The following is a 57,671-nucleotide window of genomic DNA, read 5'->3' as shown; positions in this document are numbered from 1 at the left end:
AATTTCATTTGCCCTAAGCCCGGAATGTAAACCGGAATCCAAACCTAAATAAACGGAACCCTTACTTACTACCGCAGCTGAAAGTTCAGAAACTTTAGATTGGGAAAGGACTTGTATAATAGCCTTCCCCATTCTTCCAGAAGCACCAATGACTGCGACACGATTCTTGCGGGCCAAATCGAATTCCTTATTTATAACCTTTTGCGAGTAGTTCGGAAACCGTTTTTTTCAAACGATCCGCTCCAGGACCAGCACTTAGAGAAGTCATAGGAAGACGGATCTCACCAGAACAGAATCCATGCCAACTCATCACTGCTTTGATCGGGATTGGATTCGTTTCTATAAATGCTAATGCGAATAATTCTATAAAATCATAATGGATCTTTTGCGCAGATATAATATCCCCTTTCTGAAAGGACTCCACTAATTTCACGAGACTTTCCGGAAATAGATTTGAGATCACAGACACCACACCTTTTCCACCTAAGGAAAGAAGAGGAAGAGTCAGGTTATCATCTCCAGAAAGAACAGTCATCTTGTCTCCAACAAGAGAGATCAACTTTGACATTTGTCCTAGATCTCCAGTGGCTTCTTTCATAGATCTGATCTTTGGATGTTCAGAAAGACGAAGAACAGTTTCCGGTAATAAATTTACGGAAGTTCTACCTGGAATATTATATAACATCACAGGAACAGAAGAATGATCCGCGATCTCTTTGAAATGAAGATATAATCCTTCTTGGGTTGGCTTATTATAATACGGATTCACTTGGAGTATCCCGTCTACTCCGTCCTTGCAGGCTGCTTCAGTCAGTTCCACAGCCTCTCTAGTAGAGTTAGAACCAGTACCAGCCACTACCAAAATCCGCTTTTTGACATGTTTCACAGTTTCGCGGATCAGTTCCGCGTGTTCTTCATGAGAAAGAGTAGGAGATTCGCCAGTGGTACCGCATGGCACCACTCCGCTTACCCTTGCTTGGATCTGTTTGTCCAAAAGAGAAAAATAGGAGTCATAGTCTATTTTTCCGTTCCGGAACGGGGTAATAATGGCAGTAAATACGCCTTGAAACATAATATATAAATTCCTGATCCCTGGGCGATTTGGCAACCTCTTTACTAAAAGGCAGATTGTAGGAATTCCCACGCAGAGTCGCAAAGACGCAGAGGATGTTTGGGGACTGTTATTTTGAATTCTTTTCCTTGCGTAGTTTGGTCTTTCGATTTTGTAAAATTTCTAAATTTTCACGCAAAGGCGCTAAGAAAAGAAGATTTGGGGATTAGTTAAACAAAAGAATCTTTTTAACTTCGCGGCTTAGCGTGAGAAAATCGAAAATCCGGCAAAATCAGAATACTGGCTACGCAAGAAGTAAGTTACAAATTTACTCAACTCAAACTCTCTGCGTCTCTAATAATGCTTTCGAACCTGGTCCATTCTCCAGCTGAGATAGATCAATACTCCCATTTCCAAAAAACCGGACCAAACAAATGTGGAAGGAATTCCAATCCGATCCGAAAAAAATCCGGATAAAATTCCGGAGAATGCAGGTACCAAAAGAAAGACCAGGCTATAAAGAGAAAGTATCCTTCCCCTGATATGATTTTCAGTATTTTGTTGGATCCCTGCTGGGATCAGAGTGATGATCACACCTGTCATGAACCCAAAGACGAAAAAACAAATGCCAGTGAGTACTAAACTTTCTGCGAGGAAAGGAATAAGTGAAAATAGGAAACAGCTGAAGAGTGCCGTTCCAAAAAGTATATGCCCCTTCTTCTTTAAACCATGAAGCAGAAAGGTAACTCCTCCTCCGATCACAAGCCCAACTCCCAAAGCAGAAAGTAAGGCACCTCTCCCTCCTTCTCCTAATCCCAAAATTTCTTTTGCATATTTAGGAAGAAGCACTTGGACTGGACCGACTAACAAAACCACTGCACCCATTAGCAATAGGAACTGAGAAACCAAAGGAGAATTTTTTAAATAGGCAACCAACTCAGAGATACCAGGTCCGGAAGAAGTCTGGCTTCTTTCCCTCATCTGCACCGGGATCAATATCAAAAAGAAAACACTCAAAACATAAGCAGAACCAATACTCATAAACACATATTTAAAGGAAAAAAATTCCTTAAAATATCCAGCCACTAAAGGAGCAAGACCATATCCAAAAAGAACAAGAGTATTTAACCAAACACTATGTTTTCCTATTTTAGAATGTTCTAATAGATCTCCTAGTATCGCAAATCTTCCTGGCATCACAAAAGATAATCCAATACCAGAAAGAACTGAGGATACAAGAAGAAGATAAGGTTTTCCGGGAGAGATCCATTCCAAATGTAATGCTATAGCTGCGAATCCGGAACCGCAGGCCATTGAGATTTGTGCCCCTGCAAGAAGCCATTTTCTAGAATATTTATCCAGCAATCTTCCCGCTGTGAAACTTAAAAACAAAAGAGGAAAACATACGAAGAAAAATACCCAACCCGAGAAAGTATCAGAATTAGAAATACTTTGGGAAAGAATTATGGCGGTATAATTGAACATATTTCCCGCGAGCAAACCAAGGATAGATGATAGATAATAAAAAAGAATCACGGGAAGAAGATTGAGAAAGATCAGCGAGGCAGGCAAGCGTAATTCCATACCGGAGGCGCAAAGTCGCAGAGAGGCGAATCACGCGAAGCCGCAAAGTTCAAAAGATTTTTAATGTAATCTAAGGAGAATCTTTTCCCCTTCGCGTCTTGGCGTGAGATAAAAATTGTTCAAATATCAGACTCCTGTTTGTTATCGTAAGGATGAAGTTATGCAAAATAGCTGCCTTAATTTTGGTCTTAGGATTTTCCTCTTGTAAGGAAGATAAAAAGGACGATCTGACTTCGTTTTTATTTCCTATATTCCCAAACTTAGATACTAACTTCGGAACAAACTTGGCCCAAGTTAGTTTTGATACTTTCAATTTAGATAATGCGATAACTACTTCTTGCGATTCAGATAATTCATCAGGCCAAGGGATTGTTGTAGATCTTTCTTCCGTATTTTCCTCAGGCTATTATATTAAAATTGATATTGTTCCAAGTACCTCTCCTTTTCTATTTCCGGAAAATGGAAACTTGGATCTACACTTAGGTTCAGAACATAGACCCACTGATCCTCCTACCTGTACCTTGACTAGGACCTCAAACTCATTCCTAAAATACGCTGCTTCTCTTTCTAATAATTGCGAAGTGATGAATCATACATTCACTCGTTTAGAAATAGACTGCATTCCGAATTAGTCCCTTCAGGGACAAACGAACACTGTTTAAAGTCACTATATGTGACACAAACACTCATTCGAGGGATCAAAATAGTATATTACAAAAATTTAATTTTAAATCAAACATTAATCCTTAACAGTGTTCAGTGAAAGGCCACTCATTGTAATATTACGAATGTTCAATATAGGCAAAACTATTTTATAAGCAAAATATAATTGGACATTGACTTCGAAATTCCCGCTTTCATACTTTGGCTCGAAGAGAATATAGAAATCTACTTCAATAGAGAGTGGAGTTAATTTAAAAATGAACATTCGAAACTTTTGGAAAATCCTAAGCGGGACTTTCCTAATCTTGGGAGCTTCGACGATTTCGGCACAAAGCCAAACGCAAATGTTTTCCAGACCCGGAGTAATTGGTGACTCCTTAAGCCAGGGTTTTTATGGCGCAACTGTAGAAGAAAAAACTCAGAACTGGGCTTATCCGGTTTTAGTTTCTAAACAAGCTGGTTCAAACGTTTCTTATAACGTATTAAAAGGACCATACTTAAATTTCGAAGACGTGCTTAAAGGTGATTGTGGGGTATTCTGCATCGCTGCTTCCATCATTGGTGGAAACGGATCAACTGTTGGACTTCCAACACATGCAGGGATCACTGGCGCGGATTATACTACAGTTCTTCAAACTTCAGGTCAGTGCGAGAATATCAATGCAACTACTTGGGCCAAACAATGGTATTGGGAAACTTGGTATTGGTATACTTATCGTTGGATACAAGTTCCAGATTGCCAATCTCCGGATAAATTCCATCAATTCGGTTTGAGAAGTTCCGGAACCCAAATGCAAGTAATGCAAGCAGTTAAGCCTAGTTTCTTATTCGGAACTGCAGCTGCGAACCATGTTCTTTGTACTGCATTGAGCACTTCTACAGATTGTTTAGACCAAGCAAGATTTTTGAGAGATATCCGTTCTACCATGTCCAAAATGGCTGCTATCGGATCTATCAAAGGTGGAGTTCTATTCACTGTTCCAAATGTAACTTCTATCGCGTTTTTGGAAAACTATAACGATCCTCAAGGAAGAGTAAACTATTCTGGTTTGAAAGCATTCTTCCGTTCTTCAGTTTCAGATCCTTCTCAAGTTTTAGATAAGAATGAAGTAGCTACAATCACCAACTTCTTAACTTCTATAAACAATGAAGTGAAGGCTCAGGCTGTGGCCATGGGATTTGCATTAGCAGATCTTAAAGTTCTTTTTGACGATTTAAAAGAGAATGGCCGTTTGATCAAAAGTCCTTCCGGATACAGCCCAGGTTATGCAAAAGCGAACTGGCCTCTTCCTGGCCAACCTGGTATTTTTGGCTTGGACGGAGTGCATCCGAATATGTATGGTCATTCGGTTTTTGCAAACGAGCTAATCAAAGCGATCAATTCCAAATACGGTTATTCTATTCCGCAAGTGAGCGAATACACCGCTTGGTACTACGATTCTTTAAATCGTAACCCGGTTGACTTGAAAAAATTCCTGACAGACACTTTGTTCGGTCAGTTTATTTCTTGGGTCATCGGAATTTTCGTTTAATAGTTCAAAAACATTTCCCGCTCGTATAGGGCGGGAAATAGTTTAAATTCAAACCTTTCAAATTTCCTTTATCATAATGCAATTTTTACGTTCTTATTGGCCCTGGATCTCAGGCGCAGCTATTCTTATTATTTGTATTCTATTTATATTTTGGCCGGAAAGAAAAACCAATTCTCCCAGCTTAGGAGAAGAGGCTTCCGAAATTGCAAATCGCAAATATGGTAGCAGCGGCAGCTTGGAATTTCCGGATGCCCCTCACCCTTTTGAAGAAGATCCAGATTTAGAAGGTCCTGCTAAAAGACTTTGGCCTGCAGCCTTTAGAGAAAAGAAATCAGAAGAAGAAAGAGAAAAGATCCGGGAAGAATGGATCGATTTTGCAGCAAGATACCCTCGTAATATTTATATTCCAAGTGAATTCCGTCCCGGGCTCACATCTGAAGATGAAAAGAAGGCTAGAGAACAATTAGATAAGGTAACTTCAGCTGAATCTAAATTTGCTTTATCAAGAAACGAAGGTAGATATGCGCAACCTGGATCGGCCCCTACTCGTCCAACCGATCCGAATGTAACTCCGGATGAACAGAAAGCTTACTTCTCTTATAAAATATCTGAATTAGAATCCAGAATACAGTTAGTCCAATACGCAATCCAACAAGGCAGAATGGATTCTTCTCAAATTCCTCAGGCAAATTCTGATATTGCTTCTTGGCAAAAGGAATTATTACAGTTAAGGCAAGTTTACGAATCGGTGCCTAGATAATATTTATGAAGTTTAGGGTATATTCTATTTTTATGATGCTATTTTTATTCAGCAGATCTGCAATAGGTGCCGTTTTAGTTTTCGGTTTGACTTATGGATGTTTTGGACCTCCTCGGCCAGATCTTTTACCCGAGGTCCATGAAGAAGAAGTCCCAAGCTTAGAACAAGTAGCTTCAGATCTAAAAAGCCAGAATCCAAGAACAAGAGCCCAAGCTATTTTAGAATTAGCTTCCAGAAACGAAAAAAAGTTCATACCTATCGCAAGAGAATGGATGAGATCTTCGGAAGAAATTACAAAAGGCCCAGCAATCTTAGCTTTAGGGATCTGGAAAGATAGATCTTCCCTTCCTGAAATTTTAAACTTTTTAGATCCTAAATCGGGAATTGATATAGCTACAGTCTTGGAATCCATTGCAAGAATGGAAGATCCACAGGCAGGAAACCGTGTAGCAAGCATACTAAACCAAGAAGATGCAAATATTCGATTATTAGCCGTGGATACTTTGGTCCGGATCAATGCAAGACAATCGGGAGGTATTATTTTAGCTTCTGCAAAATCAAATAAAGATCCAGAAAAGGCCAAAACATTTGCAATGGCATTAGGAAAATTGAATATTCCTGAAGCGGAAGATTATCTGATAGATCTGTCTTCTCATTCTGAGCCTGGCCCAACTTTGGCAGCCACTTACTTGGCTCTTGGAAAGATCAGAAGTAAAAAATCTATTCCACTTTTGGTAAAAGCTATACAGTCTGATTTTGATAAGGGAAGAGAAAATTCTTCCATTGCTTTGATAGATATCAAAGATCCTAAAATTTTACCTTTGGCTCTTCCTATCTTAGAGAACCAAGATAAGGAGATCCGATACAGGGCAGCAGATGTTCTAATTGGAGTGACCAATCCTGGATTTTCACTCAGTATTTTAGAAGTTTTGGTAAAAGGTAAATCTTTAGCAAAGGCTCCTGCGGCCCATGTTTTAGGTCGTATCAAATTTTCAAAAGCAAGAGAAGAGATAGAAAAAACATTATTAGATCCTAATATTCCAGACAGAGAGATCATTGCTCAATCCTTAGGATATTTAGGTGATAAAAAAAGTATCCCAGTACTTGTTAAAGTATTAAAGGAAGATCAGACTGAAGCAAAATACGGAGCAGTTTGGGCATTAGGTGCAATAGGCTCAGAAGAAGGTCTTCCATACGTGGAAGAAGCTTGCAAATCTAAAGACCAAAAATTAGCAAAGATCGCTTCTGAAAGTTTAGGAATGATCGCGTCTCCTAAATCTCTTTCTCTCTTAGATAAAAAAACAGAAGATTTTCCTGATTTGGCCCCTATCACTCTCGCTGCAATTACTTCAATTCCAGGAGAGGAATCCCGTAAAATTTTGGAGAAATATGCGGAAAGCGAGAATATCAATCTTCATCAGGTTGCGGTCTCTCAATTAGGAGCGAAAAAAGATCCGGCAAGTGTGCCAGTTTTAATTCGATTATTACAAGAAGACTCAAGATCTAGAAACAGAAAGCTGCTGATTTCCGCATTAAAATCTGTTACCGGATTAAAGTTCGCCTCCAAGAATGAATGGATCAATTGGTATATCCTAAACTTTTCTAAAAAACATCCGTAAGTTTTAAAAGAATTGGATGATTAGGATCTATCACTTGCGCTCTCTCTGCAAATTTTCTGGCTTCTTCCGATTGGTTTAAGTTTTTATAAACATCTGCCAAGTTGATCAGATTATTCAGATAATTTTTATCTAAAGAATATGCGATTTTTCCAAAATATTCTGCCTTTTGGAAATCCTTATTCAATTTACTGGAATAAGAAGCGTAATATTGAGATTCCAATCTATTTGGATTTAAATTCGCTGCTCTTTCAAAATATCTCGCTGCGGAAGAAAAATCCTTAAGTTTCAGATAGGATTTTCCAAGTATAATAAAGAATTCTTCCCTATCAGAAAAAATTGTTTTGTATTCATTCAGATAATCCACAAGAGAGGAATAAGATTTTTTCTTGTAGAGTGTTTTTGCCTGTTCCAATACTTCATTCAAAGAAGTTTCATTTTTTAATACTGGATCTACAAGATATTCTAATTTTAAAAGAGTGAAATCGTCAGTCAATTCTCCGAATTGAATAGTTTTTTCATATATCTGCTTTAGATCTCCTCTCGATTCTTCTACAGTTCTTAAAAATTTTGTTTCGTCTTCGTTTACGATCCTTCCTCTTTCATCGCTCCCAATCAAAACATCGTCCTTACCGTCCGATCCTAATATTAGTATATCATACTTTTTTAATTTGAAAAATTTGACGAAAAAGTTCTCCTCATTACCAGGAATTCCTATCTTACGAAGAGTGAGCTCATTTTCTAAAAATCCAGCCGATCCGTCTCTATACAGCACAGGCCAAGGATGTTCCGCATTGATATAATATAGACCTCCAGTTCTCTCATTCAATAAGCCGATCACTACCGAAATATACATTGATCCATCAAAAGATTCAAAAATACCTTGGAGTTCTAAAAACGATTCTTTAAGCCAAGATTCAGGAGCTTTAGAGTATCCTCCGTTACGATTGGTCCTGGTTAATAATGATTGGAAAACTGTCCCCATCACAAGTGCTCCACCCGCACCCTGAATAGATTTCCCCATCGCATCTCCATTTACGAATACTGTATATTTTTCCCCTTGGATGGAAATATTTCCAGAGATGCTTATATCTCCACCGATCTCATAATGTTTCTCTTTGAACAAAATTGCTTTTTTTTGTTTGGAAAAGAAATCTATCTTCAAAAAAGGACTGGCGGTATTATTCGTAAATAAAGGACGAATCAATAAAGAAGTTAGAAAATAATCTCCATCTTGTTGTGTCTTCAGTTTACTTACATACGCCAAAGATTCATTTAACTCCTGAGTCCTTTCTTCTACCTTCTGCTCCAGATGTTCATTCAATTCTTCTACTTGCTCATTCAATCTCACAAATTTATTAGCAAGAATAGTCGCTATACTGATAATAAAGAAGAAGAATGCATAACCTACGGTTCTAGGAAAAACAAATAGGTTCCGATTGGACATTGTATCCAGAACAGTAGACAAAGCCACAATGGAAACTCCAATCAAGATTAGTAAAGCATCTCGGTCTTTTGTTCTGATCTTACGGATCAAATAATAAGAGATCAGGATCAAATAAGCCGCCCAGCCCAACTGCACAGCGGAACTATTTAACATATTGTATAAAATTACATTATTCGAAACTATATAGAAGAGTATAAAAACTCCGTAAATTGCATCCAACCCATTGATAAATTTTCCTCTTGGAAATTTAAAATAAGATCGGATAAAATTTGCAAATATTGGAATAAGGGAAGTCAGAATAATATATTCTGTTTTCTTCATATATAAGAATGGAATTCCAAGCTCATATTTAAGCTGATTTCTTAGAAATTGGTAAATCACCAGAAATATTGTAAACAGTCCGAAATACAAGTTCTCGGTATCTGCCCGTCTTCTCATGAATAAAAATAAAAAATATCCTCCTACCGTAAGATAGATCATCAGTAGAGCAACTTTAGTATATTCCGTCCTATAATAATCCCCTTGGATGAGTCGAGTATCCCCGATCTCTGTTCTGTCTTGCTCTATCCCTGCTTCCGGATGAAAATATTTCTGCACTTCTAAGATTAGTATATTCTCTTTTCCAGCTCGGATAAGACCAGGAGCAATAGAGTATATTCTAATTTTATCATATGCTTGTGGTTCCGAAGAATTCATGTCCCCGGTTTCTCCAATCAACTTTCCATTCAGATAGGTTTTATCCTTATCTGTTAGAGTACCTAAACGAACAGAAACTCCCGCTGCCTTCCAAGTTTCAGGAGCTATAAATTTTTTGATTATATAAACCTTTCGTATTGATTCTTTGGAAACCCTATATACACCTGGAGCATTGTATGGACTTGTTTTAATTCCGGGATCTTCTCCACTTAAATAAGAAAAGGAAAATTGTTTTGGGTCCAGGGGTTCTTCTGTAATTTCCCAAGTATGAGAGTCTGAAGAATTTAAGCTGGTAATCAAATCAAAGGATCCGATTTTTTGGATCTCTTCCGAGAAAAGTAAGTTTGGAAAAATTAAAATAGATATGATGACGATTGCGGAACGAATCTGCATCGGGTATTCCTTGGATTGAAAATTTGATTTCAAATCTACATGTTCTTATATCCAATAAGATCAAAACCGACCTTAGGCTTAACGAAGCAGGATTAAAGAACGATGTTCGGGATTTTCGGATGCGAGCTTTTTATTTTTCAACTTGCGAACGTTAGCTTAAGAGTCCGATTTTAAACAATTCTCACAAGTAAATTTTTGAAAGATAGATTACAACTGTGTGTCTTAGTAATTGTTACGCCCGAAAAAATCCTAAGAACTTCCTTAAAACTTTCCGGGCGAATATATTCAAATTTTATTCGTTCATGGAAATAAAATATAAAATAACTGCAATCAAAGGAGGTAGTCCTTGGATAATCGCAGCCCTTGCCATCGCAGGTTTAGAAACTAATAATACAAGCCCTGCCCCAAAAACGGAAAGACAAGAGAATGCTAAGATCGCAGGAGCATGACATGAATGCATCTCGAAAAAGATGGCTCCGTACAATGCACCGATAGCAAGAAATAGATTATAGAATCCTTGGTTCAAAAAGACACCTTTCATTGCTTCTGCTAATTTTGTATCAGTCACTCCAAATCTTCTGTGGATACGAGGACGCATCCATAATACACTTTCCATTATGAAGATCCATACATGCAATAAGCCGACAATAGCTGCTAAAATTCTTACTGCTAATATCATTCCATTCTCTCCTCGGATATAAATCCCGTGGAGTTTTAATTCAATATTCTTTTTTGTAAAGAAGGAATCTTATATAAATCACTTACAAGTAGTGTTGGACTGCAAACCAGTATAAAGGAATTCCAATAATTACATTAAAGGGAAATGTAACTGCGAGAGACATCGGTAGATACAAACTTGGATTTGCTTCAGGGACAGAAGTTCTCATCGCTGCACCAACAGCAATATAAGAAGCTGAAGCACAAAGTATCATGAACATGAACGCATCCGGACCAGTCATACCGATCAGTTTAGCAAGGCCTAATCCAATGGAGGCGTTGACCAAAGGAACTAAGATCGCAAAGATCACTAAAAAAGCACCTGCAGTTTTCAAATCCTTCAGTTTTTTTGCTGCGACCAAGCCCATGTCCAAAAGAAAGAAGGAAAGCATTCCTTTAAAAAGAGCATCAGCAAAAGGTTTTTCCGCGTTCCAGCCGCTTTCGCCAGTCAACATACCTATAATCAAAGAACCGATTAAAAGAAAAATGGATCCTCCTAAGAAAGCTTCTCTCAGAAGTTCTTTCCAGGAAAACTCTCCACCCAAATTCTTTTTCGCAATACGATCGATTGCAACTCCTATAATGATCGCTGGAGATTCCATGAGAGCGAGACCGGCCACCAAGAATCCATCAAATTCCAAATGTAGATTATTCAAGAATGCGTGAGCAGTGACAAATGTCCCTGCACTTACTGAACCGTAAGTTGCAGCTATAGCTGCTGCATTATGTACATCTAATTTTAATCTAAGGATGAAGAAAGTATAGATTGGCACGAGTAAAGCCATTCCGCTACAGGCAATCAAAGTAAATAAGTTTGCAGAGGTAAATTTGGCTTCTGCCAATTCAAATCCACCCTTAAAGCCGATGGCAAACATCAAATACATTCCAAAAAATTTGGATAAAGTATCTGGCATTTCTAATCCGGATTTAAGCAATACCGCAAGAATTCCCAGGAAGAAAAATAAAACAGGAGGATTGAGTAAATTTTCCAAGAGAAGTTTTGGGTCCATGATAAACCTCCAAGTTCAAAACAAATCTAATCTATAAATTTAACTCCCATCCAATCAGCACAGTTAATACAATTAAAGATTCCCTATATAGATAGACCTAAGGCAGGCCTTTATAGATTTTAATACGATTTATAATCATTATCTTTCTAAATATATAAGCTTGGACAATTTTAATATTGAAAATTCTCTACTAAATCTAAATGTAATGTTCATTTATGCCGTTTTGGCAACCAGTAAGTGGAAAGGATATTGGTAGGGGAAAAGAATCTATATCTGTATTTTTTTCTCGATAGATTTGTTTTCAAACAAGCGGATAACGCATTACACAAATTATTGTCCATTAATCATCCATGATTTAAAAAAAATGTTTTACTTTTTCATCTTTACAAAGTTATCCAAATTCATTGCAATTGGTTCTGCATAACGAAAACTTAAAGTTCATATTTTAGAACCTTTCTATATGCAAAATATTTAAAACACGCTCTGTTTTAATAATGATATTCAGATTAAACCTACATAACCCAATCTTAATAGTAGAAGACCAAAGAGAAACTCGAGATCTCATCGCAAGATTAGCCAAAAGTTTCGGCGTAGATGCAGATACTGCCCCAGACGGAAAAGTCGCATGCGAGATGGCAGAAATAAAGGAATATTCCCTTTATTTAGTGGATCTGGAAATGCCCGTCATGAACGGATTCGATTTTATCAAAAAGATAAAAGAAAAGAAGCCTGAGTCCCTATTCATTGTAATTTCAGGAAATGACGTTCCTGAAATTATCATCAAAGTAATGAAATTAGGAATATTTGATTATATTATCAAACCGATCGATAGAGAAAGATTATACCAAATATTAGATAGGATTTCGGAATTTATACGTCTGAAAGAAAGCGAAAGGATCCTAATTCAGGAAAATGAAGAGCGTCTGAAGGCTCAACTAAATTGGATCCTTTACAAACAATCCTGGCTTACTGACTTAGAAAAAAATATAGATCTTTCCAAGAGTACACTAAATAATCTAAAACAAAGTTTTTTTAGCGGAGGAGGATTCGGAGCAATTGTAAGCATTGTAGAAATACTACAAGCAAGCGCTAAAAAGGAAGAATCAAGTTATAACTTCTCCTCCGATGTAGTAGAATTACTTTTTGAGAATATATATTATACTAAAAAAGGACTTCGCTCTCTCGAAAAAAGTTTAGAGATACTCAACAAAAACTTTCAAGATTCTTTTCAAAAAACGAACAGCGGCCAGATATATGATTTATTGGAAAAATCTAGATTAAAATTGGAAAATTCTAACCAACAATATAGTAAAAAGAAGAATGTATTAATCCCGCAAATTTCCTTTCCTACTAGCGGATACGATATAGATGCAGACCCAGATTCACTCAGCCGGATATTTACAGAACTATTGATTAATGCTTTGAAATATTCTTCCAATAATTCAGTCATAAATATATACATCTCCGCATCAGGAGGGTATTTAAATATCAATCTGAAAAACGAATTCGATCCACAATCGATTCCTGGAATTCCTAAAAACAAGGAGCTACTAGTCAAACAACCATTCTATCGACTCGCAGGTTTTGTGGATGAAGAATTGGAAGACGAGGAATATTTTACAGGCTTAGGATTGACGATCGTGGACTTCGTGATAAAAAAACACGGCGGGATTTTCTCTATACATAATGTTATCGATCATTCTCTCGGAGAAAAACCTGCTGAAGTGGTACTCGCCACAGTTTCACTGCCTATCGTAGATTGATGTTTGAAACTACAAATCTGATCCAATATTTGAAAGGCGGCTACGATCGCTCAATTTAGTAAAGCACTTCCTGGACTGTCCGGAAGGCCTAAAACCCGAATCTGCGATAAATCGGCAAAATTTGGCCAATAATTTGAAGCCAAACTAAATTACCACTCTTAGAACAAGTTTTGATATTCAGAAATGACTAACGCATTCGAAACACGCCTAACTTCTCTCCCCTAAATTAGGTAGTAAATGATCCTATCGAAAGGGGGAAATATCCTTTATTCAATAAATTTCCGGAATGATATGTATATTTTGACTTAATTGCCATGCATTCAATATCAAATGACGCATTAAGAATCATTAATGTGTTAATCTAATCAATAAATCTTGAAGAACAAAAATTAGAATGTGTTATCAAATATCAATTTTTCAAAAACTATCTTTGTTAATAAATAAAATAAATTTATTGAATGATTCTTTTTCTTCCTTCGTCCTATTTCTTCAGGAAAGTTGAAAGCTAATCTACTTTAATAATTAAATTAACTGTTAACGTTAGCATTATTATTCATCTACAACTTTAGCGAATAACTCCTTTCTCATTCGAAATAAAATTCGGATTCTATAAAAATATATAAAGAATATCTTATTCGATCTCTTAACCTGATATCGAATGAGGTTTAACAAAAAGGAATATGCTATATGTCCAAGAAAATTCTGATCGTAGACGATTCTCCTGCTCAACGAAAACTAGTGAAAGTAACTCTTGAATCCAAAGGATACGAAGTATTAGAAGCGGAGAATGGAGCGCAAGGTTTAGAACTATTAAGTCCGGATCTTAAATTAGTAGTTTGCGATGTAAATATGCCTATTATGGATGGAGTGGAATTCGTGGAGAAGGTTAAATCTTCCGGCAATTATCAATTTCTTCCCATCGTAATGTTAACCACGGAATCCCAAACCGCAATGAAGGACAAGTTAGTCGCACAAGGTATTCGCGCTTGGATTACAAAACCTTTTAGCATGGATCAACTTCTCAGTTCCGTCTCCAGATTAGTGGTTTAATCAATATAATTCCGGTTTACCACTATGGATACCAATCGTAAGAATAAAATCAAAATAAAAGGAGAACTGAAGGCTCGTAAATTAGAATCGATACGGTCAAAACTTCTTCCTTACACTGATTCGGATCTAAGTCTGGATCTTTCCGAAATTACCGAGTTCGATACTTCTTCCTTGCAGTTTTTGCTCTCTATCCAAAAGGAATTGGAATCCAAAGGGAACAAACTCGCTGTAGTATCCTCATCCGAATCCGTAGAGAGAATAGTAAAATTTTATAATAAAGATTTTCTACTAAACCACATTCCAGAAACGACATCGAAGGAATAGAAATGGATCCTCGCGAAAAACCAGGCTTTGCGGATTTTATTTCCGAGACCAAAGATATGCTCGAATCCTTAGAAAGGGATTTAGTAAGTATCGGTGAAGGAAATCGAGAAAAGGAACTTTTAAATTCCCTATTTAGATCGGTTCACACAATCAAAGGTACAGCGGGAATGTACGATTTTTCTAAAATTTCTGATTTTGTACACTTTTTGGAAGAGACCTTAGACAAAGTCCGATCAGGTAGTCTTGAACCTTCCGGCGATCTGATTCAGATCGTGCTTCAATGTAAAGACCATTTACTTCTTCGCTTGGAAACATTCGAGGCGGGAGAATTCGAAAATGAGGAAATTTTGAAGGAAGGAGAAAATTTGATTTTCAATCTTTCAAAACAATCTCCTGGTTCTTTACTTCCTGAAATTAAACTTTCGAATAAAACTCCGGATACAAATGGCTCCCAAACTTGGAAACTTTCTATCTCTTGCGGCAGAAATTTGTTTGTAAACGGTCTGGATCCTTATCCGTTCCTTAGATATCTTTCCGAAAAAGGAAAACTATCGCAGATCCGATTAAATGAAACTAGAATCCCTAAATTTACCGAGATAGAACCTTCCGAATGTTTTTTAGACATAGAAGTCGTTTATCATTCCGAACTCACTCAAAAAGAGATCCAAGAGTCCTTCGAATTCGCAGGCTTGGATATCGAGATCGGAATAGAACCTTTCGATCTTTCCGAAACGAAAACGGACAAAAGTGAATCTCAGGAAAGATCTAACGGAAATTCCAAGAATAGATCTTCTTCTTCCAGAAGTATCCGAGTAGACGCGGATAAATTAGACTTAGTGGTAGATCAAGTGGGAGAAGTTGTAGTGATCTCTTCTGCTTTGCAACAAATCGCCTTACATTCAAAGGATGAATTTTTAGAAGAACTCACGCACCGCATGTCTCGTCTTTTGGAAGAAATACGTTCCAACAGTTTAAAACTTAGAATGGTTCCTGTTCAAACCTTATTTAGCAGATATTCCAGGGTCGTATTCGAATTAGGAAAACAAATCGGAAAATCCGTTAGACTAGAAATTAGAGGCGGAGAAACAGAACTTGATAAAAATTTAATAGATAACCTGATTGATCCTCTCACTCATATGGTCCGTAATTCTATAGACCACGGGATCGAATCCTCGGAAGAAGAAAGGATCTCATTAGGAAAAAATCCCGAAGCATTGATCGTATTGGAAGCTTCCTACAAAGCTGGAGAGATCCTCATAATGATTTCCGACGATGGGAAAGGAATAGATCCGGAAGTAGTTTTACGCAGAGCCAAAGAAAAAGGTTTATATAAAGAAGGCGATGCGATCAAAGAAGATCAGATTTATTCCTTATTATTCGAACCAGGCTTTTCTACCGCAGCAAGCGTAACTGAACTCTCCGGAAGAGGGGTCGGGCTCGACGTAGTAAAAAAGAATGTAGAGTCTTTAAGAGGAAGAATAGAGCTCAGTTCCGAAAAAGGAAAAGGAACCAGGTTTAAGATCTTTCTGCCGCTTACACTTACAAATATAGACGGATTCCTTTTGAGGATCGGCAAAAACCAATATGCAATCCCTTTAGATATGGTGAAGGAGTGTATGGAATTCCATCCGCAGGAGTTCTTAGTGGGAGAACAGAATTATATAAAAGTACGGGATAAAATTATACCTTATGTTGATATGAACGATTGGTTCGGTGAACCTAAAGAGGAAGGAAGAAGAAATCTTGTAGTTGTAAGTTCTGGAAATCTTCAAGCAGGACTGATCGTCAACGAATTGTTAGGAAGGATTCATTCCGTTATTAAACCGTTAGGCGGTTTTTTTAAAGATACCCAAGGCGTCAGTGGATTCGCTCTGATGGGCGACGGCTCCGTCGCAATGATCATAGATACAACAGCCTTACTTTCCAGGGTAAGGATGGATAACGAAGAAACATTAAATACAAATTTGAATCAGCAAATCACGACCCTCTCGAGGGCCTATAAATAATATTGGCTCCCCTCGGGAGTTGGAGGAAGAAAATGAGCGTAGCACAGAAATTACTTACAATGTTTATAATAGGATTGGCTGGTCTTGGGATTATAGATGGTTTGTCTATCTACCAAATGGACCGGATCCAAAAGGCAGGGGGCGATTCCCCTCTTTCCGTAAATATCGAAAAGGCCTCCACACACTTTTCGAATCTAAGGTCCTTGGTCTTTGAGAATTATTTCAATACGGATCAAACTCGTAAGCAAGAGATCGTATCCAAAATTCAGAAAAACCAAGAAGGTCTCTCCTCATTATTTTCCAAAAGTTTGGATCTATTTTCTGAGAAGAAAGAAGAGGAATTAATCTCCTCCGCGAGATTTGTTTCCGAAGAATATTTACAAACCTTTGCGAGCGGAATACTTCTGGAAAACCCGAATGGCTTGGAAGAGAAAGAATTTAGAGCGAGAGAAGAAATAGCTGCGAATCGATTCTTATCGGCGACAAAAGAAATCTCGGAATACATTGCGGAATCAAACAAAAGAAAGTCCGAAACAACCGTAACATCTATATTTACCACTTCTATCCTGATCGTTTCCCTTTCCTTAGGGGTTATTACGTTATTTGCTATCTTAATCTGGAGAATCAATGTTCAGATCCGACAACAATTGGGTGGCGACTACTCTCTCTTAGCCAAAATTGCTAAAAAAATCTCATCAGGAGATCTATCAAGCGAGATCGATATGGACCGCTTGGATCAAAACGGTCTTCTATTACACTTGTCTGTCCTGCAATCTTCTTTAAAGGAACTTATGCTCGAAATGTCCAAAATGTCTCAAGAGCATGAGGCAGGAGATATCGATGTTAAAATGGATAGCTCTAAGTTCAAAGGAGCTTTCAAAACAATGTCCGACGGCATCAACGATATGGTATTCTCCCATATCGCAGTTAAGAAGAAGGCAATGGAATGTTTCAGACAATTCGGCGAGGGAAATATGGACGCCGATATTGAAAAACTTCCAGGTAAGAAACAATTCATCAACGAAACAATCGATCAGGTAAGAGGAAATATAAAAGGTCTCATCCAAGAAATGTCCAAAATGTCCCAAGAGCATGAGGCAGGAGATATCGATGTTAAAATAGATAGCTCTAAATTTAAGGGCGCTTTCAAAACAATGTCCGATGGCATCAACGATATGGTATTCTCCCATATCGCAGTTAAGAAAAAGGCAATGGAATGTTTCAAACAATTCGGCGAAGGAAATATGGACGCCGACATCGAAAAACTTCCAGGTAAAAAAAGATTCATTAACGAAGCAATCGACCAGGTAAGATCCAATATCAAGGGTCTGATAGAAGATGCGAACGCATTAGCAGAAGCTGCAGTATTAGGAAAATTAGATACTAGAGCGGATGCAAGTAAACATAAGGGAGATTTCAAACGTATCATTGAAGGAGTGAATGCTACTTTAGAAGCGATCGTAAGTCCAATCAACGAGGTTATGGAAATCCAATCTTCCTTAGAACAAGGGGATCTAACCCAATTCGTAAAAGGAAATTACAAAGGTAAACTGGGAGAACTAAGAGATTCTGTAAATAGCACTATCGAAAAACTTTCCAGAAGTATATCCGAAGTGGGCAAAGCAGCTTCTTCTTTTGCAAGTGCTTCAGAAGAAGTAAGTGCAACTTCATTAACTATGAGTCAAGGGGCTACGGAGCAATCGGCTAACGTAGAGGAAACAAGCGCTTCTCTGGAAGAAATAACCGCAACCATCGAGCAAAACGCGGACAATTCCAGACAAACGGAAGTAATGGCGTCCAGCATGGTCAACCATGCGAATGAAGGTGGAGAAGCAGTTCGTCTCGCAGTGCAGGCTATGAAAGATATCGCGGAAAAGATCACTTCAGTCGAAGATATCGCATACCAAACCAACCTCCTCGCCTTGAATGCAGCTATCGAGGCAGCAAGAGCGGGAGAACATGGAATGGGTTTCGCCGTGGTAGCCAACGAAGTGCGAAAACTTGCAGAAAGAAGCCAAAGTTATGCGGGAGAGATCAGTCATTTTGCTAAAAATTCGGTAAACATCGCCGAAAAAGCGGGAAGTCTGATAGAAGAGATTATTCCGAATATAACCAAAATTTCTGATTTGATCAAGGAAGTTTCCGCAGCAAGCAGAGAGCAAAAACAAGGCGTTGGACAGATCAACACGGCGATGAGCCAGTTGGATCGTGTCACCCAACAGAACGCTGCCGCATCGGAAGAGTTATCCAGCATGGCGGAAGAATTATCCGCGCAGGCTCAGGGTCTGCAAAAAGTAGTTCAACATTTCAGAATTACCGGAATGGAAGAAACATATTCTAGTTCCTTAATGGAACCGGCTTACTCTGGTAAATCTTCCGGAAACCATAGAGAACATAGAAACGGAAATCACAATTTCGACGAATCTAAGTTCGGTCGTTTCTAAGGAGATTTTCCGATGAGAGCAATGCAAATTAATGCAAATCAGTATCTCACGTTCCGACTGGGACAGGACGAATTCGGTGTGGAGATACTTAAGGTTAGGGAAATTTTGGAATTTCGGGAACCGACTAGGGTTCCCAGGACTTCCAAATTTATCAGCGGAGTGATTAATCTGAGAGGAAACGTTGTCTCGGTAATGGACCTGGCAAGATTATTTCAGAATCGAGATATAGAAGCAACTAAAAGAACCTGCATTATCATTTTAGAAATTCCTAATGATGATAAAAATATTATCGCAGGTATTTTAGTGGATTCCGTAAACGAAGTTGCAACTATTCCTCCCGAATTGGTAGATCCTGTTCCGGCATTCGGAGCGAGTATTCAAACGGATTTTATCCGAGGGATCGGAAAACTGGAAAACAGAGTCGTTATACTCTTGAATCCTTCTATGATGCTCGATTTCAACGAAGTAGTTTCTCTTTACGGGAAAACGGATGAAGAGATCGAAGATCTTACACTTGTAGGACCTTCATGAGTGCGAACATAAACCTTAGCCAATCTGAATATGTATCCTTCGCAGACCTGATATTCAAATATACGGGGATCCGCATGGGCGAAAAAAAGAAAAACTTGATCGCAAGTCGCTTATCCAGGCGGGTCAGGGCTTGCAATTGTTCTTCTTATGGAGAATATCTAGATATCATCAAAAGCGATCATAATGTAGGCGAGAGAAATATTTTCATCAGTTTGATCACCACTCATGTGACTCACTTCTTTCGAGAATCTGAACACTATACGTTTTTAGAAAACATATTATCAAATCATGATAATCCTCCTACTAAAATTTGGAGTGCAGCCGCTTCTACCGGAGAAGAAGCATACAGTGCAGCGTTGATCATGCAGGATAAGTTGGGCTCGGATAGCTGGTCTATCTTGGGTACGGATATCTGCAATGATAGTATAGAAAAAGCAAGAAACGGTTTTTACCCCTTACAAGGATCGGAACAGATACCCGGTCATTATTTAAAACGATATTGTTTGAAGGGAAGAGAAGAATATACTGGGTATTTTACTTTTGCAAAGGAAATCCGATCAAGAATACGTTTCGAAGTGGCAAATCTTACAACCTTGGAAAAATTGCCTGGAAGTTTTCAACCGAATTTGGTATTTCTAAGAAATGTAATGATCTATTTCGAATCGAAAGAAAAACAAATGATAATAGATAAGATCGAATCCGTACTCTCCCCGGGTTCTATTCTGATCATAGGCCATTCCGAATCCTTAACCGGCATCCGCAGCAATTTCAAACTCATGCGGACATCAGTTTACCAAAAGATATGAACGGACATTATATTGTGATGATCGTGGACGACTCGGCAGTCGTTCGACAGAATTTAAGCGCAATCCTTACAAAAGACCCCAATGTGTCCGAAATTTTAACCGCTTCTGATCCTATATTCGCGTTGCAGAAAATGCAAAACGTATGGCCGGATGTGATCATTCTGGATATCGAAATGCCAAGGATGGACGGTATTTCCTTTTTAAAAAAGATCATGGCGGAAAGACCAACTCCGATTGTGATCTGTTCTTCCCTTACCATGGAAGGCGCCAAAATCACAATGGAAGCAATCAGTTCCGGAGCTGTAGACGTTATTTCCAAACCGAAATTAAACGTAGGTGGGTTTTTAGAAGAATCTGCCGAATCTTTCTTGAGGATAGTTCATGCCGCTTCTCAATCCAGGATTTCTAAATTAGTAATTCATAATAGTCATGACTCGAACCGTATACAGGTATCCAAGCCATCGCAGAATCATGGGATTTCTGCGGATACAACCTGGAAATTAGTCGCAATCGGAACTTCGACGGGAGGAACAAATGCGTTAGAAACTATCCTTACCGAACTTCCTCCTCTTTCTCCTCCTATCGCGATCGTACAACATATGCCCGAAAAATTCACGGCCCAATTCGCTAAACGTTTAAATTCAATCTGTCAATTAGAGGTGAAAGAAGCGGAACAGGGAGATGAAATTTCTCCAGGTAGAGTGGTGATCGCCCCCGGAAACCGACACATGACTGTTCGAATGAGCGGAGCTAGATTTTATGTAGATTTAAAGGACGGTCCTCCGATCAATCGGCATCGCCCATCCGTAGACGTACTTTTTCGTTCTGTTTCGAGGCAAGTCGGCAAAAATTCTTTAGGGATCATAATGACCGGAATGGGAGACGACGGCGCCAGAGGATTATTAGAGATGAAAAACACAGGAGCATATACCGTTGCTCAAGACGAATCCAGCTCTATCGTATTCGGAATGCCCAAAGAAGCGATCGAATTGGGGGCGGCAGAAACAATATTACCTTTAAGAAAAATAGCTTCCGAAATCCTTTCAAGAGCAGGGCATAACGGAAGTCGTTATTAATTTTAGATCATTGGGAACTGTAAAGAAGTGCAGACTTCCCTTTCTTCCTTTTCATAAATATTGGACTTTGTGACGGTAAAATAAACTCTAGCTTTCATATCTTCCGCTAGTTTTCTTACGATAGGAAGACCTAAACCGATCCCGAATTCCTCTTTGGAATATCTTTCGTCGACTGCCTTTTTCAATCGGAAGAAGGGTTGGAATAAGGCAATCTCTTCCGAATTTTTACAATCTAAGTTCTCGATCTCTTTATAATTGGGAGGATTGATAAACTTCATAATAAAATTATTATCAGTTCTAAGATAAAGAATAATAATTTCAGCACCGTCCGGAGAATATTTCATCGCATTGATGAGTATCTCCCGGACTATCGTCTTTAAAGCGTCCTTGCTAATAACGATCTTTGGGGATTCCAATTTTTTTAGAACAGACATTACTACGTGCTGCTTTTTGATCTGAAGCATATCGTCCAGATAATCCACTTGTTCATCTACGATCTTTATCGCTTCCGATAAAGAAGTTTCTTCCGTATTTAGATAATTTCCTTCGAAAACAATCTGAGCATCCGCCATCGTTTTGATCAATCTTTTAGTAACATGAAAATTCTCTTCCAATAAATCCATAAAAGCAAGAGGAACGATCGCATTATTATCATCCTTTTGAGCCGTTTCGAACACGGCTCCTAAGGAAGTGATTAATGCTCCGATCCCAGATCCCTGCATAAGAGAAGTATTCAAATTTGGAAGAGCTTGCTGCATCCAGATCTTATTTCCGCCTTTTCCTTCAATCTCTTGCCTCCAATTGAATATGGAAATGATCTCCCTGTATAGGGACTGTTCCTGCTTTAAGAAGGAAATTTGTTTCTCAGTAAAATTCGAAACGTTTCGTATTTTAATATTTTCTTTCGTACGATCCACAAACGCCAAAAAGATCAAGCCTGAATCCTGATCGAAAAGTTTCATGTAAGAGATCCGGATTTGTAGAATTCTATCTCCGAAATTACTTTCAATTTCAAAAGAAGCCCCATTTAAAACTTGACTGAATTTATCATCTTCGATTAGTAAAAATTCCGGACCGAATTCGGAATATTTTTTTCCCAAAAAATCTTTTGTGGAAGATATGTCGCAAAAAGAAGACAATTTAAAATGAATGCATTTTAGATCGCAATCAAATATCGCAAATTCAGACTCCGGGAATGAAAATGACCAAACGTCCAAGAGTGGGATTAACTTGGATAGTGTCGGATCATCCACAAATAAATAATCCGAATTTGAAGCGTTAGATACAGCCATCAGTTCCATCCTTACAAAAGTTATGAGACGATTTGTTCACTCAAAATGCCCTTTTCCATTTGAAATTTTCGATTGAAAGAGATCCTAAACGATGTAGAAATATCAAATCCATTCAAAATGTTTGAAACTTCAGATCTGATCCATTATTTGAAAGCTGCTACGATCGCCCAGTTAGGCTTTTTAATCTTAAACTTTCTAATCCGAGTAAAACTCAGCACTCAAAGTATTCTTGGGAGTTTATTCACTTCTTCTTTGATCGCTTATTTTATTTGCCCTTGGTTGGATCATTCTACAAATATATTCGTTCTGGTACTTGTCCATACTGGATGCTTTTCAGTTTCCGTACTTTTTTATCTATTTGTATCCAGCCTATTTGAAGATGGGTTCAAACTGAAAGTCTGGCATGGCATACTCTTCCTTTCTTTAAATACATTCTGTTTTTATGTTTTTCTTGCCTCAGATATTCGAAACCAAGGCTCCGTATTTTCCAAAGTTTTATTCAGTATGCCTCAGGTATTCTACCTTGGACTAATTCTACTCACCTTAGGAAGAGTTTTAAAGGATAAAAATATAGACTTACTGGAATCTAGAAGAGAATTCAGGGTCATTTTCTCATGGGTGACAGGACTTTATAGCATGTCTGTCGTATTGATGGAAGTGATCACTAAGGACGCTGGGTATTCTTCACAATTAGATCTGATCAATTCTTCTTTCATATTCGTATTGGTATTTTTTATCTCATTTAGGATCTTCCAATTTAGAGAGAATGTATTTCCAAACGGAGAAATACAAAAAGAAGAAACAGCCGAAGAACTCTTGGATGAAGGCTTAACCAAAAAACTGGATTCTCTCTTAAAAGATCAAAAGATATTTCTGCAAGAAAGCCTGACCATCTTAGCTTTAGCAAAACAGTTAAACGTTCCAGAGAAGAAGGTACGTAGGCTTATCAATAAAGGTTTAGGATACCGAAACTTCAACGAATTCCTAAATCATTATAGAATACAGGAAGCAAAGATTATACTTTCTAATCCTGACAAAAATGATTTTCAAGTGCTTAGAGTCGCAATGGATTTAGGATACGGGTCCCTTGCTCCATTCAATAGAGCATTTAAAGAAATAGTAGGAATGACCCCAAGCGATTTCAGAAAACAAAGAAGTTCAACAAAATAACCGATCGAATCCGGAATCGATCAGCAATTGTCCGAAATCCATCGGATTCAAATCTGAAAAAATGTTCTAATGATCCATAAAGCCCTTTAGGAGCAAAGGATCGAACATGAACTTTCACAAACAATTATTTCAATATATGATGGATTTGGTTCCTCAAATCCCAATCATATTTCTAATAGATTTCTTAAGATACTTTCTATTCGCAGGTATTGCGTTTTTGGTCTTTTATATTTGGAAACATCCGTTTCAATTTAGAAAGATCCAAGAGAAGAATGCAAAACCGTCTCAGTTCAAAAAAGAATTTCTATATTCTGTTTCTTCAGTGATCGTTTATACTTCAGTAACTCTGATCGTATTTTTATTTAGAAAATATGGATACTTTAAGTTTTACGAACGTATAGAAGATCATGGCTGGGGATATTTGATCCTAAGCACAATTTTGATCTTAGGGATCCAGGACTTTTACTTTTATTGGACACATAGATTAATGCATACTCGTTTGTTATATAAAAGATTTCATAAGGTGCATCATGATTCGGTTACACCTTCTCCTTGGACCGCTTATTCTTTCAGTCCTTGGGAGGCATTAATTCATTCCCTCATCATGCCAATCGTGGCTTTATTATTTCCTGTTCACCCTTTGGCCCTGATGATTTTCATGACATTTCAGATCATACGAAATGTTTTAGGCCATAGTGGTTATGAAATTTTTCCGCATTGGATGGGTACAAATAAGATCTTAAAACTTGTGAACTCAAATACCAACCATGATATGCATCACCAAAGTTTCCGTTATAATTACGGACTTTATACAACTGTTTGGGACTATCTATTTGGGACAGTTCATCCGGAATATGAAAAAACTTTTGCAGAATTAACTTCTACAAAACCAGATCTACAGAATTTCAGGTAAAGAGTATAGGGGGGAGAATCCTCCTCCCTGCGTCCTGAAATTAGTAGTCTGACCTTGGTACAAACGACTAGCTAAAAGCAAAACTTGGTCGTCATAGATATAAGCCCTAATATCCATTTTCAATTCCCTTTCTTCTCCGGAAATAGAAGTGACCCTAACCGAAGGAGGCACAAACTCTTGGCTTATATATTCTCCATTTATGATCTCGGAAAATTTACTTTTAGTAAGTTTTCCTCCGTAATAGGCTGCCTTACTTCCAAAACCTTCTTTAGGTTTAAAAAATATACGTTTTCTGTTTTCCCAAAGTTCTTCTGCATTTTCTAAGCTCACCATCTTAGTTTTGGGAATTGCACTCATTAGAATTTCTAAATCTTTTTTATCAAGTCCTGCTTTTATTAGAAAATCATGATCAGACAGAAGAGACAAATTTGATTTTCGGGCATATAGTTCGTAATCAATAGGACTTGGAGTTACTATTACATGTCCGTTTTCCCATGATTGACGGATTTTTAAATTTGGATCGCTCGAAAGATGAAAATCGGTCAATCTATTATAGATCAAATCTATCTTATTCCCCTCGAAGAAGAGATCATTACCGACTAAGACGATCTGACTAGGATCCAAAATTTCTGAGTGAATCCCTTTGGAGCTAAACAAATCCCGAAACAACAAAAACTCAGGGTATAAAAACTGGTCGGAAGGATTTTCATCTACGATAGCAATAAAGTTCGGTTGACCTACTCGATTGTTTGATGCCCATTCCTGCATAAATATGGAATAGAACTTTTCCTCCAAATCTTGTAAGGCCTTTACATTTGGCATTGCAATATCTACTGCCTTACAACATCTGATTTGTGCTTCTAAAAGTTTTAATTGTAAATAGGCCCCACCGGCATTCGTATTGATCTCGATTAATTTAGGGCCTTCTTTTGTCTGATGGAAATCCAGACTTAAAAATACCCCGCCAGTAATGCCCTTTGTAGTATTATCGCCATCATAATTATCCAGAATCTTCTTTCGAACATTAGGCAATTTCAATGCATTCCGAATAGAATTAAGTACTTCTTGGATAGCTTCTTTATCCTTTTCATTTATAAAAGAAGGGGTTTCGGAATAGAAATGTTCGATCCCTTTGGTCTTTATTTCAGTAACCGGAAATTTATGTATTTCTTCCTGCAAGTGCTCTTTGTTTAAAGTGGAGCAAGAGCATTTTTCGTTTAATATTTCCGCCAGGGTAGTTTCCATCTAAAAATCCGCCTTTCAACATTAGACACTAACCGATACAAAAGGATCGGATCAATAAATACTTATTCAGGAACCATGGAACAATTTGCAGGCGAGGGAAATTTATTTGCGGATATTTATTACGAAGGTGATTCAGTTAAGATAAAACAATTTAGAGATATAGGTATTCCAGCAAGTTATCAAGAATATTGGAAAACTTCTAATCCGATAAAGTGAGATGCTTTTTTTGGCATCTCAACATTAAAAATCCCTAATCGAGACTAAATATAATATCTTTTGCTGTATTATTCAGAATATGCACATTTCCTTTTTTCAAAATTAATCTTCTTTCACCCTTAATTTCATGATCTACAATCTCTTGAAAATGTTCTGGAAATGCGCTAAATCGGTAAAATTCGTTCCCTCCATTTCTAAAGGTAATAAGATCATCAAAATCATAATTCGTCTTCTTCTCTTTGAAGTCACCGTACTGTATAAACTTTATACTACCTGAATTCAATATAGCGAGCCTCTCTTCAAACTTTACATCTGGGTTTCCAGACTCGCATTTCTTTTTAACTTTTTCGAGATCGCCACCTTCTAATTGGAGGAATTTATAAAAATAAATATGAAGACCAGCTTTACTCCAAAGATATTCACCAATCATAGCTCTTTCTCTTTTTATACAAACTGCTGGGTCAACTATGTAAACGACGGTCCCATTTTTAGAAAATGCGAATGTATTACCAGATCTTAATTCATTCACCCCTACTTCTTTCCAAACTCCAGGCATCTCCACCGGGTATTTTGGAACGTGGTCTTTATCTTCTTGTTCTTTGTAACAGAATAAAGAGAAAAACAAAAAAAATATAATAACAAATTTATTATAATGATTCATCAGTAAGTTTGAAAACGAATTCGGAGTCATTCTTGTTGCTCAGAGACCAATCTATTACTTTTCTCGAATACAAATCTAAGATCACACAGAGATAAAGCCAGCCCTAAAACACTTTATTTACGTGATATCAGATACCCAAGTTCGATTCTTAGATTCTACATTGAAATTACGTCTTACTAAGTCTGGAGCAATTCGCTCAGAATGATCTGAATCCGTTGTAAATATACGAACGATTTTGAAAAAAGAAAGCAAAGCCCGAATATTCGAGCCTTACTTTTTCTCTATCAAAAAGGTTAGTACGTATTGTCATTATTAACTGCAAAAAATTGCGCCAGTCACCGTACAACTCAACGATCGTCCTTGATAAATATTAGCCGTAGAGCAAGCCGTTGTATTGCTCGTGTTTGCTGATTCATATGCTTTCGTCGAATAGACTCCACTTAATCCGAGACTTCCGGATAATGTGTTTGCAAATCCATTCGCCGGTACTATAAAAACAAGCGTTTTAAGTTTATTGCCAGATAAACAATTTGCCCCACTAAATATTTCCACCGTTACTTCTTCACCTGCTGTTAAGCTTAGTGCGCCTCCGTATACTGTCACTGAATAATTTGACGGAAGTAAAGAATACATCAGCAATCCTTCGGTATCGCTATCCATTCCACCATCTTTCTTACAAGTAACTAGTTGCGAAAGAAATGCCAAGACAATTAAGACCGCCTTTATTTGCGATCGATGATTTTCTTTTCTCATTATTTTTCCTTTGATTAATTTATTTTGATGTAAATCTTATTTTTCGCTTTTTCAATATTCATTCCAGAATGGTTTGTTGCTTTCTAGTTTTACTTTGGCAAAGCCTTCCCGTATTCCTTCAATGGTGCTGCAACTTCTGAACATAATTTATCAAATATTAAAACATTATGATCTGAACCTATATCCTTCATAAACACAGTCTTGAATAGATCATGGTAATCGGCCAACCTCACATAGAAAGGTCGCCACTTATTCGAAGAAAGTATATTCATTTCTATTTCTGGGCAGAGTATAATCGCTTCACCCTTCTTTGCTTGAATTCGGAGAGGCATTAATCCTCCTCCGAGTCTTCTTTTGAAATCAAAAAAATCCAACTCTGCATCGTATTCTCCAGGAGTTACGAAAAATATTCCAGACAAACTATACGTTTTTTCATTGTCGTTTAACTTAGGAGGATTCTGACCATTTAAACGCACCAATGATGCATTCGTTTCCACAATCAGTACGCGATTCTTAACATCCGAAGCTTTTTCATCAAAGCTTGCTATCTTCGGCTCGGATAATTGCAATGTTCCGCAATTAGATAAGAACAATAATATTAACAAAGAAACTATAAAGTGTTTCATCTTCTTTCCTTTTTAGTTAATTCTATGTATTGCACTGGATTTTTAAATCCATACATTTCATTATTCTTATAATCGATATATAGTGCGATTGGTGCAAAGGGTAAGAAAAAATAATTCACCCAATATGATAATCTTAAAGAAGTCTCGATCTCGGATTCATAGGTTTCATAACCGTCCGCTTCCAGTCTTAATTTCTGCGGTTCTTTGTAGGATAAATGTAGAATGCTATTAGTATTACCTTTAAGCTCCCCATTCACATAAATCTTAGCAGGAATCTTTGAGCCTATAAAGATGCCTTGTTTACCTTCCAACCTGCGAAACGTATTTGTTGCGCAGGAAATCATTAGTAGGGAAAAGAAGATTAAAATGATGTTTCCAATTCGCATAATGTTACCTCTCTTTAAATAAATATTCTGCGTCTTTCAATGGAATAGAATATCTCTTCTATCTATTAAATCTCATGATCACTTTTGTTTGCTGAAGAGTTAATATTATTTGATTCTGTTTCTATTTTAAAATCATAACCTCCAGTTGAAGAGGGAGAGAAATCAACTTTATAGGCCCGCGACTTTCCACAGCCAATAGCCGTCCATTTCTCAGTCACTTGCTGCTCATTACTTATACTATCCGATACCTCGACTTCTAAGACTTCACATGATAATTGACTTCTTGCGGTTTTTAATAAAATCATATAAGTATCTGTTGCCATTGGCACAATTAGTGCGTAGGTGTATCTTTTGCTAAACTATCTCTTACTACAGTCTTACCGGTAATTGGCGGACGTGATGCGCAACCTGCAATAGCAAAAAATAATATTGGTAAAAATATTAATTTCATCGATCTTATTTATTATCCCATTCGTTTAATTCGGAATTGGCGCACCCCGACAACTTTTATCACTCCACCTACCAGGTTTTATCGGAAAATCTCTACAATCTTTTCGTCCATAAACAAGATCCATTACTGCACTTGGTGGAACTTCTATGTATTTATGTAAATCTTTATATGTCTCAGTTACCGGAAATTTGATTCCGCTAGCAATTAACGTATCGATTAATTTTTCTTTATATGGTTGTAATTTGGAATGTACATCTCTAATTTCAGCAGTCTTCGCCAAACCTGGGAGATCTTGTGTATAGCCGTGTTCTAAAAGCCAAATAGCTATATCAAAACGGCCCATTAAACCAATTGCTCCTGCAGGAGCAGAATCCCTTCCGGATTGAATATTAATATCTTCAATGTTTTTCTCACGCAAAGACGCTAAAATCGCAAAGGGTTGGGTGGAAGTTACAATATATTTCTCTTTTTCGGAAGGCTCATCCAACAGGGTTTGAAAGAATTGGACATCACGCGCAGATCATTGCTTCCAATTACATCAATTATTGTAATTTCTGGAGGCCGCATCTCGCCCTGAACAAGGACTCCCCATGCGGTCGAACCGTATCTATCAGATTTCCAGGTGCAAAACTTATTAAACACAAAGTCCTCGGTGGCCTTCACCACGCCTACTTCTGGGATAACGCTGCTTACTATGTCTATTACGTTATACTTGTTTACTATTTCCTAATGCATACTATACAAGCGACAGTTTTTGGCTAGGGCACTTTTAGGCCTACTAAAAATGCCCTAGCCCGCTTAATCAAAGCTAAGGCCAATTTCGCCACCATTCGGATTTTGATAGAGGCAAGCCATACATTGCTTTTTCGTTAACATCGCATACAATCTTTTCTGAATTGATCATTTTATTGCACTGAATAGAGAACTCATCGTCCTTCGAAAGATCTTCAACGATAGGTACAAATGGGTAATAGAAAGATGTTCTTGGATCAGCAGCTTCTTGGTTTCGTCGATCTCCGGCGAGGCAAGAGGAAAACGTCATAGAATCTTTAGTTGAAATATAATTGCAGATCCAGTAATGCTCAAATGGATACTCTCGTTCGTCCGCCGGTATTTCTTTCATTTTCTTTCCCTTGTATTTGACATCAATTTTCTTACGAATTTGTCCTTTGCCATATAATAGAGCCTTTTCATCAAAGAAAATCATCTTCAACGGGAAAAAATAAACGGGATGCTCCCGCTTTATATCGCTACTATACGACAGATAATAAAATTGCATTTCAGGTTCATATGATCGTAGATCAGTTGCAAAAGCAAATACTTGGTAGCCGAACATATCTCCGAAAAGGCGATCGACATCATTTCCCTCTGGAAGTTTTTCGGATCGAACGAGTATTGGAAATCCAGGGTAAATATGACCTAATTCTTTTGTTTTGGATTTTCCGAATATGTTGCCATAATATTGATGGATTGTTGATTCGTTAGTTGCTACCTTAACCGTATAGCTATCACAACCTATTAGTAAAAAGTAGAATAAAAAATAATAGGTTCTATTCATCTAAATAACTCCATTCTTTTGTTTTCTATCCAATACATTTGAAGAATGTAATTCTTTTCGTATTGATTTAGTGGTGATCCTTTTTTGGTCACGATATTTCCGTATGGATCTACAGCTAAATAGTCCTGCGATTTGAGTCTATTTAGCTTTTCAATCTCACTGAAAATATCTTTCGATGGATTTTTCGCGGTGTTAGCGGCCAGTTTATCAAATTCACTCATACGCAGCTCTTTTTGTTCCGAATAAACGTAGTTGTCTGTTATCGCCTGACCAGCTGCCATTGCCCCATCCTTTTAGGATGAATTCATATATTTCTATAATCACAATAGAACTCATTTGGCTTTAGCAAAGGATACTCCTGTTCCTTCTGAAAACCTTGCGAGGCCGCCTGACAGTTACGTAGAACTTGTTTCTACTCCCGTTTTGCGCGGGCTATATCACACATATTCTTACAAAAAAATCGCTTAATTCTCGTTTTCCGCGCCCTATTTCTTATTATAACCCCTCAATTTTACGAAATCCTTGAGCATATTATCCGTTATATTAAAGCAAAATGTATGCTATTTTAGTTTTGGCGAAGCTCAACCTACTTTATAAAATAGTAAATAGAATCCTCATTTTGCGGTCCTTCGGGTATATCTATTTTATAGTAAGGACCAAAGGAGAATTTTTTCGATTTTGCTTTCATCGACAACAGCTTATCCTGATAAGTAAAAGTCTCTCTTTCATCTTTATATGAAAAAGATTCAGCCAACATCATATTTTTATTTTCCCACATTACCGAATAAACCGCGTCGTTTGTTCTAAATTCTTGATGAAAGACTTTTGCATCCTTAATGAAGATAGCTTGATCAAAACTGACTTTTTCAAGGTATTTTTTTCTTTCTTCAGGCAATCTGAAATATTCCTTCTTGCTAATTTGGCAACAAGCCAAAGCCACCAAAACTATACTATTAATTATAACAGACCGGAACAACATAGTAACCTCCATTATAGCTTCGATCCTGGCAATTCTGTCTCTGAGAATTTTTAATATTTTCTTCCCTGGTTTTCATATATTCTAAATATGCTTTTTGGGTTCCCGCTAATGTAGGATTAATTGTAATAACAGGAGAAGCCGATTCACTCAAGGTTTGGTAGCTAAAGCTACCAAATGATATCAACATGGTGCATCGCCGGATTTCCGCTGCGATCCCTGTCGCTTTAGTATTTCACTATTCTTCATTCACTCAAAAACTATCTTTTATGTTTTTCTCACGCAAAGACGCTAAGATTGCAAAGGGTAAGGACAAAGCTCCCAACATTGAGTATCACCTAACTCACGTTTTCCGCGCCCTATTTCTTATTATTACCCCTCAATTTTACGAAATCCTTGAACATATATCTGTTATATTAAAACAAAATGTATGCTATTTTAGTTTTGGCGAGGCTCAGGATGGTCCTCCAGCTGCTGCTAGCGCATTAAAATTACTTAAATCCCACTCTTTACCATCGCTGTCTTTGACTTTTGGAAGTTGCTTTGGGGGCGACTCCTGCTTCGCAGGACCGGGCTCTACGCTACAATCAGCGAAGCACCATTATATTTATTTAATTTCATAATTTATTCTATCAACATGGTGCATCGCCGGATTTTCGCTGCGATCCCTGTCGCTTTAGTATTTCACTATTCTTCATTCACTCAAAAACTATCTTTGATGTTTTTCTCGCGCAAAGACGCTAAGATCGCAAAGGGTAAGGACAAAGCTCCCAACATTAAATATCACCTAACCCACGTTTCCCGCGCCCTATTTCTTATTATAACCCCCTCAATTTTACGAAATCCTTGAACATATATCTGTTATATTAAAATAAAACGTATGCCATTTTAGTTTTGGCGAGGCTCAGAATGTTTCACATTATTATATCTTCTAATAAATTCTGTACCCCTTCTGTAGACAAATTCTCAGGAATATTTGAAGTTTCTAACTCTAACGTTAACTAATTTCATTTCTCAATTCATGTATCAAGGTGTAATCGAATTCGTTTAATATCTTATATTTCATGATCCACTTTGTTCGATGATGGATTAATGCTGTTAGGTTCACTTTCAATTTTGAAAGTATAACTTCCATTCGAAGAAGGAGAAAAATCAACTTTATAGATCTGTGATTTCCCGCAACCGATGGCTGTCCATTTCTCAGTTATCTGTTGCCCATTAAGTAAGCTCTCCGATACCTCAACTTCTAATACTTCGCATGATAAATGCGCTCTTGCAATTTTCAGCAACGCCATATAAGTATCCGTTGCTAATCTTGCTTTTACAGATGTTTTTCCTAAGATAGGCGGCATAGGTGGTTCTGTAATTGGAGATACGTTATACATAACTCCACCCCTTGGGCTCGGAAAATAGCTCACCGTATATGGTTGCGACTTACCGCAAGCTTTAGCTAGCCAAATTTCAGTCGCTGCCTTTCCGTTTAAAAATACGTTGCTTGTAATAACTTCCACTGACTCAACTCTCTCACATTCGAGCTGTCTTTTTGCCATTGGAACTATTAGGGCATACGTATCTTTAGCTAAGCTATCTCTTGCTACGGTCTTCCCTATGATTGTGGGCCGAGAAGAGCAATTTGATATAAAAAGAAATATTATAGTTAACAGTAAATATTTCATTGTTTCTATTAATTTCATTTCCCGTTTAATCCGGAATCGGTGCACCCCAGCAACTTTTATCATTCCATCTCCCAGGTTTTAAAGGGAAATCTCGGCAATCTTTTCGCCCATAAACTACATCCATAAGGGCACTAGGCGGCACTTCTCTATATTTGTGCAAATTTCTATATGTCTCTGTAACAGGAAATTTGATTCCTTTTGCAATTAACATATCTATTAATTTTTCTTTATTTGATTGTTGCGTATTTACTCCACGATTTTCCGCTCTCACTGCCAATCTCTGCAAATTATAATTATAGCCATGTTCTAAAAACCAAATAGCTATATCAAAACGTCCCATTCCACTAATTGCGCTTTCAGGCGCAGATTCTATTTCGGAATGAATATTTATATTCGCTCCAGCTGAGACCAAAAGTTTTACATGCTCAAACAATCCGTATTCTGCGGCAGCAATCAGAGGTTCTTTCGGCGATCTTTGTCCTTTGGGAGCATTTACATCTCCTCCATATTGGATTGCCAATTTCAAAAATTGAATATCTTTAACCTGAGATGCAAATCTCATAGCTGACCAACCTTCGTAAATTTGGCTAAAATCGTTACCCTGCGCCCCTTGCAATCCTCCCAACTTTCCATTCCCAAATCCATGCCCTGTCCCTGACAGATTTGGATCTGCGCCGACTTTAAGCAATGTTTCAAACCCTTCAATATTATTTGCGCATAGTGCCCAAATTAACATTGGTATCTTTTCCGGTTCTAAGTAATTAGGATTTGCACCCTCTTGTACAAGCTCCGCAACTTTTCCGGTCTTGCCTTGAATCACAGCTACTACTAGTTTTTGAGCTAATGGCTTACTATATGCTTCGCTAATATTACATCCTGCACACCTTAGCTTCGTAGAAGCGCATGAAACTTGAATTATCGAAAAGCATAAAAAACCAAGAGTGATTGTTAATAATTTTCTATTAAACATCATTACCTATATTTCCTTTATCTTGCATTTCTTGTCGGCCTCGCCATTTGGTAGAAGCTATTTAACATTACATTATTTGAGTGTAACTGCACCTGAGTTGTCAACGACTGTTGTTGCCACCAACTTACTTCATTATTTCCAATGTATGGTACCACACTCACAGGAGTTCCTATAGATTGCGGTAATAAAGTATTATATTTAAAGTTTGTTCCAAAGGCATCGTTTATTGTTTCTAGATAGCTATTTATTGGACCTGCCAATGCACTACTTTGTGTATTTGTCAATATATCTCCCTGTAAGGAGTATGCTGTAATCCTTTTATCAAGACCATTTATACTTCCATCTAGATTCGAAATAACACTTTCACTCACTCCTGCCGAGTTAAACGTTATTGCTGATGATTTAGGCAATACGCTTGCGGCTACTGTTGCGAGCCCCCCACCTAATGAATGACCAGTGAAATTTATATTATATCCAATTGATGTATTGGATAATGCCTGTGCTAAACTTGCAGCTTCTCCATATTGTGAAGTTTTTATGCGAGCAGCGTTTCCAGCGTCAGTACCAAGGTCAGATAAGCTATCCATTTCAGTTCCCCGAAAAGCCAAAGTATATTGTCCCGTTTTTGTATCTCGGAATAATTCCGCATGAAACCCAGATTTTTCATTATTGAAACTATCGATTACAGTTTTAGGAATCCCCATTTTTTCCATTTGTTCTTTACCTATCCTTTCCTGCCCGATAGTTTTCAGAACTTCTTTCATAGCTTTAATCTTCTCTTGCTCACCTAATTCAGTCGAATCAAAATTAATATACGCTCCATCTGACATTATATCGGCTTTGTATGCCGCAACAAACTTAGCTAATTCCAATTTCCCTTTCGGATCATTTAACAGGACATCTAATCCTTCTCCTATTCCGTCTAAACCTTTTGCTTCAGCATTTGAAAGAGCTATGTTTTTTAGTTTTAATGCTAACTCTGCTCTCTTATCAGGATCAGCAAGTATAGCTACGATCTCTTTTGCTTGTTGTCCGACCTGTGTGATTTTGGCCGCATCTTGAAATCCTGCTTCTAATTTTTTTAATTCTGCGGTTGTTTCATTTGTTACCTTTCTATCAAACCAGGCATCCCCTATCGCATCGCCAACTTTAATTAGGCCGTCTACCGTTGCATTCCAAGCAGTTTTCAGACCATCCCAAGCGGATCCTACAATTCCAAGTGTTCCTTCCCACAATCCCTGTGATTGTGCACGGATCGCTTTCTGATCGTTCTCAAACTTCTTATACTCCTCATCAGTCATACCGCCGATAGACATTGCTTTGTTTTTACCAACATCTCCAAAGAAGTTATTGTTATAAGTAGATGTTCCACTAATTGAATCGTATGTTAAAGCTGTTGCTCCATTCGCATTTACAGTTCCTGTATACCCTTGTGTTAAATTATTATAAGAATAACTTGCGTTGACCCCCATATATGCTGGTGTGCTCGCTGTCCATGTATCTCCTCCAAAGGCTGTGTGGCTATAGTCTATTCCCATTTGCGAGATCTTTTGGTTTGGACTTTGAGAGATTCCGGCTGATTGTCCAAATCCTCCGTTCTTATCATAGCTTAAACCAAAGTTAAGCGATCCGCCATACGATCCTTCCGTTTTTTCTCCGAGCCCTATTCCTATTCCTGCATTCACTCCGGTAAAGCCGCTATTATCGAAATTCATTCCTAATGTTCCAGTAATTCTATCGTTACCTGCGATTCTTGTTTGTAGTCCTACGCTGCCTGAGATCGCATTAGTGTTTGCATTCCAGGATATACTTCCTCCTATTCCGAGACCCTTCTCACCATATCCCCCACCAACGCTTACTCCGAATCCGTCCTTATAACTATAAGACATTTCATACGATAATGATCCGCCAGTCATCCCTTGTATGTACGCATTTCCAATGTTAGCCGCTCCGGCTACAAATCCAAGTGCTCCACCTTCGAATGCACCTTGCGTTGCTTTATATGCTGCAAATGCTACCATTCCCACAGGCCCAGTCACTACTGCTGCAATCGCTGCCGCTGCATCTATTGTATCCTTATTTTCGTGCATGAAATTAGCAGTGTCGGATTTGATATTTTTAGTCTGGTCTACTGCATTTTGCGTTACTTCCATGATCTTGGGAGCCAAGTAAATTGCCCAAGGTCCTGTGGCTAAGGCTGCCATTGCTCCTAAACCATATATAGCTCCCTGTGTATAAAGCTGAACCGCTGACCCTACTGCATTTGAAAAGCCGTCGCTATTTAGTTCTTTTCCTTTTGCTTCTAAAGAGTCGTATTTCTCTTTTAATTTTAGAGAAGTATAGAATTGATTAAAGTGCCAGTCTCCGAAGACGCCTCCTTCTGTAGGTCCAACCAAATATCCGGAACTCATGGCATTTTGTTCCATAAACTTCTTATCTGATGCACTTGCTGCCATGTATTGAGGATCACTTAGTAGGCTTCGCAATGCTCCTTGGGATGCCTGCATTACTTTTGCCATTGCGACTGGGTCAAGTGCTGCTATCTTCTCTTCTCTGTTTTCTTGGTTTACTGGATCGTAAGTCTTCTTGAAGTCCTTATCCAGTACGCTAATTGCAAGCTTAACCATTTGTTGGAGTTCTGCGGTGGATGGTCCTCCATCTGCTGCTAGCGCGTTAAAATTACTTAAATCCCACTCTTTACCGTCGCTATCTTTTACTTTTGGAAGTTGCTTTGGGGGCGACTCCTGCTTCGCAGGACCGGGCTCTACGCTACAATCAGCGAAGCACCATATAAATTTTATTTAATTTAGTGACTTCTGTTATCAACATGGTGCATCGCCGGATTTTCGCTGCGATCCCTGTCGCTTTAGTATTTCACTATTCTTCCCTTTACGAAAAAACTATCTTTGATGTTTTTCTCGCGCAAAGACGCTAAGAGCGCAAAGGGTAAGGACAAAGCTCCCAACATTGAATATCACCTAATTCTCGTTTTCCGCGCCCTATTTCTTATTATTACCCCTCAATTTTACGAAATCCTTGAGTATATGATCTGTTATATTAAAACAAAGCCTCCACTATTTTAGTTTTGGCGAGGCTCAGCCAATTTTAAAATTGGACAAAGTCATTTTAAATAATAAAAAATAGAATCCTCCGTCTCTTCTTTTAGGTTTACCTTTTCTCTATAATAAGGATCGAAAGCATATCTCTTCATTTTAGCCTTCATACTTAATTTTCCGTTCTGGTAAGTAAACACTTCGCTCAAATCAGCATAAGTAACTGATTCGGCAATCAACTTCCTTGTTGCCGACCACGTTACCGAATAGTTAGAATTTTCAAAATCAAATTGCTGGTGATAAGACTTCGTATCACCATCATACTCTGCCTTCTCAATACTAACTTTCGTTATGAATTTCTTTCGAACTTGAGGGAGTTCAAAAGTTTCTCCTTTTGCCCCCTGACAACCTATTATAAACGCTATTAGTAAATTAATAGCTATAACATACCGGAACGACATAGTAACCTCCATTGTAACTTCTATCTTGGCATCTGCTCTTTTTCGCATTTTGAATATTTTCCTCTCTAGTCTGCATGTAATCCGAATATGCCTTCTGAATATTCGGCAATGTCGGATTGATCGCGTAATTAGGAGCCTTGGTCACAGACTCTGAAATCGTCTGGTGAGCAAAACCTCCGACAGTCTTCATTGTTTGGAAACGCTTAATACTCTCCATTTCCGCATAACCATCCGAATGCCCACGATACATGAGAGCTTTCTCTGCAGTCCTCAGCATAGCCCGGTAATTTCCTTCCTCTCCGAACGCTCTTGCCTGATCTAATAGTGACATCTTTTCAGAATATGATTTGTTAAAAGAATCCCTTTCCATTTTTTCCTGCCGCAATTTGTTTGTATGCAGTGCTACTTCATCATTATGATCTCTATATTTCTGGTTTATGCTCGGGTCAACGGCATCTCCGATTGTGGTATCATACGTCGTTTTGCCTTCCATCGAATCCAAAAAGCCTTTCCGCTTTTTAATCAGGATATCAAGACCGCCGTTCACATCGTTAAATTCCCGTTTCGCCTTCTTCTCTTCCCGCATTAAAAGATCATCCATGAGACGAATTGCATCTTTCGTGTCGTAGGTCTCAGCTATTTCCTTTAACTTTTTCTGCATTGCATAACCTTCAGCACCCATTTCAAGCATTATCCCGAAGGCCCCTAGTATTCCTTTTGCTCCGGTATAAAGTATCTTACCTATTTCCTTTGCAGTTCCCAAAACCCCATCTAGCAATCCACCTGTTACTGTATCCGCTATCTGATTTTTTACATTCAACTTACTCTCTACTTCATCATGAATTGTTCTTTTATTCGAATATTTTTCATAACCATCATCATTATGTACCCAGATACCAACTTCGCCTACAAAGTAAGTGTGGAAGTCCTCTACCTCGAAGTTATAAACTGTTTCTTGACGATTGTCTATTTCGATCGATTCGATTTCAAGTGTCTCTCCGCTTGCAATTAGCGTAATATCTCCTGACTGTAGATCCTTGGCTTGTCTCCATTCCGAGTTCTCGATTCCAAAATTCTGTCCTTTGGAATCCGATTTTAATCTTCTAAATGGATGGTTCCAAGTAGTCTCAAGAATACTTCCATCCACAAATACTACCTTGTAAATCGTATCCGCCTGGCGAATGAATGTTTGTATAACTCGTTTGTAACCGTGCTCTCCGGTTTTATCACTCTTCGTGAAAACTATATCACCTACTTGGATCGTTTCAATTGATCTTGTTCCGTTAGCTATATGAACTAATGTCCCCGCCACAAAACAGACTCTTACATGGAATTTTCCGTCACTGTCTATATAGCCTAAGTTATCCGAGCCACCTTGGCTATATAGTTTATCATACAACCAACCAGAAGTGTTCTCCCAAAGTCCTATTCTCGAACCGTCTTGTTGCAATCCTAAAGCGCGCATTTCTTCCGCATTCTTCAACAGAATATCTTCCGTACTCAAATTCACATCATCTGGATGACTTTGCTTCCAATCTTCTGCAAACTTTTCTTTCCCTTCTGCCAATTGTTTCGATTTCTTGGTTTTCTGATCAACGTATTCATCATACTGATCTTTCGTCATAGCTCCAAGTGCTAAACCTTGTGCTTTACCCATATCTCCGAAGAAGCCTTTGTTATAAACTGCATCTCCGCTAATTGAATCATAAGTCAATGCTGTCGCTGAATTGGCACTGAGAGAAGCAGTATATCCTTGCGTTACATCGTTATACGAATACGTTCCGGTTATTCCTGCTACGGATGGGGTTGTCACACTGTAAGTATTACCACCCCAAGCCGTATGATTGTAATCAAAGCTGGATTGTGGTGCAAATTTGTTTGTATTCTCTGAGATTCCTGCTGACTGTCCAAATCCATCATTCCGATCATAACTTAAGCCTAAGTTCAAAGATCCTGCAAAATTACCGTTTTTGTCTTGGTTTCCGAGACCTATCCCTACGCCTGCACTAACTCCTGTAAATCCTGTATTGTCGAAATTTACTCCTAGGTTCCCTGTAAATCTTCCACTTGCATCAAATCTATTTTGTAACCCCACGCTTCCGTTTATAGATCCTGAGTTTGCGTTGTAGCTTAAACTTCCGCCGATCGCAAGTCCATCCGCTATCCTATATCCACCACCTACACTTACTCCGAATCCATCCTTATAACTATAAGACATTTCATACGATAATGATCCGCCAGTCATCCCTTGTAAGTAAGCATTACCTATGTTAGCCGCTCCGGCTACAAATCCAAGTGCACCGCCTTCGAATGCACCCTGTGTTGCTTTATATGCTGCAAATGCTACCATTCCCACAGGCCCAGTCACTACTGCTGCAATCGCTGCCGCTGCATCTATTGTATCCTTATTTTCGTGCATGAAATTAGCAGTGTCGGATTTGATATTTTTCGTCTGGTCTACAGCATTTTGCGTTACTTCCATAATCTTAGGAGCCAAGTAAATTGCCCAAGGTCCTGTGGCTAAGGCTGCCATTGCTCCTAAACCATATATAGCTCCCTGTGTATAAAGCTGAACCGCTGATCCTACTGCATTTGAAAAGCCGTCGCTGTTTAGTTCTTTTCCTTTTGCTTCTAAAGAGTCGTATTTCTCTTTTAATTTTAGAGAAGTATAGAATTGGTTAAAGTGCCAGTCTCCGAAGACGCCTCCTTCGGTTGGTCCAACCAAATACCCGGAACTCATGGCATTTTGTTCCATATACTTTTTATCTGATGCACTCGCAGCCATGTATTGAGGATCACTTAGTAGGCTTCGCAATGCTCCTTGGGATGCCTGCATCACTTTTGCCATTGCTACTGGATCAAGTGCTGCTATCTTCTCCTCTCTGTTTTCTTGGTTTACTGGATCGTAAGTCTTCTTGAAGTCCTTATCCAGTACGCTAATTGCGAGCTTAACCATTTGTTGGAGTTCTGCTGTTGATGGTCCTCCATCTGCTGCGAGTGCATTGAAATTACTTAAATCCCACTCTTTACCGTCGCTATCTTTTACTTTTGGTAATTGTTTTGGACCTTCATATCCGTAGATTGTATAGTTTGGAAGGATCTGTTGTTGAGGTTGTCCATCTGCCCCAACTGTTTGTCGGATCAATAGATCTCCTACAGGAACAAATCCATCTCTCATTACTTTTTGAGTTAACTGTTTTCCAAGATCCTTATTTGCTGCGCCTATTGTTTCTTCATAGGTTTTTGGAATATTATAGAGGCTGTCCAAAGATTGTAATACTACAAGCTTCTGTGACCTTTCTTCCATCTCTTTACTCATGTCTTGGAACTGTTTCAGATTGGAATCGTCCAGTTTTTGAGTTTTGACTTGGTCGATGAAGAATTGTACGTCTTGGTATGCTCCTTGATTGATTAGGTTATCATCAAATTTACTTGGAGCACCCGCTAAAACTTTATTCAAGATCGCGTTTGCGTTCAGCTCTACCCCGACTTCTGTTGGTAGATCTTTTTTATAACTTTCGATCAAACTTTGGATTTGTTTGTATGCTTCTGCAAGCTTATCAGTATCGCTTTGATCTTTATATGTAGAGATAAAGTCTTTTTCCCAAGCTGCTTTTTCTGAGATCATTGTGGCAATTTGATCTACGTGAGCTTTTTCTCCTTCAGCGGCTTTTTTCTTGAACTCTGTTCTCCAACTATCCCAACCTTGGTTAAAGGAGTCCTTTGGCCGCGCCCCTTCGGGTCAGGCTCTACGCTACAATCAGCGAAGCACCATTATTCTTTTTTTATTTATTACTTTATGATATTAACATGGTGCATCGCCGGATTTCCGCTGCGATCCTTCGCGGGTTCTAAAAGAAATATCTTTCTTTTATCCCAAACCCCCATGTAAAACTGAAGCCTCATTCATTTTCTCACACAAAGACGCTAAGATCGCAAAGGGAAAGGACAAAGCTCCCAACATTGGACATCACCTAACTCACATTTTCCGCGCCCTATTTCTTATTATAGCCCCTCAATTTTACGAAATCCTTGAACATATATCTGTTATATTAAAACAAAACGTATGCTATTTTAGTTTTGGCGAGGCTCAACCTACTTTATAAAATAGTAAATAGAATCCTCATTTTGCGGTCCTTCGGGTATATCTATTTTATAGTAAGGATCAAAGGAGAATTTTTTCGATTTTGCTTTCATCGACAACAGCTTATCCTGATAAGTAAAAGTCTCTCTTTCATCTTTATATGAAAAAGATTCAGCCAATATCATATTTTTATTTTCCCACATTACCGAATAAACCGCGTCGTTTGTTCTAAATTCTTGATGAAAGACTTTTGCATCCTTAATGAAGATAGCTTGATCAAAACTGACTTTTTCAAGGTATTTTTTTCTTTCTTCAGGCAATCTGAAATATTCCTTCTTGCTAATTTGGCAGCAAGTCAAAGCCACCAAAACTATACTATTAATTATAACAGACCGGAACAACATAGTAGCCTCCATTATAGCTTCGATCCTGACAATTTTGTCTTTGAGAATTTTTAATATTTTCTTCCCTGGTTTTCATATATTCTAAATATGCTTTTTGGGTTCCCGCCAATGTAGGATTAATTGTAATAACGGGAGAAGCCGATTCACTCAAGGTTTGGTAGCCAAAGCTACCCACTACTTTTACGGTTTGGAAATGTTTTATACTTTCTAATTCTGAAAATCCGCTGGCATGACCGCGATACATTAATGCTTTCTCAGCCGTATGGAGCATAGAGGAATAGTTACCTTTCTCTCCAAACGAGATAGCCTCGTACATCAGTGCCGTCTTTTCATGATAAGCCGATTTTAAAGCATTCCTTTCCAAAATATCAGAAGCGAGTTCGGCTCTCTGATAAACTACCTCCTTATTGTGATCTCTATATTTTTGATTTATACTCGAATCAGCTAAATCTGCCGCTGGATTCGTAATATAAGTTGTTTTGCCTTCCATAGTATCCAAGAATTGCTTTCTCTTGTCTATCAAATGATTCAATGCTCCACCTACATCTTGAAACTCTCGTTTTGCTTTCTGTATTTCCCTTTCCAAGAGATCATTTACTAATTTTATCGCATCTCCCGTATCATAAGTTTCAACTATTTCTTTCATCTTTTTCTGAAATTCATAAGCATTAGCACCTACTTCAAGCGCTATACCTATATAAGATAACGCTCCTTTCATTCCGGAATATAGGATTTTGCCTGTCTCTTTAGCGACTCCGATTAAACCATCCAGTAACCCTCCTGTCACTACATCCGTTACATGGTTGCGAATGTCTAGCTTATTTTCAATATCTTGGTGTATTTGCTTCTTATCGGTAAATTTATCTTTCGTTTTACCTGCATCCGAATCTCCATCTCCTCCGCCCCGGACCTCTACTCCTGTTGATCCATTTACGGTTTTCGGTAATGATAACCCCCCTGTCGATTTTCCTTCCATTCCTCCATCCCCGAATAAACCTCCGAAACTATTTATTAAGGAGCCTAATGTTCCAATACCAATATTTGAGATCTCTGATTGATTTACTAAACGATAATTCCCACCAGTCATTCCATCCCAAGCATCACCAAAGAAACCTGTAGTCTTATCCCACAGCCCTTGTGATCGTGTTCTTACTTCTGTCTGATCATTTACATATTTATCATACTGATCTTTCGTCATAGCTCCAAGTGCTAAACCTTGTGCTTTACCAACATCTCCGAAGAAGCCCTTATTATAAACTGCATCTCCGCTGATTGAATCATAAGTCAATGCTGTCGCTGAATTGGCACTGAGAGAAGCAGTATATCCTTGCGTTATATCGTTATACGAATACGTTCCGGTTATTCCTGCTACGGACGGGGTTGTCACGCTGTAAGTATTACCACCCCAAGCGGTATGATTGTAATCAAAGCTGGATTGTGGTGCAAATTTGTTTGTATTCTCTGAGATTCCTGCTGACTGTCCAAATCCATCATTCCGATCATAGCTTAAGCCTAAGTTCAAAGATCCTGCAAAATTACCGTTTTTGTCTTGGTTTCCTAGACCTATCCCTACACCTGCACTAACTCCTGTGAATCCTGTATTGTCGAAATTTACTCCTAGGTTCCCTGTAAATCTTCCACTTGCGTCAAATCTATTTTGTAATCCTACGCTTCCATTTATAGATCCTGAGTCTGCGTTGTAGCTTAAACTTCCACCAATCGCAAGTCCATCCGCTATCCTATATCCGCCACCTACACTTACGCCAAAGCCTTCTTTATAACTGTAAGACATCTCGTAAGAGAGCGATCCGCCACTCATCCCTTGTATGTACGCATTTCCTATGTTTGCAGCTCCGGCTAACGCTCCTAATACTCCACCATCATAAGCTCCTTGTACCGATTTATAAGCGGCAAACGCAATCATTCCTGCTGGGCCTGTCAAGACTGCTGCAACTGCGGCTACTGCGTTAATTGTATCCTGGTTCTCATGGATGAACATACTCGCTTGGCTTGGGCTGATCATACCCAAGGTCGCTACACTTGTTAGTGTTCCTGCTGCATTGGCAAAGCCATCCCCTTTCATGGACTCGCCCTTCTGCTGCATTTCATCGTATTTCTCTTTTAACTTAAGAGGAGTATAGAATTGGTTAAAGTGCCAGTCTCCGAAGACGCCTCCTTCGGTTGGACCTACTAAGTAGCCGGATGACATGGCACTCTGTTCCATGAGCTTCTTATCGGAAGCGCTTGCCATCATGTATTTCGGATCACTAAGTAAGCTTCTTAACGATCCCTGTGCCGCTTGCATCACTTTGGCCATGGCCATCGGATCTAAGGCTGCGATCTTCTCTTCTCTGTTCTCCTGGTTGACTGGATCGTAAGTCTTCTTGAAGTCCTTGTCCATCACGCTGATTGCAAGCTTAACCATTTGTTGGAGTTCTGCGGTGGAAGGGCCTCCATCTGCTGCAAGTGCATTGAAATTACTTAAATCCCACTCTTTTCCATCGCTGTCTTTTACTTTAGGTAATTGTTTTGGGGGCGACTCCTGCTTCGCAGGACCGGGCTCTACGCTACAATCAGCGAAGCACCATTACTCTTTTGTTATTTACTACTTTATGATATTAAGATGGTGCATCGCCGGATTTTCGCTGCGATCCCTGTCGCTTTAGTATTTCACTGTTCTTCCCTTTACGAAAAAACTACCTTTGATGTTTTTCTCACGCAAAGCCGCCAAGATCGCAAAGGGTAAGGACAAAGCTTCCAACATTGAATATCACTTAATTCTCGTTTTCCGCGCCCTATTTCTTATTGTAACCCCCTCAATTTTACGAAATCCTTGAACATATATCTGTTATATTAAAACAAAAAGTATGCTATTTTAGTTTTGGCGAGGCTCAACATAACATACGTCAGTTTTGGGAATAGGACACCGTTCTATCCAAGAAATCCATACTTTTCAATGAAATCCCGATCAATTTTCTCATTTTTCTTTTTTATAATTTTACCGCTTTTATCATATTCACAAAATTCTCCATCCGCAACTCCATCTCGCATCGTATAAGATTCTAGCAATTCGCCTCTTCTATTATAAAAATAGATTAAACCATTTTCCTTTCCATTTTGATAATGAACTTTCTTCTTCATTTTACCATTGGGCCAAAATAATTGCATTTCTCCTTCATAAACATTTGCCTCTACTTCTATGTATCCTGCTTTCTTCCCAGAGGTCCCATAATATAACAAACGTTTTCCATCTTTTATGGATATATCTTCCCATTTCGAAAAAACATAATTAAATTTTGCAACTTCCGGTACATTCACAGGACGACTTAATGGAGGCAATCCTTCCAATCGTTCGTTGTTCTTGAAATAAAAGATAGAGCGGGCATAAAATTCCCCGTCCCTATATCGAATTGTTTCCACTCCACCAGATATATCTTTTTGCGTATGGCTATAAGTTGAGTAATAATTATTTTCTCCCGGAGGCTCTTGTGTCCAAAGAGAAAATACGAAAATAAAATAACACAGGGTTAAAAGGATGAATAATTTAGTCTTCATTTAATCATTTCCAGTAGTCCATATAAATCATAGGCAAATCTGTCCTCTTCGCTTTATTAAGAGTTTCAATATATTTTAAATATCTTTGTCTGGTCACATTCTGGACTATATTCATTGAAGCCTCCGTTAAGCCAGACACATCCTTAGGATAGGCAATCATTGAAGAATTGTTAGCCTGTAAATATTTGTAAGTGCTGTAAGTATATTCAAGCTTTTTCGTTGCTTCCAATAAGGAAGTTGTAGCTTCCACTTTTTTAATAAATTTCTCATCTCCATAGCCCATAAAACTATCCAAATGGCTCTTCAATGTCTTGAATACCTCTTGTTTAGATAGGCGGTCATTAATGTTTAAGCCTGCTTCTAACCCATCTAAACCGAGTATCTCTCTGCCCAGACTATTGATCTTTTTATCATACAACTTGGCAGTCTCATTTTTGTAGTCTCCCTTTTCATAAGCAGCTTCAATCTGAGTTCTATTCCCGGAGGCCATCATTTTATCTATTTCATCTTGGATCGAATTAACTTTATTATACTTTTCTTCTGCTGTAAAAGACTGAGCACTTCTATATAAATCTCTGACATCATCAAGAATTGGTCTATATAAGTCAGTCAATGAATCTGTGGATTTTAAATATCCGGCCATCTTATCCATTAAACCTCCAATATCCGCGGCTTTCTTTGCTTCACCAGAAAGTGCTCCTTTGATAAATTCTTTAATTTTCTCCACTATTTTGTCTGACAATAAAGAAGTTACTCCTTCCAATATAGTTGAATTATCTTGGGGAATGAATTCTGAATCAATCTTAGCTAAAGCTGCTTGGAATCGTGATTCGCTATCTTTATAATCCCTTGCTAGTCCTGTAGAGACATCCATACCATTTGCATTCGCGTAATACTTCATACCTTCAGGTGAATATCGATCATAAAGTTTTCCATTTGGTCCGACTACACCTTCTCCCGATGGGAACGCATCTGTTTTCAGAACTTCGCCTGGTTGCAAGGCTCCTTTACCAGATAATCCACCATCATCCTCTCCAATTCCAGCCCCTCGATAAGCCAACCCTCCGATCATATCATCTGCAAGATTTCGCCTAGCACTCTCTTGCGCCGATCTTGAAGCTTGAGAATCAGGAGATGACTCAGAAGAGAACCAACCATCAAAAACGCTTATCGTTGTATCCCACAGCCCTTGTGATTTTGTTCTTACTTCTGTCTGATCATTTACATATTTATCATACTGATCTTTCGTCATAGCTCCAAGTGCTAAACCTTGTGCTTTACCCATATCTCCGAAGAAGCCTTTGTTATAAACTGCATCTCCGCTAATTGAATCATAAGTCAATGCTGTCGCTGAATTGGCACTGAGAGAAGCAGTATATCCTTGCGTTACATCGTTATACGAATACGTTCCGGTTATTCCTGCTACGGACGGGGTTGTCACACTGTAAGTATTACCACCCCAAGCCGTATGATTGTAATCAAAGCTGGATTGTGGTGCGAATTTGTTTGTATTCTCTGAGATTCCTGCTGACTGTCCAAATCCATCATTCCGATCATAGCTTAAGCCTAAGTTCAAAGATCCTGCAAAATTACCCTCTTTGTCTTGGTTTCCAAGACCTATCCCTACGCCTGCACTAACTCCTGTGAATCCTGTATTGTCGAAATTTACTCCTAGGTTCCCTGTAAATCTTCCACTTGCATCAAATCTATTTTGTAACCCCACGCTTCCATTTATAGATCCTGAGTTTGCGTTGTAGCTTATACTTCCGCCGATCGCAAGTCCATCCGCTATCCGATATCCCCCACCAACGCTTACACCGAATCCATCCTTATAACTATAAGACATCTCATACGATAATGATCCGCCAGTCATCCCTTGTAAGTACGCATTTCCTATGTTAGCCGCTCCGGCTACGAATCCAAGTGCTCCACCTTCGAATGCACCTTGCGTTGCTTTATATGCTGCAAATGCTATCATTCCCACAGGACCAGTTACTACTGCTGCAATCGCTGCCGCTGCATCTATTGTATCCTTATTTTCGTGCATGAAATTAGCAGTGTCGGATTTGATATTTTTCGTCTGGTCTACTGCATTTTGCGTTACTTCCATGATCTTTGGAGCCAAGTAAATTGCCCAAGGTCCTGTGGCTAATGCTGCCATTGCTCCTAAACCATATATAGCTCCCTGTGTATAAAGCTGAACCGCTGATCCAACTGCATTTGAAAAGCCATCGCTGTTTAGTTCTTTTCCTTTTGCTTCTAAAGAGTCGTATTTCTCCTTTAATTTTAGAGAAGTATAGAATTGGTTAAAGTGCCAATCTCCGAAGACGCCGCCTTCTGTAGGTCCAACCAAATATCCGGAACTCATCGCATTTTGTTCCATATACTTTTTATCTGATGCACTCGCTGCCATGTATTGAGGATCACTTAGTAGGCTTCGCAATGCTCCTTGGGATGCCTGCATTACTTTTGCCATTGCGACTGGGTCAAGTGCTGCAATTTTCTCTTCTCTGTTTTCTTGGTTTACTGGATCGTAAGTCTTCTTGAAGTCCTTATCCAACACGCTGATTGCAAGCTTAACCATTTGTTGGAGTTCTGCTGTTGATGGACCTCCGTCTGCTGCGAGTGCATTGAAATTACTTAGGTCCCACTCTTTACCGTCGCTATCTTTGACTTTTGGTAATTGTTTTGGACCTTCATATCCGTAGATTGTATAGTTTGGAAGGATCTGTTGTTGAGGTTGCCCATCTGCACCTACAGTCTGCCTAATGAGCAAATCGCCCACTGGCATAAAGCCATCTCTCATTACCTTTTGAGTTAACTGTTTTCCAAGATCCTTATTTGCTGCACCTATTGTTTCTTCATAGGTTTTTGGAATATTATAGAGGCTGTCCAAAGATTGTAATACTACAAGCTTCTGTGACCTTTCTTCCATCTCTTTACTCATGTCTTGGAACTGTTTCAGATTGGAATCGTCCAGTTTTTGAGTTTTGACTTGGTCGATGAAGAATTGTACGTCTTGGTATGCACCTTGATTGATTAGGTTATCATCAAATTTACTTGGAGCACCCGCTAAAACTTTATTTAAGATCGCGTTAGCGTTCAGCTCCACCCCTACTTCAGTTGGTAGATCTTTTTTATAACTTTCGATCAAACTTTGGATTTGTTTGTATGCTTCTGCAAGCTTATCTGTATCGCTTTGATCTTTATATGTAGAGATAAAGTCTTTTTCCCAAGCTGCTTTTTCTGAGATCATTGTGGCAATTTGATCTACGTGAGCTTTTTCTCCTTCTTTTGCTTTTTTCTTGAACTCTGTTCTCCAACTATCCCAACCTTGGAGAATTGTATTGGTCATATCATTAAATTTAGATAGTCCAGCGTTCTGAAGGAATTGGATATTCTCGACCCACTCTTGTTTCTTTTGGTAGAAGTCTTGTTCCTTTTGATCCCATACAGCGGTTTGTAATGCGTATTGTTGCTTTTGATTTGCAAGAAAGAGTTGGTCTATAATTTTCCCTTTACCCATATAATCTTCGGCGACTTTCTTATACATATCGTATTCAATGTTTTCGCCATTATTATTGGATAATTTCTTCAAAAGGTCTGAGTAGAATTGTTCTCTTGCGTCCAGAATGGTTTTTGGATCTGCTTTTTGACCGCCTGCTCCAATATATTTCTCTTGAGCAGCAAAGTATTCATCTCGTTCAATCTCATATTGAGATTGAGATAGCACAGCTAGAGCAGATACAAATTCATCTGCACTTGTCATAGTCGCAGTTTTTATTCCATCCGAAGATCCGGTAATGGTTGCGGATACACCTCCGGCATTGTCTCCATCATCTCGAACGAGAAGTCCATAAGCATCGTGAACGTATCTTTTCTGAACGACAGAATTCCCGTTCTTACCGGCAATTTTGTCCATATTAAGTGGTTCTTTACCACCAGTCCAAGAAAGAGTTCCGTTATCAAATGTTCCAGTTCCAGTGAGATAGTCTAGATCACCTGCTTGTAATCCAGTATTTAGAGTATATTTCCCTTCTTCGTTTCCGGAACCTAAAAGAACCGATTTTAATTGGTCTTTACTAGAAATGTCTGTGTAATAATTCAGTTCCGCTTGTAAGTCTTTTAACTTTTGAGCAGAAGTTTGTGCAGAATCTAAACCGGTTTGTAAGTATCCTTTTTGCTGTACCCAAGTATTCGTTCTATTGATGGCCTCTAATCCTACGGTAGGATTTCCCCATCCCATGATTGCAATAAGAATAGCTTCCGCACCCATTTGGTTTGAAAAGCTAGTCTCCATCTTGGAAGAGTATTCAGAATATGTAACAGAGCTAAGTCGATTATTAGCAGCCGCAGTCGCTCCTGAATATGGATCTAACCACCACATACCATCGAAAGCATTCATAGCTGTTTTCATCTGAGGAGCAAGACCCGAACTGCCGCCATGAGAATTAACGAAATCTAATATACTAAATTGAGGATACTGAGCATTTAGCCCTCCTCCGTAAGTTAATGCTCCACTCGTAGATCCTCTTCCTCCATTAACGAAGTCCCAAAGACCTACATACCCGCCGATAACACCTTCCATAATTTGGTATTGTTGGCGAAGATCTGATTCTAAAGTTATATAATCCGACTTTTGATAATCGATCTTTCCGTCTAAACCGTTTCCGTTTATTTTGTAGTTCGTTGGTACGAGAATCTCGTTTAGGTAGCCTTGGAGGTTGGCTCTTTCCGTATCGATCTGATTTTTAAGATCGGTCATTTTGTCTTTGATCGTTTTTTCAGCCTGGCTAAATCTTAAAGCTCTCTCTGCCCATTCTTCTGTTTGTTTTTGGTTTTCTTTAACTTGAGGATCCGCATTCAGACTTGCGAGTGTTGTTTGTTTAGAAATTAGGTTCTGTAAATCAGTAATTTCCTTTAATTTAGCAGTGACCGCATCATTTGCATCTGTAAGTCTAGTTTTTGCAAGTTCAGTTGCATTCAGATCAGTTACACCGGCACTGTATTCTTTAAGTGTTGCAAAATCATATACCGCACTTTTTTCAGATAATTTCGCAGAAGCAGTTTCCATTGTCGTATATGCTGCGCTTACTTCGACTTGTTTTGCCGCATACTGTGATTGGATACCTTTAACAATATTTTGTTGTGTAGTAAATGCAGCTTCTGCATCTTCAAATGTTTGTTGGTTTAAACTGTATTGAGTTTTAATCGTTCCAAGTTCGCTGCCCAAAGCAGATTTGAGTGCATCGCCGGATAACCCGCTGTATTTATTTGCGATATCTGTAAGGATTCCGATCTTTTTACCGGATTCCATAATATTATCTGCATAGCTAGACATTGCGCCGGTTGCTTTACTTGTTTCGGCGTATGGATCATTAATAGCTACCCTACCCGGCAGGTTATTGTCTACGTAGTTGTCTATGATTCCTTTTAAGTTATTGATCCCAGCTATAAAATCATACGTACCAGTAGTTTGGTTTTTTTCATAAACATCATCGGAAATTTCATATCCAGAATCTTGGATCTCTTTTAGAGCCTGGCGTATAGAAGGGTTAGCTTCTGTTTTATCAGGATCAAAAGAATAACTCTTATAACTTTCTATTAAAGAAAGTAAATTGCCTAATCTTTGTTCTGCCTGGTATTCAAGTTCTCTTTCTTTGTTTGTGATTTGAGTTTCGAGCGTTGGAGCGGTCTGGCCTTGAGAACCAATATTAACATAACTCAAATAACTCTCGATAACAACGTTTCCTTTCACCACATCGTAAGCATATTTAGCCTTACGTTCGCTTGCTTGTGCGTTCGTTAACTCTAAAGTTAAATTTAAATTCTCTGCTCCAAGTGAAGAGATAAGATCTGAAAATCCAGTTTCATGTTGGTAGTTTTTCAAATAAAAATCGGACTGGATGCTGGAAAGTGGATCTAAGGATCCAAACGGAGAATAAAGACCCGCTTTATATAAAACAAATCCCTGTTTTTCAGAATCGGATAAACCGCCTTGTAGTTTATTATTAACAAAACTTAAATATTCTTCGTCAGAATCTCCCAAGTAACTGTTGAGAACAAAGTCCATTCTCACAGAACGATTTAATGAGGTAACGAGGCCTGGTTCATATTTTTTATCTTTAAGCCATGTTGTTAAAGAATTCATATCGTCTGGACTTAAATTTTCAGTTGCCGAACGATAATAATAAGCGTAAGCAAGATCTCTTTCTTTTAAGGAATCAGGTAGATAGTAGGAAGAATTTCTAGAATCAAAGTTCGAAACAAAATTTTCGAGTAAAGACTGAGCATCAGATGAGATTCCATAATTCAAAAGGAAATCTCTTAAGACTTGGTTCTTATCGACTGTTTCGTTTTTTGTACTAGCCGCATATGTCATTGCACCTAAATATGCGGAGAAGTTACTAACTAGAGCGTAATTTGCGAGTTCCGGTGGATAGGAGCTTGAATTTGCAAAAACACCTTGGCTTAAACTATTGTTTATTCTTTCGTAGCCGAGTGCTAAAGCTTGTTCGTTTAGCGCTGCTTTTACTTCCGGATCTGTGGAAAGTACGATACTTTCTATTCCTTTGCTAAGGTCCGAATTCAGAACTTTGGCTTGGTCTCTATATACTTTTAGATAGTTAAAAATTTCAGAAATTTGGGATTCGGTTAATGACTGTCCTAAAAACTTCGCTTCAGTGTTTTTAGATAATGCATATACATTTGTAGAATTTGGATTTGTATCGGCAGTCCATTGTTTTCCGGAACGGATCTCAGTCATAAACTGATCCAAAGAAATGTTACTTGCTAGTTCGGATAAGAAGGCTTCGCCTAGTTCCTCTTTTCGAATTTCCCAGGCATATTCTTTCAGGGATTGTATACCCGAAACCAGATCCGAATCTAATTCAAAATCAGTACCTGAAAGTTTTGCTTGTAACTTATCAAATTTAATAAGACTAGATTCAATTTGAGACATCGCATTATAAACAGGCTGACCTGAATCTTGTAATGCTTTCAAAGTGGATTGTAAATCGGCGAAGATTGTTTTCGCTTCCGTTACTGTGGCAGTATAGTCTTTTGCGGTTGAGTAGGAAGTATTTAGATTACTTTCTGTTCTATCTGCTACAGCGATCGAGCTAAAATATTTTAAATTTTCAATTTCGTCTGTATATGTTCCCGCATTTTCTAAAGCAGTAAGTATAGCGCTATTTACTTGTTCGCCGTTCTGTTGTTTTGTAATAAAAAAATCTCTGAGTTGTTTAACATACGAGATTAGATCATCTTGGCCAATTTGATTCTTAGAACCTTCTCCTAGATAAACTACGATCTTATCGGATAATCCATCCTGGAATGTTTCAACTTGTCCTTTCGTAGTTTGTAAAGCAGCATACGTTTTAGAAACGGACTGTAAGTTATTGGAAACTGTATCTAAACCGCCAGAAAGTGCAAATACACTACTTAAATTACTTTGATCTGTTGCAAGACCAAGCATTCCAAGAGTTACACCCATTTCCTGGGAGATTAGAAGTTCTACAGGACTACTTTGAAATGTATCAAAGTATGTAAAATTTGCCGGTGTAGTATTGTATTGTGCCAAAATCCCGGAAGGTGCCAAAGCTAAAGTTGTTGCATTTAAAAGAAAAGTAGAAGGAAGACTCTCCTCTACTTTCATTTGAGACACAAGGTTTCTACTTTCTGTGTATGCGCTCTGTGTATCCCCGGTTATGATCTGTAGTAAGCCTTGTGCTTCCAAATAAGCAGACTTCAAATCATTAAACTTGGAAAGTACAACATCGGATTGATCTAAAAATGTATCACTACCAGGAGTTAAGGAAGAAAGAGCAGTTTTTGCATCATTATAAGAACTATACGCTGATTCTAAATTCGTTTTTGCTGAGTTCCAGTTAGAAAGATTAGATGAAACAGAAGAAATATAATTTCCTAAAGAGGAAAAATCTTCAGAAGTAAAAACATTTACTCCCGGGTTTGCAGCGTCTTGGAAATCTTTTAGTCCATAGATACCTTGCAAAGAACTCAACTGGCCCGAGAAATAATTCAATCTATCATCTGAAAATAAAGAAAGAGCAGAATTAACCGGAGAATCAACACTATTCAGTGAAGAAACAAGATTGGTAGATGCTAAAGTATAAGCAGATAAATTTGTAGTATATTTTGTGTTTAGTTTAGAAGCATCCGAATAAACAGAGGAAGCAATACTACTTCCAAAAATATTCGAAATTTGTGAAAGATCACTCATTGCAAGGAAGAAATCTTCCGTAGTCGATTTACCAGATAAATATTCGGCTAAAAGATTTTTTCTAAAATCTTCCTCTTCCGTATTATGATCTATGTTTGTTCCTAAGTTAAACGAATCTTGCAAAAGATCGGAAGCTGTTATATCAGATAAACCGCTTACCTTTGATCTAATTTCTGAAAGTAGTCCTGTTGTTTTGTTCTCTTGTGATTCAAAGTAATCGTCTGTTAATGCAGACAATACTCCGTTTGTCGAAACTTGAGTTGCAAATGCACTAATTGATTTAGAGGCTTGGTCAAGTGAAGATATTTTAGAAACTACTGCTGAACCAAAGAAGAATGTACTTCCGAAATTATAGGATTCGTTCAGTAAACGTTTTTCTTCTGAACTTCCGCTTTCTCTAATTTCGGTTCTTTGTGCGGCTGTGTATTTTCCCCCGCCCTCATAGAAAGAAACTGCATCACCGGCAGCATCCATTTCTTCTTCTAAACTTGAGATCCAATCTTCATAGTCAGACGAAGCCAATTGATTCGAGATAGAATTCCCATTCGTTCTGAAAAAACTTAAAACTACTTCTAATGCTTTTCTATTTAAAAGAGAATCTGGATCTAAGTCTAAATCCAAAGAGTTAGAATCTGAATCCTTCAAGACTTGCAAATAAATAGAACTAAAATTACGTTTATCTGAAGGTAAGTCTGCTAAATAACTATGTAAGATCTCTAAAGCCTTTTCATTAATTTTTGCGCCTTCTATATTTTTGCGATTCTCAGCGTTTTCTTTTAATGCTTGGAGACTTTCTGAATCACCATCCGGATCCAATAGAAAATTCAATTGGTCTTTTCTAACTAGATATTCAGTTTGGAAACTTTCGTAGAATGATAAAAGTTTGCCAGACACAGTAGATGCAATATTGTTTCTTGTTTCTAAGCTACTTCTAAAAGCCTGGATCGAATTTCCAAAATTCCCCAAGAGACTAGAAATATCTCCAAACGAAGAACCCATTCCAGCAACTACTGGCGACCAATCCTTAGAACTAGAATCTAAAAGAGATTTAAATCCAGCTAAATCGTTCTTAGCATTTGTTCTATCTGTTCCGGTAAGACTCGAATCGATTACTGTGCCGCCCCTCTGAAACACATCCAAAAGAACTGTATTCAAATAGCTTGTTGTTTGATTTAGATCAGATACGAAAGATTGGAACTGTCCAATTTGAATAGCAGAACCTTGGATATCATTTACAAGGCCTAAGATCCGATTGGAATACTCTGCAGTTCCTTTTAAATTTGAATTTGCACTAATATAATCTTTGTATGCGGAAGTTTTATCCTCAATTTTGGAAAATCCATCTTCCATCGCAGAAGAGTTAGTATCCCATTGTCCAAGTAAGTTTTCTAAATATGCAATTCCTTGGTCTACGCGATCAAGTCCAAGATAAGTAGTATCATAAGAAGATATAGAACCGAAACCGCTTCTAATATTCTTTAACTGGTTTAAGTAATTTGTTAATTCTGATTTTTTAGCAGTTAGATCATCGACCGGGAAACTTGTACTTGCTGTATTCAAAAGTTGAACTTGGCTGTCAAATGTAGTACTCGAATCTACTACAGGCGTATCCAAATTAGCCAATTGGGATTTCATACTTGTTAAATCTTTTTGGATTTGAACTGCGACTGTATTTCCATAAAGAGATACAAGTGTATCCCCGCTTAAGAGGGAGTCGATTTTCTCACTTAAAGTACCGTCACCACTCAGGATTTTCTCAAGTGCTGCCTTTTTCTCTTTTACATCTTCAAAAGCTAAAATCTGGCTTAAACTTTGGTTATAAAAAGTCTGAGTTCTTAGAGCATTTTCTCTTTCATAGGTAAGCTTATACATCGCAGCTTCTTGCTGACGTAAAACCTCTCTCTGACGTTCAAGTTCTTCACTAGCCTGTTCGATTTCGTATCGTAATCCAGAATCAGTTTTATTACTTCCGTCTGTTTTCAACTCTCCAATTGAACCAAGTAATTCCGGGTTTTGGATTAGAACTTGCATTTTAACAGTACTGTCATAGGCGTTCTGGGAACCCATCAATTCAGAACGCGCTAACTCTAAAGCCTTTCTTTTATCTTCTAAAACCTTGTTTGCGGCTTCTAGGTCAGTCAATATACTCGTCGGGTTAGTGGATGAGGAACCGCCAGTTGTAGTAGAGGAAGAAGAATCAAGACCTGTTTGTGAATATGTACTTGATGCGCTACTTCCGTTTAATTCAGCAAGAAGTGCTAAATATGCATTTTGTTTCGTTTCGAAATCTGCTTTTACTGATGCAAGTTCTGCTTCTAATTGTGCAGCAGTCTTATTTCCTACATTCGCCGCTGCATAATCATAAACAGATTGGGCTCTTGTTTGATTTTCTTGTAATACTTTTAATTCTGCCTGAGCAATTCTTAATTCTAATTCTTGAGAAGTGTATATACCACTTGAACTCAATAGCCCATCTGCACCTCTCACATCATCATCATGCAAAGTATTCCCGGAATTTTTTACTAAATCTCGAACTCTTGTTTCTAAACTTTGCCAATAAGAAAGTTGTGATCTATATTCTGTAACTACAGAAGCTGGATATCCGCTATTTGGTTTTTCTGCTCTAGTTATAGCACCTTGGAAAAATTGGATATTTGATTCGATTGTGGTGAGTGTATCTGCTCCCCCAACTACAATACTTTCAATTCCTCGGACATGAGCCTGCCATTGTTCTGATTGGGTCGCAAGAGTCCTGTCAAGTTCAGCAAGTGCTTTTTCTTTATTTGCTTTTAATTGAGCTTCAGATTCATCCCAGGACTGTAGCCCTTTTTGGATTTGTGCATTTACAACTTGGGTCCAATCAGACTTTGCTTTTAAAATCTGATTATATGCATTTGCCCAATCTGCTTCTCCTGACTTCCATTGCAGCTCAACTTCTTTATCGTATCTAAGTTTTCCTAAAACCAATTGGTCTATCGCATCCTGCCATTGTTTCTGACCTGATTGTAATGCTGCTAAAAACTTTGATTGATAATCATCTCCGCTCGAAACAATTGTATTAGGATCTACATTCGTAGAAGTATTTGTGGTAACTAATCCGGAAAGATCACCTGCACTTTTCTGTGCTCTTTCAATTAAAAGTAGAGCGAGTTTGTTTGGATCTGTTTCTTGTGCAATTTGACCGTTAATATCATCTGCAGCATTCGCTTTTGCTACAAAATTGGCGCGATACGCGGCAACAATTGAGTTTTCTTCATAATAATATTCTGCAAGGATATTCTTTTTAATATCTGAAAGTGCAGTTTCAAATCCAAGCTTTTGTGAATTAGATAATAGATTCGAATTACTTTGAATTCCTTCTATTCTGGAATTCAAATCGGTTTCCCAATTAGAACGAAAACTCGTAAGAAACGATTTTATAGTAGAATCAAATAGACCAGCCTTCTCACTAGCATTCGTTCCTGCCTGGGCTGCAACTCCCGCTTGTAAAACCGCTTGGATAAGAGCACC

Annotated in this window: 42 protein-coding genes and 1 pseudogene (2 of these 43 only partly in view); 15 read left to right on the top strand and 28 right to left on the bottom strand. The window is 38.2% G+C overall.

What is annotated here, in order from left to right; translation table 11 throughout:
- The 3 genes from dapB to EHQ52_RS15040 all read right to left on the bottom strand — a co-directional run.
- Positions 1 to 177, bottom strand: the 5' portion of a protein-coding gene (dapB, locus tag EHQ52_RS15050; protein ID WP_135616000.1) for a 4-hydroxy-tetrahydrodipicolinate reductase. It extends 630 nt beyond the left edge of the window; only the first 177 of its 807 coding nucleotides appear in the window; it begins with the start codon at positions 175 to 177; the stop codon falls past the left edge of the window.
- Between the two features lie 10 nt (positions 178 to 187).
- The gene (dapA, locus tag EHQ52_RS15045; protein WP_135615999.1) at positions 188 to 1,072 is read right to left on the bottom strand and encodes a 4-hydroxy-tetrahydrodipicolinate synthase; all 885 of its coding nucleotides are present in this window, start codon (positions 1,070 to 1,072) and stop codon (positions 188 to 190) included.
- A 333-nt stretch (positions 1,073 to 1,405) separates the two neighbouring features.
- A complete protein-coding gene (locus EHQ52_RS15040) occupies positions 1,406 to 2,587 on the bottom strand; it encodes an MFS transporter (protein ID WP_135616051.1) in 1,182 nt (393 codons plus the stop codon).
- A 200-nt stretch (positions 2,588 to 2,787) separates the two neighbouring features.
- Here EHQ52_RS15040 and EHQ52_RS15035 point away from each other — a divergent pair, with 200 nt between their 5' ends.
- The 4 genes from EHQ52_RS15035 to EHQ52_RS15020 all read left to right on the top strand — a co-directional run bounded on the left by EHQ52_RS15035 (position 2,788) and on the right by EHQ52_RS15020 (position 7,209).
- Entirely contained in the window at positions 2,788 to 3,267 is a 480-nt protein-coding gene (locus EHQ52_RS15035; protein WP_135615998.1) for a hypothetical protein, read from the top strand.
- A gap of 288 nt (positions 3,268 to 3,555) precedes the next feature.
- Positions 3,556 to 4,830 (top strand): hypothetical protein, encoded by a 1,275-nt coding sequence (locus EHQ52_RS15030; RefSeq protein ID WP_135615997.1) that lies wholly within the window; start codon positions 3,556 to 3,558, stop codon positions 4,828 to 4,830.
- 76 nt (positions 4,831 to 4,906) lie between these two features.
- Complete coding sequence (locus tag EHQ52_RS15025; protein ID WP_135615996.1) at positions 4,907 to 5,590, top strand: hypothetical protein; 684 nt, start codon at positions 4,907 to 4,909, stop codon at positions 5,588 to 5,590.
- 35 nt (positions 5,591 to 5,625) lie between these two features.
- Positions 5,626 to 7,209: a HEAT repeat domain-containing protein gene (locus tag EHQ52_RS15020; protein WP_425269400.1), complete on the top strand. Its 1,584-nt coding sequence runs from the start codon at positions 5,626 to 5,628 to the stop codon at positions 7,207 to 7,209.
- Here the strand turns inward: EHQ52_RS15020 and EHQ52_RS15015 are convergent.
- The 3 genes from EHQ52_RS15015 to EHQ52_RS15005 form a co-directional block, all read right to left on the bottom strand.
- Positions 7,193 to 9,742, bottom strand: a complete 2,550-nt coding sequence (locus tag EHQ52_RS15015; RefSeq protein ID WP_135615994.1) for a SpoIIE family protein phosphatase — start codon at positions 9,740 to 9,742, stop codon at positions 7,193 to 7,195. The two genes, EHQ52_RS15020 and EHQ52_RS15015, sit on opposite strands and share 17 nt — an antisense overlap.
- Positions 9,743 to 10,034: 292 nt before the next feature.
- Positions 10,035 to 10,421: a DUF1304 domain-containing protein gene (locus EHQ52_RS15010; RefSeq protein WP_135615993.1), complete on the bottom strand. Its 387-nt coding sequence runs from the start codon at positions 10,419 to 10,421 to the stop codon at positions 10,035 to 10,037.
- A gap of 82 nt (positions 10,422 to 10,503) precedes the next feature.
- Positions 10,504 to 11,469, bottom strand: a complete 966-nt coding sequence (locus tag EHQ52_RS15005; protein WP_135615992.1) for a sodium-dependent bicarbonate transport family permease — start codon at positions 11,467 to 11,469, stop codon at positions 10,504 to 10,506.
- Positions 11,470 to 11,963: 494 nt separating this feature from the next.
- Between EHQ52_RS15005 and EHQ52_RS15000 the strand changes: the two genes are divergently transcribed.
- The 8 genes from EHQ52_RS15000 to EHQ52_RS14965 all read left to right on the top strand — a co-directional run bounded on the left by EHQ52_RS15000 (position 11,964) and on the right by EHQ52_RS14965 (position 21,469).
- Positions 11,964 to 13,232 carry an ATP-binding response regulator gene (locus EHQ52_RS15000; protein ID WP_135615991.1) on the top strand — a complete coding sequence of 423 codons (1,269 nt, stop codon included), beginning with the start codon at positions 11,964 to 11,966 and terminating at the stop codon, positions 13,230 to 13,232.
- A gap of 687 nt (positions 13,233 to 13,919) precedes the next feature.
- Positions 13,920 to 14,282, top strand: a complete 363-nt coding sequence (locus EHQ52_RS14995) for a response regulator (protein ID WP_135615990.1) — start codon at positions 13,920 to 13,922, stop codon at positions 14,280 to 14,282.
- A 24-nt stretch (positions 14,283 to 14,306) separates the two neighbouring features.
- Positions 14,307 to 14,606, top strand: a complete 300-nt coding sequence (locus tag EHQ52_RS14990) for an STAS domain-containing protein (protein ID WP_135615989.1) — start codon at positions 14,307 to 14,309, stop codon at positions 14,604 to 14,606.
- A 2-nt stretch (positions 14,607 to 14,608) separates the two neighbouring features.
- The gene (locus EHQ52_RS14985) at positions 14,609 to 16,612 is read left to right on the top strand and encodes a chemotaxis protein CheA (protein WP_135615988.1); all 2,004 of its coding nucleotides are present in this window, start codon (positions 14,609 to 14,611) and stop codon (positions 16,610 to 16,612) included.
- 32 nt (positions 16,613 to 16,644) lie between these two features.
- A complete protein-coding gene (locus tag EHQ52_RS14980; RefSeq protein WP_135615987.1) occupies positions 16,645 to 19,056 on the top strand; it encodes a methyl-accepting chemotaxis protein in 2,412 nt (803 codons plus the stop codon).
- Between the two features lie 12 nt (positions 19,057 to 19,068).
- Positions 19,069 to 19,587 carry a chemotaxis protein CheW gene (locus EHQ52_RS14975; RefSeq protein WP_135615986.1) on the top strand — a complete coding sequence of 173 codons (519 nt, stop codon included), beginning with the start codon at positions 19,069 to 19,071 and terminating at the stop codon, positions 19,585 to 19,587.
- The gene (locus EHQ52_RS14970; RefSeq protein WP_135615985.1) at positions 19,584 to 20,393 is read left to right on the top strand and encodes a CheR family methyltransferase; all 810 of its coding nucleotides are present in this window, start codon (positions 19,584 to 19,586) and stop codon (positions 20,391 to 20,393) included. Before EHQ52_RS14975 ends, EHQ52_RS14970 begins: the two co-directional genes overlap by 4 nt.
- A complete protein-coding gene (locus EHQ52_RS14965) occupies positions 20,390 to 21,469 on the top strand; it encodes a protein-glutamate methylesterase/protein-glutamine glutaminase (RefSeq protein ID WP_135615984.1) in 1,080 nt (359 codons plus the stop codon). Before EHQ52_RS14970 ends, EHQ52_RS14965 begins: the two co-directional genes overlap by 4 nt.
- A 2-nt stretch (positions 21,470 to 21,471) precedes the next feature.
- Here EHQ52_RS14965 and EHQ52_RS14960 read toward each other — a convergent pair whose 3' ends face one another.
- Positions 21,472 to 22,569, bottom strand: a complete 1,098-nt coding sequence (locus EHQ52_RS14960; protein WP_167492219.1) for an ATP-binding protein — start codon at positions 22,567 to 22,569, stop codon at positions 21,472 to 21,474.
- A gap of 264 nt (positions 22,570 to 22,833) precedes the next feature.
- Here EHQ52_RS14960 and EHQ52_RS14955 point away from each other — a divergent pair, with 264 nt between their 5' ends.
- The gene (locus EHQ52_RS14955; RefSeq protein ID WP_244244911.1) at positions 22,834 to 23,931 is read left to right on the top strand and encodes a helix-turn-helix domain-containing protein; all 1,098 of its coding nucleotides are present in this window, start codon (positions 22,834 to 22,836) and stop codon (positions 23,929 to 23,931) included.
- Between the two features lie 106 nt (positions 23,932 to 24,037).
- Positions 24,038 to 24,844, top strand: coding sequence for a sterol desaturase family protein (locus EHQ52_RS14950; protein WP_135615982.1), 807 nt, complete (start codon positions 24,038 to 24,040; stop codon positions 24,842 to 24,844).
- On the opposite strand, the gene EHQ52_RS14945 is transcribed toward EHQ52_RS14950, so the two are convergent.
- Positions 24,827 to 26,089 (bottom strand): circularly permuted ATPgrasp domain protein, encoded by a 1,263-nt coding sequence (locus tag EHQ52_RS14945; protein ID WP_135615981.1) that lies wholly within the window; start codon positions 26,087 to 26,089, stop codon positions 24,827 to 24,829. The genes EHQ52_RS14950 and EHQ52_RS14945 overlap by 18 nt on opposite strands.
- A gap of 75 nt (positions 26,090 to 26,164) precedes the next feature.
- Between EHQ52_RS14945 and EHQ52_RS20105 the strand changes: the two genes are divergently transcribed.
- On the top strand, positions 26,165 to 26,305 hold the full coding sequence (locus tag EHQ52_RS20105; RefSeq protein WP_167492218.1) for a hypothetical protein: 141 nt from the start codon (positions 26,165 to 26,167) through the stop codon (positions 26,303 to 26,305).
- 34 nt (positions 26,306 to 26,339) lie between these two features.
- On the opposite strand, the gene EHQ52_RS14940 is transcribed toward EHQ52_RS20105, so the two are convergent.
- The 20 genes and pseudogenes from EHQ52_RS14940 to EHQ52_RS14850 all read right to left on the bottom strand — a co-directional run.
- Complete coding sequence (locus EHQ52_RS14940) at positions 26,340 to 26,966, bottom strand: hypothetical protein (protein WP_135615980.1); 627 nt, start codon at positions 26,964 to 26,966, stop codon at positions 26,340 to 26,342.
- Between the two features lie 13 nt (positions 26,967 to 26,979).
- A pseudogene (locus EHQ52_RS20290) lies at positions 26,980 to 27,203 on the bottom strand (DDE-type integrase/transposase/recombinase); the annotation flags it as partial.
- A 75-nt stretch (positions 27,204 to 27,278) separates the two neighbouring features.
- Positions 27,279 to 27,719, bottom strand: coding sequence for a hypothetical protein (locus EHQ52_RS14935; RefSeq protein WP_135615979.1), 441 nt, complete (start codon positions 27,717 to 27,719; stop codon positions 27,279 to 27,281).
- An 89-nt stretch (positions 27,720 to 27,808) separates the two neighbouring features.
- Complete coding sequence (locus EHQ52_RS14930) at positions 27,809 to 28,345, bottom strand: hypothetical protein (RefSeq protein ID WP_135615978.1); 537 nt, start codon at positions 28,343 to 28,345, stop codon at positions 27,809 to 27,811.
- Entirely contained in the window at positions 28,342 to 28,731 is a 390-nt protein-coding gene (locus EHQ52_RS14925; RefSeq protein ID WP_135615977.1) for a PEGA domain-containing protein, read from the bottom strand. The genes EHQ52_RS14930 and EHQ52_RS14925 overlap by 4 nt, the downstream gene beginning before the upstream one ends.
- Before the next feature lie 65 nt (positions 28,732 to 28,796).
- The gene (locus EHQ52_RS14920; RefSeq protein WP_135615976.1) at positions 28,797 to 29,054 is read right to left on the bottom strand and encodes a hypothetical protein; all 258 of its coding nucleotides are present in this window, start codon (positions 29,052 to 29,054) and stop codon (positions 28,797 to 28,799) included.
- A 153-nt stretch (positions 29,055 to 29,207) separates the two neighbouring features.
- Positions 29,208 to 29,669 (bottom strand): hypothetical protein, encoded by a 462-nt coding sequence (locus EHQ52_RS14915; RefSeq protein ID WP_135615975.1) that lies wholly within the window; start codon positions 29,667 to 29,669, stop codon positions 29,208 to 29,210.
- Positions 29,670 to 29,990: 321 nt separating this feature from the next.
- Positions 29,991 to 30,740, bottom strand: a complete 750-nt coding sequence (locus EHQ52_RS14910; RefSeq protein WP_135615974.1) for a hypothetical protein — start codon at positions 30,738 to 30,740, stop codon at positions 29,991 to 29,993.
- Positions 30,737 to 31,021 (bottom strand): hypothetical protein, encoded by a 285-nt coding sequence (locus EHQ52_RS14905; RefSeq protein WP_135615973.1) that lies wholly within the window; start codon positions 31,019 to 31,021, stop codon positions 30,737 to 30,739. The genes EHQ52_RS14910 and EHQ52_RS14905 overlap by 4 nt, the downstream gene beginning before the upstream one ends.
- Positions 31,022 to 31,326: 305 nt before the next feature.
- A complete protein-coding gene (locus EHQ52_RS14900; protein ID WP_135615972.1) occupies positions 31,327 to 31,635 on the bottom strand; it encodes a hypothetical protein in 309 nt (102 codons plus the stop codon).
- Between the two features lie 58 nt (positions 31,636 to 31,693).
- The gene (locus tag EHQ52_RS14895; RefSeq protein ID WP_135615971.1) at positions 31,694 to 31,906 is read right to left on the bottom strand and encodes a hypothetical protein; all 213 of its coding nucleotides are present in this window, start codon (positions 31,904 to 31,906) and stop codon (positions 31,694 to 31,696) included.
- 865 nt (positions 31,907 to 32,771) lie between these two features.
- Positions 32,772 to 33,410 carry a hypothetical protein gene (locus tag EHQ52_RS14890; RefSeq protein ID WP_135615970.1) on the bottom strand — a complete coding sequence of 213 codons (639 nt, stop codon included), beginning with the start codon at positions 33,408 to 33,410 and terminating at the stop codon, positions 32,772 to 32,774.
- A gap of 7 nt (positions 33,411 to 33,417) precedes the next feature.
- Positions 33,418 to 34,365: an ankyrin repeat domain-containing protein gene (locus EHQ52_RS14885; RefSeq protein WP_135615969.1), complete on the bottom strand. Its 948-nt coding sequence runs from the start codon at positions 34,363 to 34,365 to the stop codon at positions 33,418 to 33,420.
- A gap of 14 nt (positions 34,366 to 34,379) precedes the next feature.
- Entirely contained in the window at positions 34,380 to 36,989 is a 2,610-nt protein-coding gene (locus EHQ52_RS20200; protein ID WP_135615968.1) for a Tle-like phospholipase domain-containing protein, read from the bottom strand.
- A 494-nt stretch (positions 36,990 to 37,483) separates the two neighbouring features.
- Positions 37,484 to 37,876, bottom strand: coding sequence for a hypothetical protein (locus tag EHQ52_RS14875; protein WP_135615967.1), 393 nt, complete (start codon positions 37,874 to 37,876; stop codon positions 37,484 to 37,486).
- On the bottom strand, positions 37,848 to 41,504 hold the full coding sequence (locus tag EHQ52_RS20285; RefSeq protein ID WP_244244910.1) for a polymorphic toxin-type HINT domain-containing protein: 3,657 nt from the start codon (positions 41,502 to 41,504) through the stop codon (positions 37,848 to 37,850). The genes EHQ52_RS14875 and EHQ52_RS20285 overlap by 29 nt, the downstream gene beginning before the upstream one ends.
- A gap of 467 nt (positions 41,505 to 41,971) precedes the next feature.
- Positions 41,972 to 42,280, bottom strand: a complete 309-nt coding sequence (locus EHQ52_RS14865; protein WP_135615966.1) for a hypothetical protein — start codon at positions 42,278 to 42,280, stop codon at positions 41,972 to 41,974.
- 58 nt (positions 42,281 to 42,338) lie between these two features.
- Entirely contained in the window at positions 42,339 to 44,789 is a 2,451-nt protein-coding gene (locus tag EHQ52_RS20195; RefSeq protein ID WP_208653513.1) for a hypothetical protein, read from the bottom strand.
- Between the two features lie 506 nt (positions 44,790 to 45,295).
- Positions 45,296 to 45,919, bottom strand: coding sequence for a toxin-antitoxin system YwqK family antitoxin (locus EHQ52_RS14855; protein WP_135615965.1), 624 nt, complete (start codon positions 45,917 to 45,919; stop codon positions 45,296 to 45,298).
- 4 nt (positions 45,920 to 45,923) lie between these two features.
- Positions 45,924 to 57,671, bottom strand: the 3' portion of a protein-coding gene (locus EHQ52_RS14850) for a hypothetical protein (RefSeq protein ID WP_244244909.1). Its footprint extends 585 nt past the window's final position; only the last 11,748 of its 12,333 coding nucleotides appear in the window; its start codon lies off the right edge, out of view; the stop codon is at positions 45,924 to 45,926.

This window comes from Leptospira koniambonensis (genome assembly GCF_004769555.1).
Taxonomy (GTDB): domain Bacteria; phylum Spirochaetota; class Leptospiria; order Leptospirales; family Leptospiraceae; genus Leptospira_B; species Leptospira_B koniambonensis.
Note: the sequence above shows the minus strand (reverse complement) of the source record. Positions and strands in the feature narration are given on the sequence as shown.

Bases quoted from the DNA above. Each gene is read 5' to 3' on its own strand.
- EHQ52_RS15010 (WP_135615993.1), bottom strand. From the start codon at position 10,421: ATGATATTAGCAGTAAGAATTTTAGCAGCTATTGTCGGCTTATTGCAT.
- EHQ52_RS14885 (WP_135615969.1), bottom strand. From the start codon at position 34,365: ATGATGTTTAATAGAAAATTATTAACAATCACTCTTGGTTTTTTATGC.
- EHQ52_RS14965 (WP_135615984.1), top strand. From the start codon at position 20,390: ATGAACGGACATTATATTGTGATGATCGTGGACGACTCGGCAGTCGTT.
- EHQ52_RS15000 (WP_135615991.1), top strand. From the start codon at position 11,964: ATGATATTCAGATTAAACCTACATAACCCAATCTTAATAGTAGAAGAC.
- EHQ52_RS14950 (WP_135615982.1), top strand. From the start codon at position 24,038: ATGAACTTTCACAAACAATTATTTCAATATATGATGGATTTGGTTCCT.
- EHQ52_RS14970 (WP_135615985.1), top strand. From the start codon at position 19,584: ATGAGTGCGAACATAAACCTTAGCCAATCTGAATATGTATCCTTCGCA.
- EHQ52_RS14875 (WP_135615967.1), bottom strand. From the start codon at position 37,876: ATGTCGTTCCGGTATGTTATAGCTATTAATTTACTAATAGCGTTTATA.
- EHQ52_RS14935 (WP_135615979.1), bottom strand. From the start codon at position 27,719: ATGAGAAAAGAAAATCATCGATCGCAAATAAAGGCGGTCTTAATTGTC.
- EHQ52_RS14975 (WP_135615986.1), top strand. From the start codon at position 19,069: ATGAGAGCAATGCAAATTAATGCAAATCAGTATCTCACGTTCCGACTG.
- dapA (WP_135615999.1), bottom strand. From the start codon at position 1,072: ATGTTTCAAGGCGTATTTACTGCCATTATTACCCCGTTCCGGAACGGA.
- EHQ52_RS15030 (WP_135615997.1), top strand. From the start codon at position 3,556: ATGAACATTCGAAACTTTTGGAAAATCCTAAGCGGGACTTTCCTAATC.
- EHQ52_RS20195 (WP_208653513.1), bottom strand. From the start codon at position 44,789: ATGGTTAAGCTTGCAATCAGCGTGATGGACAAGGACTTCAAGAAGACT.
- EHQ52_RS14905 (WP_135615973.1), bottom strand. From the start codon at position 31,021: ATGGCAGCTGGTCAGGCGATAACAGACAACTACGTTTATTCGGAACAA.
- EHQ52_RS15025 (WP_135615996.1), top strand. From the start codon at position 4,907: ATGCAATTTTTACGTTCTTATTGGCCCTGGATCTCAGGCGCAGCTATT.
- EHQ52_RS20200 (WP_135615968.1), bottom strand. From the start codon at position 36,989: ATGGTTAAGCTTGCAATTAGCGTACTGGATAAGGACTTCAAGAAGACT.
- EHQ52_RS14945 (WP_135615981.1), bottom strand. From the start codon at position 26,089: ATGGAAACTACCCTGGCGGAAATATTAAACGAAAAATGCTCTTGCTCC.
- EHQ52_RS14925 (WP_135615977.1), bottom strand. From the start codon at position 28,731: ATGCGAATTGGAAACATCATTTTAATCTTCTTTTCCCTACTAATGATT.
- EHQ52_RS14910 (WP_135615974.1), bottom strand. From the start codon at position 30,740: ATGAATAGAACCTATTATTTTTTATTCTACTTTTTACTAATAGGTTGT.
- EHQ52_RS14995 (WP_135615990.1), top strand. From the start codon at position 13,920: ATGTCCAAGAAAATTCTGATCGTAGACGATTCTCCTGCTCAACGAAAA.
- EHQ52_RS15005 (WP_135615992.1), bottom strand. From the start codon at position 11,469: ATGGACCCAAAACTTCTCTTGGAAAATTTACTCAATCCTCCTGTTTTA.
- EHQ52_RS14940 (WP_135615980.1), bottom strand. From the start codon at position 26,966: ATGAATCATTATAATAAATTTGTTATTATATTTTTTTTGTTTTTCTCT.
- EHQ52_RS15015 (WP_135615994.1), bottom strand. From the start codon at position 9,742: ATGCAGATTCGTTCCGCAATCGTCATCATATCTATTTTAATTTTTCCA.
- EHQ52_RS14855 (WP_135615965.1), bottom strand. From the start codon at position 45,919: ATGAAGACTAAATTATTCATCCTTTTAACCCTGTGTTATTTTATTTTC.
- EHQ52_RS20285 (WP_244244910.1), bottom strand. From the start codon at position 41,504: ATGATCTCAGAAAAAGCAGCTTGGGAAAAAGACTTTATCTCTACATAT.
- EHQ52_RS20105 (WP_167492218.1), top strand. From the start codon at position 26,165: ATGGAACAATTTGCAGGCGAGGGAAATTTATTTGCGGATATTTATTAC.
- EHQ52_RS14980 (WP_135615987.1), top strand. From the start codon at position 16,645: ATGAGCGTAGCACAGAAATTACTTACAATGTTTATAATAGGATTGGCT.
- EHQ52_RS14990 (WP_135615989.1), top strand. From the start codon at position 14,307: ATGGATACCAATCGTAAGAATAAAATCAAAATAAAAGGAGAACTGAAG.
- EHQ52_RS15020 (WP_425269400.1), top strand. From the start codon at position 5,626: ATGCTATTTTTATTCAGCAGATCTGCAATAGGTGCCGTTTTAGTTTTC.
- EHQ52_RS14895 (WP_135615971.1), bottom strand. From the start codon at position 31,906: ATGTTGATATCATTTGGTAGCTTTAGCTACCAAACCTTGAGTGAATCG.
- EHQ52_RS14920 (WP_135615976.1), bottom strand. From the start codon at position 29,054: ATGGCAACAGATACTTATATGATTTTATTAAAAACCGCAAGAAGTCAA.
- EHQ52_RS15035 (WP_135615998.1), top strand. From the start codon at position 2,788: ATGAAGTTATGCAAAATAGCTGCCTTAATTTTGGTCTTAGGATTTTCC.
- EHQ52_RS14930 (WP_135615978.1), bottom strand. From the start codon at position 28,345: ATGAAACACTTTATAGTTTCTTTGTTAATATTATTGTTCTTATCTAAT.
- EHQ52_RS14985 (WP_135615988.1), top strand. From the start codon at position 14,609: ATGGATCCTCGCGAAAAACCAGGCTTTGCGGATTTTATTTCCGAGACC.
- EHQ52_RS14890 (WP_135615970.1), bottom strand. From the start codon at position 33,410: ATGAAATTAATAGAAACAATGAAATATTTACTGTTAACTATAATATTT.